The sequence below is a fragment of the Caballeronia sp. LZ043 genome, from assembly GCF_031451075.1.
Classification (GTDB): Bacteria; Pseudomonadota; Gammaproteobacteria; order Burkholderiales; family Burkholderiaceae; genus Caballeronia.
On the sequence record NZ_JARUXT010000001.1, the window covers coordinates 1,864,273 to 1,905,806 of the forward strand.

Annotated in this window: 41 protein-coding genes and 1 tRNA gene; 12 read left to right on the forward strand and 30 right to left on the reverse strand. The window is 63.9% G+C overall.

Annotated features, from left to right (window positions below):
* Nucleotides 1–248 precede the first annotated feature (248 nt).
* The 4 genes from QCE64_RS08390 to QCE64_RS08405 all read left to right on the forward strand — a co-directional run bounded on the left by QCE64_RS08390 (nt 249) and on the right by QCE64_RS08405 (nt 3,928).
* Complete coding sequence (locus QCE64_RS08390) at nt 249–1,463, forward strand: DUF2863 family protein (protein ID WP_310003411.1); 1,215 nt, start codon at nt 249–251, stop codon at nt 1,461–1,463.
* Nucleotides 1,464–1,652: 189 nt separating this feature from the next.
* Nucleotides 1,653–2,462, forward strand: a complete 810-nt coding sequence (locus QCE64_RS08395; RefSeq protein ID WP_309916835.1) for a response regulator transcription factor — start codon at nt 1,653–1,655, stop codon at nt 2,460–2,462.
* A gap of 68 nt (nt 2,463–2,530) precedes the next feature.
* Nucleotides 2,531–3,205, forward strand: coding sequence for an energy-coupling factor ABC transporter permease (locus QCE64_RS08400; protein ID WP_309808665.1), 675 nt, complete (start codon nt 2,531–2,533; stop codon nt 3,203–3,205).
* Between the two features lie 156 nt (nt 3,206–3,361).
* Nucleotides 3,362–3,928, forward strand: coding sequence for a BspC domain-containing protein (locus QCE64_RS08405; RefSeq protein WP_309808667.1), 567 nt, complete (start codon nt 3,362–3,364; stop codon nt 3,926–3,928).
* A gap of 94 nt (nt 3,929–4,022) precedes the next feature.
* On the opposite strand, the gene QCE64_RS08410 is transcribed toward QCE64_RS08405, so the two are convergent.
* Together QCE64_RS08410 and yaaA are read right to left on the reverse strand one after the other, a co-directional pair.
* Complete coding sequence (locus tag QCE64_RS08410; protein WP_310003413.1) at nt 4,023–5,183, reverse strand: M14-type cytosolic carboxypeptidase; 1,161 nt, start codon at nt 5,181–5,183, stop codon at nt 4,023–4,025.
* A gap of 69 nt (nt 5,184–5,252) precedes the next feature.
* Entirely contained in the window at nt 5,253–6,032 is a 780-nt protein-coding gene (yaaA, locus tag QCE64_RS08415) for a peroxide stress protein YaaA (RefSeq protein ID WP_310003415.1), read from the reverse strand.
* A gap of 56 nt (nt 6,033–6,088) precedes the next feature.
* Here yaaA and QCE64_RS08420 point away from each other — a divergent pair, with 56 nt between their 5' ends.
* From QCE64_RS08420 to QCE64_RS08450, 7 genes are all read left to right on the forward strand, one after another.
* A complete protein-coding gene (locus tag QCE64_RS08420) occupies nt 6,089–6,610 on the forward strand; it encodes a putative toxin-antitoxin system toxin component, PIN family (protein ID WP_309916842.1) in 522 nt (173 codons plus the stop codon).
* A gap of 95 nt (nt 6,611–6,705) precedes the next feature.
* Complete coding sequence (locus QCE64_RS08425) at nt 6,706–7,884, forward strand: pyridoxal phosphate-dependent aminotransferase (protein ID WP_309916845.1); 1,179 nt, start codon at nt 6,706–6,708, stop codon at nt 7,882–7,884.
* 97 nt (nt 7,885–7,981) lie between these two features.
* Complete coding sequence (locus QCE64_RS08430; protein WP_310003418.1) at nt 7,982–9,523, forward strand: 3-hydroxyacyl-CoA dehydrogenase; 1,542 nt, start codon at nt 7,982–7,984, stop codon at nt 9,521–9,523.
* Entirely contained in the window at nt 9,520–10,308 is a 789-nt protein-coding gene (locus QCE64_RS08435) for an oxepin-CoA hydrolase, alternative type (protein WP_309916850.1), read from the forward strand. Before QCE64_RS08430 ends, QCE64_RS08435 begins: the two co-directional genes overlap by 4 nt.
* Nucleotides 10,309–10,311: 3 nt before the next feature.
* Nucleotides 10,312–11,037 carry a histidine phosphatase family protein gene (locus QCE64_RS08440; protein ID WP_309916853.1) on the forward strand — a complete coding sequence of 242 codons (726 nt, stop codon included), beginning with the start codon at nt 10,312–10,314 and terminating at the stop codon, nt 11,035–11,037.
* Nucleotides 11,038–11,063: 26 nt separating this feature from the next.
* Nucleotides 11,064–12,161 carry a phosphotransferase gene (locus tag QCE64_RS08445; RefSeq protein ID WP_310003420.1) on the forward strand — a complete coding sequence of 366 codons (1,098 nt, stop codon included), beginning with the start codon at nt 11,064–11,066 and terminating at the stop codon, nt 12,159–12,161.
* 20 nt (nt 12,162–12,181) lie between these two features.
* Nucleotides 12,182–13,396, forward strand: coding sequence for an acyl-CoA dehydrogenase family protein (locus tag QCE64_RS08450; protein ID WP_310003422.1), 1,215 nt, complete (start codon nt 12,182–12,184; stop codon nt 13,394–13,396).
* Here QCE64_RS08450 and QCE64_RS08455 read toward each other — a convergent pair whose 3' ends face one another.
* From QCE64_RS08455 to QCE64_RS08590, 28 genes are all read right to left on the reverse strand, one after another.
* Nucleotides 13,397–13,855 (reverse strand): MaoC family dehydratase, encoded by a 459-nt coding sequence (locus QCE64_RS08455; protein WP_310003423.1) that lies wholly within the window; start codon nt 13,853–13,855, stop codon nt 13,397–13,399.
* The gene (locus QCE64_RS08460; RefSeq protein WP_309916865.1) at nt 13,852–14,310 is read right to left on the reverse strand and encodes a MaoC family dehydratase; all 459 of its coding nucleotides are present in this window, start codon (nt 14,308–14,310) and stop codon (nt 13,852–13,854) included. The genes QCE64_RS08455 and QCE64_RS08460 overlap by 4 nt, the downstream gene beginning before the upstream one ends.
* Before the next feature lie 20 nt (nt 14,311–14,330).
* Nucleotides 14,331–15,461 (reverse strand): acyl-CoA dehydrogenase, encoded by a 1,131-nt coding sequence (locus tag QCE64_RS08465; RefSeq protein ID WP_310003425.1) that lies wholly within the window; start codon nt 15,459–15,461, stop codon nt 14,331–14,333.
* A 10-nt stretch (nt 15,462–15,471) separates the two neighbouring features.
* Nucleotides 15,472–16,668: an acyl-CoA dehydrogenase family protein gene (locus QCE64_RS08470; RefSeq protein WP_310003428.1), complete on the reverse strand. Its 1,197-nt coding sequence runs from the start codon at nt 16,666–16,668 to the stop codon at nt 15,472–15,474.
* A gap of 121 nt (nt 16,669–16,789) precedes the next feature.
* Nucleotides 16,790–17,230, reverse strand: coding sequence for a DUF1178 family protein (locus QCE64_RS08475; RefSeq protein ID WP_309930324.1), 441 nt, complete (start codon nt 17,228–17,230; stop codon nt 16,790–16,792).
* Between the two features lie 194 nt (nt 17,231–17,424).
* Nucleotides 17,425–18,024: an NUDIX hydrolase gene (locus QCE64_RS08480; RefSeq protein ID WP_310003431.1), complete on the reverse strand. Its 600-nt coding sequence runs from the start codon at nt 18,022–18,024 to the stop codon at nt 17,425–17,427.
* Nucleotides 18,025–18,074: 50 nt separating this feature from the next.
* On the reverse strand, nt 18,075–18,395 hold the full coding sequence (locus tag QCE64_RS08485) for a DUF2818 family protein (protein WP_309916879.1): 321 nt from the start codon (nt 18,393–18,395) through the stop codon (nt 18,075–18,077).
* Nucleotides 18,395–19,867, reverse strand: coding sequence for an NADH-quinone oxidoreductase subunit NuoN (nuoN, locus tag QCE64_RS08490; protein WP_309808701.1), 1,473 nt, complete (start codon nt 19,865–19,867; stop codon nt 18,395–18,397). Before nuoN ends, QCE64_RS08485 begins: the two co-directional genes overlap by 1 nt.
* 25 nt (nt 19,868–19,892) lie before the next feature.
* Nucleotides 19,893–21,392, reverse strand: a complete 1,500-nt coding sequence (locus QCE64_RS08495) for an NADH-quinone oxidoreductase subunit M (protein ID WP_309808703.1) — start codon at nt 21,390–21,392, stop codon at nt 19,893–19,895.
* 13 nt (nt 21,393–21,405) lie between these two features.
* A complete protein-coding gene (gene nuoL / locus QCE64_RS08500; RefSeq protein WP_309916882.1) occupies nt 21,406–23,475 on the reverse strand; it encodes an NADH-quinone oxidoreductase subunit L in 2,070 nt (689 codons plus the stop codon).
* A gap of 17 nt (nt 23,476–23,492) precedes the next feature.
* Nucleotides 23,493–23,798, reverse strand: coding sequence for an NADH-quinone oxidoreductase subunit NuoK (gene nuoK, locus QCE64_RS08505; protein ID WP_007588140.1), 306 nt, complete (start codon nt 23,796–23,798; stop codon nt 23,493–23,495).
* 21 nt (nt 23,799–23,819) lie between these two features.
* Nucleotides 23,820–24,509 carry an NADH-quinone oxidoreductase subunit J gene (locus QCE64_RS08510; RefSeq protein ID WP_309916885.1) on the reverse strand — a complete coding sequence of 230 codons (690 nt, stop codon included), beginning with the start codon at nt 24,507–24,509 and terminating at the stop codon, nt 23,820–23,822.
* Between the two features lie 123 nt (nt 24,510–24,632).
* Nucleotides 24,633–25,121, reverse strand: coding sequence for an NADH-quinone oxidoreductase subunit NuoI (gene nuoI, locus QCE64_RS08515; protein WP_016345650.1), 489 nt, complete (start codon nt 25,119–25,121; stop codon nt 24,633–24,635).
* A 49-nt stretch (nt 25,122–25,170) separates the two neighbouring features.
* Nucleotides 25,171–26,235, reverse strand: coding sequence for an NADH-quinone oxidoreductase subunit NuoH (nuoH, locus tag QCE64_RS08520; RefSeq protein ID WP_309808709.1), 1,065 nt, complete (start codon nt 26,233–26,235; stop codon nt 25,171–25,173).
* Nucleotides 26,236–28,575 carry an NADH-quinone oxidoreductase subunit NuoG gene (gene nuoG / locus QCE64_RS08525; RefSeq protein ID WP_310003433.1) on the reverse strand — a complete coding sequence of 780 codons (2,340 nt, stop codon included), beginning with the start codon at nt 28,573–28,575 and terminating at the stop codon, nt 26,236–26,238.
* Nucleotides 28,576–28,627: 52 nt separating this feature from the next.
* Nucleotides 28,628–29,947 carry an NADH-quinone oxidoreductase subunit NuoF gene (gene nuoF, locus QCE64_RS08530; protein WP_310003435.1) on the reverse strand — a complete coding sequence of 440 codons (1,320 nt, stop codon included), beginning with the start codon at nt 29,945–29,947 and terminating at the stop codon, nt 28,628–28,630.
* The gene (gene nuoE, locus QCE64_RS08535) at nt 29,944–30,429 is read right to left on the reverse strand and encodes an NADH-quinone oxidoreductase subunit NuoE (protein WP_309916891.1); all 486 of its coding nucleotides are present in this window, start codon (nt 30,427–30,429) and stop codon (nt 29,944–29,946) included. Before nuoE ends, nuoF begins: the two co-directional genes overlap by 4 nt.
* Before the next feature lie 153 nt (nt 30,430–30,582).
* Nucleotides 30,583–31,836: an NADH-quinone oxidoreductase subunit D gene (locus QCE64_RS08540; protein WP_309808716.1), complete on the reverse strand. Its 1,254-nt coding sequence runs from the start codon at nt 31,834–31,836 to the stop codon at nt 30,583–30,585.
* A gap of 9 nt (nt 31,837–31,845) precedes the next feature.
* A complete protein-coding gene (locus tag QCE64_RS08545; protein ID WP_309916897.1) occupies nt 31,846–32,448 on the reverse strand; it encodes an NADH-quinone oxidoreductase subunit C in 603 nt (200 codons plus the stop codon).
* A gap of 20 nt (nt 32,449–32,468) precedes the next feature.
* Nucleotides 32,469–32,948 carry an NADH-quinone oxidoreductase subunit B family protein gene (locus QCE64_RS08550; protein ID WP_076786425.1) on the reverse strand — a complete coding sequence of 160 codons (480 nt, stop codon included), beginning with the start codon at nt 32,946–32,948 and terminating at the stop codon, nt 32,469–32,471.
* A 61-nt stretch (nt 32,949–33,009) separates the two neighbouring features.
* Entirely contained in the window at nt 33,010–33,369 is a 360-nt protein-coding gene (locus QCE64_RS08555) for an NADH-quinone oxidoreductase subunit A (protein ID WP_309808724.1), read from the reverse strand.
* Between the two features lie 213 nt (nt 33,370–33,582).
* A tRNA-Leu gene (locus QCE64_RS08560) sits at nt 33,583–33,667 on the reverse strand.
* Between the two features lie 137 nt (nt 33,668–33,804).
* A complete protein-coding gene (gene secG / locus QCE64_RS08565; protein WP_309930329.1) occupies nt 33,805–34,191 on the reverse strand; it encodes a preprotein translocase subunit SecG in 387 nt (128 codons plus the stop codon).
* A 93-nt stretch (nt 34,192–34,284) separates the two neighbouring features.
* Nucleotides 34,285–35,058, reverse strand: coding sequence for a triose-phosphate isomerase (tpiA, locus tag QCE64_RS08570; protein ID WP_309916905.1), 774 nt, complete (start codon nt 35,056–35,058; stop codon nt 34,285–34,287).
* Nucleotides 35,059–35,236: 178 nt separating this feature from the next.
* Nucleotides 35,237–36,253, reverse strand: coding sequence for an NAD(P)H-quinone oxidoreductase (locus tag QCE64_RS08575; RefSeq protein ID WP_310003437.1), 1,017 nt, complete (start codon nt 36,251–36,253; stop codon nt 35,237–35,239).
* A 203-nt stretch (nt 36,254–36,456) separates the two neighbouring features.
* Complete coding sequence (pnp, locus tag QCE64_RS08580; RefSeq protein ID WP_310003440.1) at nt 36,457–38,610, reverse strand: polyribonucleotide nucleotidyltransferase; 2,154 nt, start codon at nt 38,608–38,610, stop codon at nt 36,457–36,459.
* A 344-nt stretch (nt 38,611–38,954) separates the two neighbouring features.
* Nucleotides 38,955–39,224: a 30S ribosomal protein S15 gene (gene rpsO / locus QCE64_RS08585; protein ID WP_309808735.1), complete on the reverse strand. Its 270-nt coding sequence runs from the start codon at nt 39,222–39,224 to the stop codon at nt 38,955–38,957.
* 162 nt (nt 39,225–39,386) lie between these two features.
* Nucleotides 39,387–40,670: a branched-chain amino acid ABC transporter substrate-binding protein gene (locus QCE64_RS08590; protein WP_310003442.1), complete on the reverse strand. Its 1,284-nt coding sequence runs from the start codon at nt 40,668–40,670 to the stop codon at nt 39,387–39,389.
* A 209-nt stretch (nt 40,671–40,879) separates the two neighbouring features.
* Between QCE64_RS08590 and QCE64_RS08595 the strand changes: the two genes are divergently transcribed.
* Entirely contained in the window at nt 40,880–41,395 is a 516-nt protein-coding gene (locus tag QCE64_RS08595) for a hypothetical protein (protein ID WP_309916913.1), read from the forward strand.
* Nucleotides 41,396–41,534: the final 139 nt, after the last annotated feature.

A 41,534-nucleotide genomic window follows, 5' to 3' on the forward strand; every position in this document is an offset into this window, starting at 1 on the left:
TTCAACCACCTGCCCCATAGCGCGACGTCCAACCCGTCTTTCCCGCTCCCTTCGCGTTCATCGAATCGCGAAGGAACGGAATTCTAGTGACCCGGATCGGGAAGCGCAAGGGCAGCATTGAAAAAAATCGTGCATCTCCCGCCAGGCACTTCGCCCCTGCCCCCGCGTTGCCCAAACGGCCAGCGGTAAAAGCCACGGCTGAGCGACTACAATCAAAGGTTCACCGCACTAACTCTTTCCAGACCGATATGCGCTCGCGAATCGCCAAACGTATTCCCCCAGACGCCGACAAGCTCGTCAGCCTCTCCCTCGCGCTCTTCGCGTCCGGCAGCCGCGTCGAGGATCGCTTCTGGGAAGCCCGCCTCGACACGCTCATCGCCAAGCTCGTGCGCAACGGCAATCAGACCACGCTCGATGCTGCGCTTGATCACCTTCAGCAGAACCATCCCGACGCATACGGCGCACTCGCCGACATGGCGGAGACGCACAGCGAGTCGTTCTCCATCGACATCGACGGCACGCCTCACGAAGCGCTCCTTATCGCCGCCCCGGTGCTCGCCTGGACGCGTTATGCCATCCCGTCGGGCGCGCTCAAGAGCGATGCCGTCGACGCCCTGCGCACGCAAATGCAGGCGCATGTCCTCGCCGCGGACGTGCGCGTCGCCCTGGCGCCTTATCTGTACAGCATCGACCAGTTGCCGCGTCATCACGTCGACACGGCCCGGCTCGCGCAACAACTGCTGCAAGGCGCCACAGGCGGTGCGACGATCCGGCTGAATCTCGCCGATCTTCCCGAAACTTCTCCGATCCTGGCCGATCCGCGCTTCCTGCTCGCGTTGCTCGTGGTGCCGTCGGGCGCCGCGTTCTTTCGCTGGCAGGAAGATGAAAACGGTAGTCGCGTCGAACGGGGGCAATGCCTCGAACAGTGGACGACGCAAGGCGGTCCGAGCTTCGCCGCCATTCTTCCAGGCTGCGAATTCGAGTGCTTGCTGCCGGATGCCTACTATTCCGCCTGCCGCGATGCCGACGAGCAAGTTCGCCCGCATACCGTACGGACCGCAGTCCGCTATCTGTTCGACACACTCGGGACGGCGCCGCAAGATCTGCGCGCGGTCATCGCCGGGTTCGGCGAGCGACGTATCGACGAGTACCGCATCGGCTTCACCCGCCGCGGCAGCAATGACGTGATCTACGGCGTGGTCTGGCCGCTGTATGGCCGCGAGAACGGCGAACTCGGCATGGAAGACGACACCGCCGAACTCGAAGGCGCGAACGGCCCGGTCGAGGAGATCGTCGAGTTGCTGAAGAAGGCAGGCGTGACGGACGTGCGCCGTCATGCCGGGCGCTTCGAGCCCGAGTTCTGCGACGACTGCGGCGTGCCGCTCTACGCAGACCCGCTCGGCGAAATCGTTCACGCCGAGATGCCCGAGGACGCCGAACCCGCGCAGCCGCACTTCCACTAACGCGCGAAGCCACTGCCAGAACTCAACAAACCCCGCCCTGTGCGGGGTTTTCTGTATTTACGCCTATGCCATTCGGCTAGGGCGCGGAACGGCCCGGAATTTGTCAATATTGCCGGAACGCCTGCCATATGGGCGATAACAATCCCGGCGCGGAGGCGCGTGCGGGGCACTTTTGACACGAGGTCAAGCATGAATATCAATATCATCGGTTCCGACGCAGAACGCCGCGCGGGTCTCAAAACCTTGCTGCGCCGTATCGCTCGTCAAGCGCAGTTCAATGAGGCGAAGGACTGGAGACAAGCTCGTTCGTTACTGCTGCGCACCAGCCCTGACATGATCATGATCGACTGGACATCGGATCTGCGCGCCTACGACTTGCAGTCCATCCTGGACGAAGTCCCGCGCGTACCCGCTGCCGTGATGATCGACCGTTGCAGCGCAGGGCTCGTGTACTCGCTGATGAACGCCGGCGCCATGGGCATCGTGCCGCGGGCGCTCGACCCCGCGCTGATCCTGCGCGCGCTCGAGATGGTGCTGGTGGGCGGTCACTACATCCCGGCCGATATCGTCGATCCCGATCTCACGCGCGAGATCGCGGCGCGGCGCGCGCAAGTGGTCGAGAAGCAGCTGCTCAAGGTCCGGCACCATCCCACCTTGTCGCCGCGGCAACAGCAGATCATGCGCTGCGTCCATATGGGAAGCACCAACAAGATGATCGCCAAGACGCTGGGCATCAGCGAAGGCACTGTGAAGATCCACCTTGCAAGCATCTTCCAGCAACTGGGCGCAAGCAATCGCGCTGCGGCCGTCGCCATCTACAACGGCGTGCTGAATCCGCATCTCGCCATTCTGCGTGACCTCGACGAGCAGCCCCTGCCCGTCGTGACCGGTGAGCCCGGCATCATTCCGTTGCGGCGCTCGCGCAAACGTTATCCTTCGCTGACCGACCTCGACCCGGCTTCACTACCCATGGCCGCGGAGCCGCGATCGCCGTTCTAGGAAAAAAGCGTGCAAACGGGTCCGTCCTTTGCGCACACGTTTCACGCGCAACGAGTAATATGCAAGACATGGGGTTCTTCTACACACCGCTACCGCTGTGGCTGACGGTTGGCAGCTGGGTCGCCGCCGCTGGCCTGCTCGCGCTTGCCGTCCTGCAACGTCCGTTCACGCGTCTGCAGGACGCCACGCTACAGCACGTCTGGCTCGGCACCATCGTCGCCGTCACGGTGCTATGGGCCTGCAACGCGTGGTTCGATGACGGTCCCGTGATCCATCTGCTCGGCGCAACCCTCATGGTCACGTTGTTTGACTGGCGGCTCGCGCTGATCGGCACGGCGGCAACCACCGGACTCGCCGCCGTCGTGCTCGACGCGTCATGGCTCAATGTCGCGACCACGTATCTGCTGTTCGGCGCGTTGCCGGTGGGCGTCTCCACGCTGCTTCATCGGCTGAGCAATGCATGGCTGCCGCGCAATCTCTTCACGTTCATTGCAGGTCACGGCTTCATCACGTCGGGCGCTGCGGTCGCCGCCGCGTGCGGCGCCACCGTGCTGCTCGAGATGGCGCTGGCTACCGGCCCCTTTGTCGTACCGGCCGCGTTCATGCGCGGCTCCTTCCTGCTCGGTGCGGGCGAGGCTCTCTTCACCGGCCTGCTCACCATCCTCATCACGGTCTACAAGCCCGCCTGGATCACCACGTATGACGTGCGCCGTTATCGGCTGGATCGCGGTCCACGCGTCTGAAGCTTGTCGGCGGCATCCTGGCGGTCACTTGCGTACGATCTGGTTCGCTCCATTTCAGATCGCTCACGATGGGAACGCGCGCAAAGTACGATAAGATTGAACTCCTTCCCCACACGGCGCATCTTACTTGGCCGTGTCTTCTTAGCGCCTGACCTGATGGATAGTAACTACGCACCGCGCCGGCTGCTGCGGCTCGTCGGCCGGTTGACGGTATGCGTGTCGTTGGCATGCGGGGTGTCCGCCTTTGCCGATACGCTCGACGAACGCAACGAGTTGATTCACCACTTCGTCATCGACTTCAACGCCAATCCGCTGGTGGCGGATTGCGCCGCGCACGGCAACTTCATCGCCAGCACGTCCACTGCGTTCGACCACGTCGAGTTTCCTCCCGAGTCGTTCGATTCATCACACTCCGGCATCGAGCCGTGGAACGATTCGTTCGACGAGAAGAAGCAGCGCATCAAGGTGGACAACGTCGTGACGGTCGAAGGTCAGGGCATGCCGAAGAGCGACGAGCGCAACCCTACGCCATTGAAGTTCCGCTGTGGGTACGTCGGCAGCCAGTTGCTGGCGTTCGGCTGGAACGATCCCGTGCCGCCGCTGCGTCCACAATCGCACGCCACGCGCAGCACCAAGTCCAAGCACGGCGCCAAGACCAAGTCATCGGGCAAGAAGAGCACGTCGAAGACGAAGTCGACCAAAAAGAGCAGCAAGAAGCACTAGGCTGCACGGCCAGCAGGCGAAGCCAGGTCAAACGAACAGGGCGTGGTCACTCGATGTGACCACGCCCTGTTGCGCATGAACCCAAAGACACACCTTATCCCGCAAACGCCTGCACATGCCACAGGATGGCCTGCAACATCGAGGCGCCCAGCGCCGCGCTGCGCGCGCCACTCCAGCCCACACTCTCGTCCGGCAGATTGGCGTTGTCCTTGAACGGCATCTCGAGCGTCAGTGAAAGACACCCGTACTCGTTGCCGATGTACTTCGACGCCAGCTTGAGCGCATCCGTCTGATACTTGCTGGCCTCATAGCCATGGACGTCCTGGAAATCCGGGCTCGCCTGCTTGAAGAACTGCACGAAGGCCTTCTGCTCCGCTGCCTGCCGTTCGGTGAAGCCCGGCAGCATCTCGGACCCGGCGACGAACACATACGGAATGGCCTCGTCGCCATGGATGTCGAAGAACATGTCGCAACCCATCTCCGCGATCGCCTCGCGCACGGCCAGCACTTCGGGACTGCGTTCGGCGCTCGGCTCCATCCATTCGCGATTCAGATTCGTGCCCGCCGCGTTGGTACGCAGGTTGCCGAGCACGCTGCCGTCGGGATTCATGTTCGGCACGATATGGAAGATGGCCCGCTCGAACAGCGCGCGCGCCACCGGATCGCCCGACCAGTCGCCGAAACCCGCCAGCCGCTTGACGAGTCCTTCGACGAACCATTCGGCCATGGTCTCGCCCGGATGCTGGCGCGCGATGATCCAGATGTTCTTCTTCGGCGGCGCATCGCCGAAATCGGGGATGCCGAGCGAGAGTATCGACATCGGCCGGCCCTGCACCGAGCTGCCGATCTCCGTCAGCGTCGCAAGCGGCATCTGCTGGACCGCGCCCAAGAATTCGGAATGGCGCTCCTCGCTGTACGGCTCGAAATACGCGTAGTAGATGCGGTCGAAGTCGGGCGTGTGATCGATCGTCATCACCTTTCCGTCGTACTCCGTCGACACGCGGAACCAGTTCACGCGGTCATAGCTCGCGACCGCTTCGTAGTCGCGCCAGCCTTCCGGAAACGCGCACTGCGCCGCGTTCTCGAAGGTCATCACGAGACGCTCGCCGCGCGCGCCCGACACCCGGAAGTAGAACCACTGCGCGAAGTCCGCCTGCGTATCCGGACGGATGCGCAGACGAATGTCGGCGGGGTCGTCGGCGTTCAGGACGTCGATTGCGCCTGCGTCGAAGTTGCTCGAAATGGAGATGCTCATGGTGGTGTCCTTTTGGTGTCCTTTTGGTGTCCTTTGGCTGTCGTGTTCGCGTCATCGCGGGCGTCGGGCTCAGTCCGCGATGCGCCGGCGAAACACATAAGTCGAATCGTTCGATGCCTTCGCGTCGAACGCGTAGCCTTCGCTGTCAAAATCCTTGAGCGCTTCCGGCTCGTCAATACGGTTCTCCACCGCATAACGCGCCATCAGGCCGCGCGCGCGCTTCGCATGAAAGCTGATGATCTTGTAGCGGCCGCCCTTCCAGTCCTCGAACACGGGCGAGACCACGGGCGCCACGAGTTGCTTCGGCTTGACCGACCTGAAATACTCGCCCGATGCGCAATTCACCAGCACGCGCGCGCCGCGCTGCTTGTGCAGCTGCTCGTTGAGCGCTGCCGTGATGCGTTCGCCCCAGAACGCGTAGAGATCCTTGCCACGTGCGTTGGGAAACTTCGTACCCATTTCGAGCCGGTACGGCTGCAGCAGGTCGAGCGGCCGCAAGAGCCCGTAGAGACCCGACAGCACGCGCACGTGATTCTGTGCGAAGTCGAGGTCGCTCGACGACAGGCTTTTGGCCGCAAAACCTTCGTACACGTCGCCATTGAAGGCGAGCACGGCCTGCTTCGAATTGTGCGTGTCGAAGGTGGTCGACCACTCCGCGAAACGCTGGAAATTCAGGGCGGCGAGCGGGTCCGAGATGCCCATCATGCCGCCGATTTCCTGCGGCGACAGCTTGCGCAGGCCGTGAATCAGTTCGGCGGCGTCATCGACGAATTGCGGCAGCGTGTGTTTGCGGACGTGAGGCGGCGTCTCGTAGTCGAGCGATTTGGCAGGCGAGAGAACGATTATCATGGAGGCTCGCCGGCACGCCGCCGGCGATCATAGGCATAAACCCCAGATTGTATCGAATGGACCATTCCGCCGCGCCGCTGCCGCAGCCGTCGCAGTCAACGCCGCCGTCACCGTCATTGCAGCCGTCGCCGCTGCGCGTCGTGCTCGATTCAAACGTATGGATCGACCTCCTCGTTTTCGACGACCCCGCCACGCGCCCGATCCACGCGGCTCTCGAAGCCCGCACGCTCGAAGCGCTGATCGACCGGCGCTGTCTCAGGGAACTCACGCACGTGCTGGATTATCCGCAGTTCGTGCGCATGAACGTGGACGCAACGGCAGCGCTCGCGACGGTCGCGCGCCTGACGACCCTCGTCGAAACGAACCTGGCCGAAGACGCGCCCCCGCTGCCCAAGTGCAAGGATCGCGACGACCAGAAGTTCCTCGAGCTCGCGCATGCGTCCGGTGCGCACTGGCTCGTCTCGAAGGATCGGGCGGTGCTGAAGCTCGCGCGCCGCGTCGCCCGCGATTTCGGTTTTCGCATCGCGGAGCCGAAGCCGTTCGTCCACGAACTCGAAGCAGCCGCGGCCATCGGCTGACACAGACTGATGCTGCACTAAAATAGCGTGCACACGCGCTTCACCGTGCTTCTCGCATCTGCATTCCATATCGCGACCTACCCGCCGACATGACCATGAACGCCACGCACGAACTGCCGCCCGCTTCACCCGATGCCTTCCCGTCGCGCCTGCCCAACGTGGGCACGACCATCTTCACCGTGATGAGCGCGCTTGCGACGCAGAAAGGCGCGGTGAACCTCGGTCAGGGTTTCCCCGATTTCGATTGCGACGCACGCATCGTCGATGCCGTGGCCGACGCAATGCGCCAGGGTCACAATCAATATCCGCCGATGGCAGGCGCCGCGCCGCTGCGCCAGGCGATCGCCCGCAAGATCGAAGCGCTCTATGGCCGCGCCTACGACGCAGACCGCGAGATCACGGTGACCGCGGGCGCGACGCAGGCGCTGCTCACAGCGGTGCTGTGCTGCGTGCATCCCGGCGATGAAGTGGTCGTGATCGAGCCGATGTACGACAGCTACGTGCCGTCGATCGAACTCGCGGGCGGCAAGCCGGTATTCGTGTCGCTGGAGGCGCCGGACTACGCGCTGCCGTTCGACAAGATCGCCGCCGCGATCACGCCGAAGACGCGCCTGCTCATGATCAACACGCCGCACAATCCGACCGGCCGCGTCTGGCGCGCCGAGGACATGCGCAAGCTGGAAGACATCGTGCGCGGCACCGGCGTGCTGATCGTGTCCGACGAGGTCTACGAGCACATGGTCTACGACGGCGCGCCGCACGAAAGCGTCTCGCGCTATCCGGAGCTGGCAAAGCGCAGCTTCGTCGTGTCGAGTTTCGGCAAGACCTTTCACGTGACGGGCTGGAAGATCGGCTACGTGGCGGCGCCCGCCGCACTGACCGCCGAATTCCGCAAGGTGCATCAGTTCAACGTGTTCACGGTCAACACGCCGATGCAGATCGGTCTCGCGTCTTATCTCGAAGATCCGAAGCCGTACCTCGAACTGCCCGCGTTCTATCAGAAGAAGCGCGACTTCTTCCGCGCGGGTCTGGCGAACTCGCGCTTCTCGCTGCTGCCTTGCGACGGCACCTATTTCCAGTGCGTCGATTATTCGAAGATCAGCGACCTGCCCGAAGCCGAGTTCGCGCAATGGCTCACGAGCGAGATCGGCGTGGCCGCGATTCCGGTGTCGGCGTTCTATCACGAGAGCCATGAGTCGGGCGTCGTGCGCTTCTGCTTCGCCAAGAAGGAAGAAACGCTCGCCCTCGCGCTCGAACGGCTCGCCAGGCTCTAAAAAAAGCGCGCGCTCCGCCGCGCGCCGCTGAACGGCTCGCCCGGCGCCGCGCCGTGCGAGCCTGTGTGGTCCACTTCCGAAGGAGCCGAACCGCATCATGAGTCAACCCGAATACCGCATCGAGACGCTCGGCATCGTCGGCAGCGGCGCGATGGGACGCGGCATCGCGCAGATCGCCGCGCTCGGCGGCCTGAACGTGCTGCTGCACGATACGAATCCGCAGGCGCTCGCCGCCGCGCGCGCCTATCTGTCCGATACCTTCACGCGCCTCAGCGCCAAGGGCAAGCTCAAGGAAGCCGATGCGCACGCCGCGCTCGCCCGCATCCGCGAGGCCCACGACACGAGTGAACTGTCGGGCTGCGACGCCGTCATCGAGGCGATCGTCGAGAATCTCGACATCAAGCGCGGGCTGTTCCGCGACCTCGAAGCCGTCGTCGGCGAGCGCTGCATTCTGGCGTCCAACACGTCGTCGCTGTCCATTACCGCGATCGCCGCGGGCTGCGCGCATCCACAACGCGTCGCGGGCTTCCATTTCTTCAATCCGGTCCCGCTGATGCGCGTCGTCGAAGTGATCGACGGCTTGCGCGGCGACGCCCAGGCCGGCGATGCACTGATGGCGCTCGCGCGCCGCATGGGCCACACGCCGGTGCGCGCGAAGGACATGCCGGGCTTCATCGTCAATCACGCCGGGCGCGGCATGAACACCGAAGGCCTGCGCGTGGCGAGCGAAGGCGTCGCGAGCTTCGCGACCATCGACCGCATCATGCGCGAGCAGGCCGGCTTCCGGCTCGGGCCGTTCGAGCTGCTCGACCTCACCGCGCTCGACGTATCGCATCCGGTGATGGAGTCGATCTATCACCAGTTCTACGAGGAGCCGCGTTTCCGGCCGTCGCCGATCACGGCCACGCGGCTCGCCGGCGGCCTGGTCGGACGCAAGACGGGCGAAGGCTTCTACCGTTATGTCGACGGCAAGCCCGACGTGCCGCCCGAAGCCGCCGCGCCCACGCGCCTGCCCACCCGCGTGTGGATCAGCCGCGCGTGGCCCGCCGGACGCGAGCAGGTGCTGAAGCTGATCGCCCGCTGCGATTGCTCGGTGCATCTCGATACCGGCCACACGCCCGCGCCGGATTCGCTGATCGTCGTCACGCCGCTCGGCGTCGATGCCACCACCACCGCCATCAATGAACATCTCGACGCCACGCGCGTCGTCGCCGTCGATACGCTGTTCCCGCTCGACACCGTCGCGCGCCGCACCGTCATGACGACGCCCGCCACCACGCCCGCGATGCGCGACGCCGCCCACGCGCTGTTCGCCGTCGACGGCGTGCCGGTCAGCGTGATCCGCGACTCGACCGGTTTCGTCGCGCAACGCGTCGTCGCGACCATCGTGAACATCGGTTGCGATATCGCGCAACAGGGCATCGCGACGCCCGAGGACATCGACCTCGCCGTGACGCTGGGCCTCGGCTATCCGCACGGCCCGCTCGCACTCGGCGACACGCTCGGCGCGCATACCGTGCTCACGATCCTGCGCAACATTCACAGCGTGCTGGGCGATCCGCGTTACCGCCCTTCTCCGTGGCTCACGCGGCGCGCCCAGCTTGGACTTCCGCTTACCCATATCGAGGAGCTCGGATGAGCGCCGAACTACTGACATCCCGGCCGGCCGGCAGCGACACCACGCTGGTGCTGAAGCTCTCCAATCCGGGCGCGCGCAATGCGCTGCATCCGGACATGTACGCTGCGGGCATCGAAGCGTTGAATGCAGCCGAGCGCGATGCAAGCGTGCGCGCCATCGTGCTGACCGGCGCGGACAACTTCTTCTGTGCGGGCGGCAATCTGAACCGCCTGCTCGAAAACCGCGCGCAGGATCCGTCGGTGCAGGCAGAAAGCATCGACTTGCTGGCCGAATGGATCAGCGCGCTGCGCGCCTCGACCAAGCCGGTGATCGCGGCCGTCGAAGGCGCGGCGGCCGGCGCGGGCTTTTCGCTGGCGCTCGCGTGCGACTTGATCGTCGCCGCCGACGACGCGCGCTTCGTCATGTCCTATGCACGCGTCGGCCTGACGCCGGACGGCGGCGCATCGTGGTTCCTGGCGCGCGCGTTGCCGCGCACGCTCGCGAGCGAAGTGCTGCTCGAAGCGAAGCCGATCGGCGCGGTGCGGCTGCATGAAGTCGGCGTGGTCAACCGGCTGACGAAGAAAGGCATTGCGCTCGATGCCGCCATCGCCTGGGCCGACGATCTCGGCAGCGTGTCGCCGAAAGCGCTGGCGCGCATCAAGGCGCTGATCGGCGCTGCCGAGACGCAGGGGCTGCCCGCGCATCTCGACATGGAGCGCGACAGTTTCGTCGACGCGCTCCATCACGGCGACGCGCTCGAAGGCATCACCGCGTTCCTCGACAAGCGCCAGCCGAACTATCGCTGAACCATGGCCCACTATGAGCTGCCTCGACGGCGCCGCATCTTCCTGATGCGCCACGGCGACGTCACCTATTTCGACGACAGCGGCCGCGCGATCGATCCGGAGAGCGTGCCGCTCAACGAACGCGGACGCGAGGAAGCGCGTGCGGCGGGCCGCGCCTTCGCCGCGCAGCAGGTGCGTTTCGACCGGGTGATCGTGAGCGGGCTGCCGCGCACGGTCGAGACGGCGCAACGCGTGCTCGCGGAAACGGGCCAGCAGATCGATATCGAAACCTGGCCCGACTGGCAGGAGATTCGCGGCGGCAAACTGAAGGACCTGACCACCGCCGATATCGAGCGTGCGTTTCTCTCGGTGTTCGATGGCATCGTGGCTGAAGACACGCAGTTTCTCGGCGGCGAGACCATCGGCCAGTTGCTGGATCGGGCGCTGCCCGCCGTCGCCCGGCTGCGCGCGGACACGACGTGGGACACGGTGCTGCTCGTCTTGCACGGCGGCGTCAATCGCGCGCTGTTGTCGCACGCGATCACGGCGGGCGGGCGCGCGTTCTTCGGGCATCTGTCGCAGGCGACCGGCTGCATCAACGCGCTCGACGTCGGTGAAAAAGCCGGCGACTGGGTCGTGCACGCGATCAATCACGCGCCGCCATCGCCGCTGCACGCCGACGTGCGCAACACGACGATGGAACTGCTCTACGCCCAATTCATCCGCTACAAGGCCGGCGACATGAACTGACGGCGCCGCGCAACACGGAGGAGACGATGCAGGACGAAGCACCTCACCAGCAATCCGATTACTCCGCGTTCGAGGGAACGCGTCCCGTGCAGGAACAGCAGCGCTTCGACACCGGCGCGCTTGCCGCGTGGCTAGCAGCGCACGTCGAGGGCTTCGACGGCCCGCTGACGGTCGAGCAGTTCGCCGGTGGACAGTCCAACCCCACCTTCAAGCTCGTCACGCCCGCACGCAGCTACGTGATGCGCGCGAAACCCGGGCCGGCGGCGAAGCTGCTGCCGTCGGCGCATGCGATTGAGCGCGAATACCGCGTGATGGACGCCCTCGCCGCGACCGACGTGCCCGTCGCGCGCATGCTCGCGCTGTGCGAGGACGAAAGCGTGATGGGCCGCGCGTTCTATGTGATGGCCCATGTCGAAGGCCGCGTGTTGTGGGACCCGTCGCTGCCCGGTATGTCGCGCGAGGCGCGCGCCGCGATCTACAACGAGATGAATCGCGTGATCGCCGCGCTGCATACGGTGAATATCGACGCCGCCGGACTGTCCGGTTATGGCAAGCCGGGCAACTACTTCGAACGGCAGATCGGCCGCTGGAGCAAGCAGTATCTCGCTTCGCAGACCGGCGAGATCGACGCGATGAACCGTTTGATCGACTGGCTGCCGCAGCACGTGCGGCACGGTGGAGAACAACGTGTGAGTGTCGTGCACGGCGACTTCCGGCTCGACAATCTGATCTTTCACCCGACCGAACCGCGCGTGCTCGCGGTGCTCGACTGGGAACTCTCGACGCTCGGCGATCCGCTCGCCGATCTCTCCTATCACTGCATGGCGTGGCACGTGGACCCGTCGAAGTTTCGCGGCATCGCGGGACTCGACTGGGCCGCGCTCGGCATTCCCGACGAAGACGCTTATGTGCAACGCTACTGCCAGCGGACGGGTTTCGCGATCGAAGGCGACTGGAACTTCTACCTCGCGTACAACATGTTCCGCATTGCCGCGATCCTGCAGGGCATCATGAAGCGCGTCGTCGACGGTACCGCCGCGAGCGCGCAGGCCATCGACGCAGGTCAGCGCGCCCGGCCGATGGCGGAGCTCGCCTGGCAGTACGCGCAAAAAGTCGGCCGCTGACGAACCGGGGAGACACTGACATGAACTTCGACTACACGCCCAAAGTGCAAGCGTTGCGCGAAAAGTTGCTGGCCTTCTTCGACGCGCACATCCATCCGAACGAACGCGCCTATGCCGACGAAGTCGCGGCGAATCGCGCGGCGGGCAATGCATGGGTGCCGACGCGTCTCATCGAATCCATCAAGGAACACGCGCGCGCCGAGGGTCTGTGGAATCTGTTCCTGCCGTTGTCCGGACGCGGCGCCGGTCTCACGAATCTCGAATACGCGCCGCTGTGCGAGATCATGGGCCGCGTGCCGTGGGCGCCCGAAGTGTTCAATTGCAGCGCGCCCGATACCGGCAACATGGAAACCATCGAGCGCTACGGTTCCGACGCGCAGAAGGCCCAATGGCTGGAACCGCTGTTGCGCGGCGAGATCCGCTCGGCGTTCCTGATGACCGAGCCGGAAGTGGCTTCGTCGGATGCGACGAACATCCGGTGCAGCATCGTGCGCGACGGCGACAGCTATGTGATCGACGGTCACAAGTGGTGGTCGTCGGGCGCGGGCGATCCGCGCTGCAAGATCTACATCGTGATGGGCAAGACCGATCCCGATGCGCCGAAACACGCGCAGCAGTCGATGATCCTCGTGCCCGCCGATTCGCAAGGCGTGACCGTGCATCGGCCGCTGCACGTGTTCGGCTACGACGACGCGCCCCACGGCCACATGGACATCACGCTGCAAAGCGTGCGCGTGCCCGCCGCCAATCTGCTGCTGGGCGAAGGCCGCGGCTTCGAGATCGCGCAGGGACGGCTCGGACCCGGACGCATTCATCACTGCATGCGCCTGATCGGCCTGGCGGAACGCGCGCTCGAACTGATGACGAAGCGCACGCTCGAACGCGTGGCCTTCGGCAAGCCGATCGCGCAGCATGGCGTGACGCAGGAGCGCATCGCCGAGGCGCGCATCATGATCGAGCAGGCGCGACTGCTGACGCTCAAGGCCGCCTTCATGATGGACACGGTCGGCAACAAGGGCGCGCGCGGCGAGATTGCGATGATCAAGGTGGTCGCGCCGAACGTGGCGTGTCAGGTCATCGACTGGGCCATCCAGGCGCATGGCGCGGGCGGCGTCAGCGACGACTTTCCGCTCGCCTACGCGTATGCGTCGGCGCGCACCTTGCGGCTCGCCGACGGTCCTGACGAAGTGCATCGCAACGCCATCGCCAAGCTGGAGTTCGGCAAGTACGTGTAGTCAGAACGCGTGGCGCGTGATGAATTCCGCGACGCATGCGGGTTTATCGGCGCCGTCGCACTCCACTGTCACGCGCCACGTCACCTGCACGCTGCCCGGTTCGACTTCGCTCGCCTGCTCTACCTCGAAGCTCGCACGCAGCCGGGAACCCACGCGCACCGGCGACATGAAACGCACGCGGTTCAGCCCATAGTTGACGCTGACGCGCGCGGCGAGCGGCACGCACTGGAGCCACATCGGCACCAGCGACAGCGTCAGGAAGCCGTGCGCGATCGTGCCGCCGAACGGCGACTCACGCGCGGCGCGCTCCACGTCGACGTGGATCCATTGATGATCGTCGGTGGCGTCGGCGAAGCCGTTCACGCGCGCCTGATCGATCATCGTCCATTCGCTCACGTAGCGCGCGTTGCCCGCTGCGGCGAACACGTCCGCCGCGCTCTTCAACGAGGCGACGCTCATGCTTCGGCTGCCGGCTGGCGCAGGCCGAAGAGCGCGGCGGAATCGACCGTCAGTACGAGCTCGCCGTGCTGGTTGTGCGCCTCCCAGCGCGTCTGCACGATGCCGCGGTCCGGCTTGCTCTTCGACACGCGCTTGTCGAGCACGCGCACCGTCAGCCGCACCGTGTCGCCGACGCGCACCGGCTTGAGCCAGCGAATGTTGTCGAGCCCGGGCGAGCCCATCGAGGTCGAATCGCCGACCATGTCGCGCACCAGGATGCCCATCATCGCAGCGCAGGTGTTCCAGCCGCTCGCGACCAGTCCGCCGAAGTGCGAGGCCTCGCCCGCTTCTTCCGACAGATGGAACGGCTGCGGATCGTAGCGCTCCGCGAAGCCAATAATCTCCTCGCGCGTGAAGGTATGCGCGCTCAGGACCACCGCGCTGCCGGTCTCGAAATCTTCATAAGCGTATGTCATGCGTGTCTCCTCGCTGCACGTCAGTCTTCGGTCATGGAGAACGCGCGCAATGAAACGAAGCGCGCGAGATGATGATCGACATCGCCGAGCGTCGTCTCGATGATCGAGAGCCGCTTGAACCAGTGCGCCGCCGGCAGTTCGTGGGTCACGCCCATGCCGCCGTGCAACTGCACCGCCTGCTGGCCGACGAAACGCGCGGCCTGCCCGATGCGCGCCTTCGCGGCGCTGATGGTCCGGGCGCGGCGCTCGGCATCCTCGTCTTGCAGATGCGCCGCCGCGAGGTAGGTGATGGAGCGCGCCTGCTCGATATGGATCAGCATGTCCACCATGCGATGCTGCAACGCCTGGAAGCGCCCGATCGGCATGCCGAACTGCTTGCGCTCGCGGCTGTAGGCGACGGTGGCGAGATGCAGCGCATCGAGCGCGCCGAGCGCTTCGGCGCAGAGCAGGAAGCACGCGTGATCGGCGATCCGCTGCAGCGTTGCCGCGCCGGTGTCGCACTTGCCGAGACGCGTGGCGGGCGTCCGGTCGAAGACGAGAGTCGCGGCGCGCTGGCCGTCGATGGTCCGGTATTCGGTCACACGCACGTTCGCCGCGTCCTTCCCGACGATGAACAGCGCCACTTCGCCCTCCAGCCGCGCCGGCACGATCCAGTGATCGGCCTGCGCGCCGTGCTGCACCATCGACTTGGTGCCGGCGAGCGTGAACGCGTCGCCGTCTGCCGTGGCTTCCGTGCGCAGGTCGAAGAGGTCATAGCGCGCATGCGGCTCGCTGAACGCGACCGCCAGCTTGATCTCGCCGCGACCCGCGCGTTCGAGCAACGCCGCCGCTGTCGCATCGTCTTCACGTGCGGCGAGTCGCAAGGCCTCGATGCCGACCGCCGTGGCCCAGTAAGGCTCGACCACTTGCGCACGTCCCAGCTCCTGCATGACCACGAGCATGTCCACAGGATTGCCATCGAAACCGCCCTGCGCTTCGGGCACCGGCAATGCGAGCACACCCAGTTCGGCGAACGCGCGCCAGTGTCTGTCATCGACACCCGCCGCCGATGCCACGACCTTCTGACGCGCATCGAACGGATATTCGCGCTCGAGATAGCGGCGCAGCGCATCGCGGAATTGCTGCTGTTCGTCGCTGAAAGTGAAGTCCATGCGCCGCTCCTCAGAGTCCCAGGATCATCTGCGCGATGATGTTCTTTTGAATCTCGTTCGAACCGCCGTAGATCGACGTCTTGCGGAAGTTGAAGTAGTACGCGGCGAGCGGCGCGGCATCGTCGTCGCCGGTTTGGCTGTGGGTGCGTTCGCCTTCGAGAAACGCGGGATCGAAGGCCGCTGCCTGCGGGCCGATGGCCTCGACCATCAGTTCCGTCAGCGCCTGCTGCACTTCCGTGCCCTTGATCTTCAGCATCGACGCCTCGGGCCTCGGCCCCTGCCCGCCCGCCTCGCTCGCCACCACGCGCTGCACCGTCACTTCGAGCGCCATCAGCTCGATTTCGAGCGCGGCCACCTTGGCGGCGAACAACGGATCATGCAGCAGCGGCTTCCCGCCTTGGGTGCGATCGAGCGCCAGCCGCTTCAGGAACTGCAATTCACGTTTCGACTGCCCCACTCGCGCGATGCCCGTCCGCTCGTGACCGAGCAGATACTTCGCATAGGTCCAGCCGCGGTTTTCTTCGCCGACGCGGTTCGTCACCGGCACCTGCACGTCCTCGAAAAAGACCTCGTTGACTTCGTGATCTTCGTCGAGGGTGATGATCGGGCGCACCGTCACGCCCGGCGTCTTCATGTCGATCAGCAGGAACGAGATGCCTTCCTGCTTCTTCGCGTCGGGGTCGGTGCGCACGAGGCAGAACATCATGTCGGCGTGCTGGGCGAGCGTGGTCCAGGTCTTCTGGCCGTTGACGATGTAGTGATCGCCGCGCCGTTCCGCGCGTGTGCGCAGCGAAGCGAGGTCCGAGCCCGCGCCGGGTTCCGAATAGCCCTGGCACCACCAGTCGGTGCCGTCGAGAATGCGCGGCAGATAGTAAGACCGCTGCTCAACGCTCCCGAACTTCATCAGCACCGGCGCGACCATCGACACGCCGAACGGCAGCACTGAAGGCGCGCCCGCGCGGGCGCACTCTTCGTCCCAGATATGGCGCTGGGTCACGCTCCAGCCGGGGCCGCCATATTCCGTGGGCCACGCGACAGCCGACCAGCCGCGCGCACCGAGCAGCTTGTGCCAGCTGAGGTAGTCATCGCGCGTCAGGCGCTTGTGATGGAGGACTTTGTCGCGCAGCGTGCGCGGGAGGTTGGCGTCGAGCCAGGTGCGGATGTCGACGCGAAAGGCGTCGTCGGAAGGCGAGTAGCTGAGGTCCATGCGCGCTTGTCTCCGGTCCTGTGCAGAACCCGGCCGGAGTGGGCGCTTCCGCGCATCTCCGGTCCGCTGCAAAGTTCATGACCCGCATCCGGGCCATGATGGAGAACACCGCGCGCGATGCTTACTGCAGCGGCTCCTTCAGTGCGTCCGGAACAGGCAACGGCAATATGTCGATTCCTTCTTCGAGCAACGCGTGCGCATCTTCAGGCGTCGTGACGCCGCGAATGTTGCGCGCCGGCGCCTCGTTGTAATGAATGCGCCGCGCTTCCTCGGCAAACCGCTCGCCCACGTTCTCGGTCTTCGACATCAGCTCGCGCATGAACTGCAGCGCGCGGGCTTGTACGTCAGTTGCAACGGGCGCGTTTGCTGCCTTCTGCGTTGCCTCACTCCGCGCCGACGACAGATTCAGACGCGGCGCAGACGGCATACGGCTGACTTCGGTCGCCGAACACACCGGGCAGGCGACCAGCTTGCGCGCCAGTTGCGACTCGAACTCCTCCGTGGAGGCGAACCAGCCTTCAAACCGGTGATCGTGCGCGCACTTTAAATCGAGGACCTTCATGCTATTCGCGCTTCATGGAGTGTAGCTCAGTTCACGGACTTTATGAACGAACGTACTAAAACGCAGTGGAATCGAAAAATCATATCCGGATCGGGCCGGTCGTTCATTCTATCCGGTCGGCCAGCGCGCTGCCTTGCACGGCCGGAAACGACACAGGCGGCCTGCGGGCCGCCTGTGTCTGTTGAATGCGAGACTTAGTCCTGCGCCGGTTCTCGAGGCTGCCATGCACCCGAGCGGATCTTCTCAAGCCAGAACACGCCGATGATCGTCTTCACGTCGCTGATGCTGCCGTCCTTCACCCAGTTCATCAGTTGCGCTTCATCGGCGATGAAGGTTTCGAGGAACTCGCCTTCGTCGAGCCGGGCATCGCCCTCGACGAGACCGCGCGCCAGATAGATGTCGATGAACTCGGTCGAGTACGAAATCACCGGATGGATGCGCGTCAGGAAGGTCCACTCGCGCGCCGTATAACCCGTCTCTTCCTGAAGTTCGCGCTTGGCGCAGTTCAGCTCGCTTTCGTTCGGATCGAGCTTGCCTGCCGGGAACTCCAGCAGCACGCGTCCCACCGGATAACGAAACTGCCGTTCCAGCAGCACGCGACCGTCGTCGAAGACCGGCAGGATCATCACCGCACCGGGATGCTCGACGAACTCGCGCGTCGCATGCTTGCCGTCGGGCAATTCGACGGTATCGCGCTTGAGCGTGAGGAACTTGCCTTCGTGGAGCGTGACGCTGTCGACCTTCTTCTCGACAAGGCCTTCATCGCCGGCGGGAAAGGAACGTTGATCTGCCATCTGGAAACCTGTGCGTTGGAAGCGAACAGGCCGCTAACGGCATGAAGCCGTCAGCGGCGTTTGACGAGGTACTGGTACGTGAAGCCCGGAAAAGCGAACACCACGAACAGACTGAAGGTGATGGCATAGAACTGCCATCCCTGATCGAAACGGTTGCCGGCGCGCGCTTCGAGCATGAAGCCGAGCGCGCCGACGACGAAGTAGAGAATCACAAGCTCGCCGATCCGGATCCACGCGCTCTTCTTCGCCGCCTTGTGCGCCGCCGCTGCGGGGAGCGGCAGCGGCACCACGGCGAAGAGGCGCTGATTCAGGAACGGCAGGTTGGCGCACACGAACGCCAACAACACGATGAACCAGCCTGCAGCCGACATTACAGCGACAGCGTATGCGAGATGGCCGTCAGGCAAGCCGACATCAGCGGACCCGGCACCAGGCCGAGCACCAGCACGGCGAGGCCGTTCAACGTCAGCAGCGAACGGTTGAGGCCGCCCGAGACGATGGGCGCGTGGTCTTGCGGTGCATCGAAGTACATCAGCTTCACGACGCGCAGGTAGTAGAACGCACCCACCAGGGACGTCAGCACGGCCAGCACGGCGAGCCAGGTCAGGCCGGCGTTCATCGTGGCTTCGAGCACGGCGAGCTTCGCATAGAAGCCGACCGTCGGCGGAATGCCTGCCAGCGAGAACATCATGATCATCATGACGAACGCGAAGACCGGGCTACGCTGGTTAAGACCCTTGAAGTCGTCGAGCATCTCGGCTTCGAAGTCGCGACGCGCCAGCAGCATGACCACGCCGAACGAACCGAGCGTCGTGATCAGATAGATGATGCTGTAGAACATCGCCGAGCTGTACGCGCCGGCTGCGCCCGTGAGCTTGCCGTCGACGACCCCCGACAGCAGGCCGAGCAGCACGAAGCCCATGTTCGAGATGGCCGAGTACGCCAGCATCCGCTTGATGTTCTTCTGCACGATACCGGTGATGTTGCCCACGATCAGCGAGAGCGCCGCGAGGATCACCAGCATTTCCTGCCAGTCCACGGCGAGCGGCAGCAGCGCCATTACAAGGAAGCGCAAGCCCCACGCGAACGCCGCGACCTTCGGGCCGCCGCCGGTGAGCATGGTCATGGCCGTCGGCGCGCCCTGGTAGACGTCAGGCACCCACATGTGGAACGGCACCGCGCCCATCTTGAAGGCCACGCCTGCCACGATGAAGATCACGCCGAACAGCAGGACCGCGTCGTTGATATGGCCGGACGCCACTGCCTTCAGCACTTCGTTCAGTTCGAGCGAACCGGTCGCGCCGTACAGCATCGAGATGCCGTAGAGCAGGAAGCCGGATGCGAGCGCGCCGAGCACGTAGTACTTCATGGCCGACTCGTTCGACTGCGGCGCATCCTTGCGCAACGCGATGACCGCATACAGCGACAGCGACATCAGTTCAAGGCCGAGATACAGCGTCAGGAAGTTGTTGCCCGAGATCATCACGCACTGGCCCAGCAGCGAAAACAGGCCGAGCAGGAAGAAGTCGCCGCGGAACAGGTCGCGATCTTCGAGGTACTTCTTCGAATAGATGATCGATACGGCGTAGCCCAGGCACACCACTGCCTTCATCGCGCTCGCGAACGGATCGACGATGTACATGCGCGTGAAGAAGTAATGCGGCGTCGGGTCGAGCGCCGTGAAGGCGAACCACACGCCGATCACGATCGTCGAGACGAGCGCGATCAGATACGTGGTGCCGCGGCTCTTCGGTCCGAAGATCGTATCGTTCAGCCAGGCCACGACGACCGCAGCCATCAGGAGCGCGTCGGGCCAGAGAATGCTCATAGGGGCGTTTTGCATGATCTATTAGTTCCTCCGCACGCCGTTACTGGGCCAGCGGCAGCTTGGACTGCGCGACGTGGGAGAGCAGGTTTGCCACCGACGCGTGCATCACGTCGGTGAAGGGCTTCGGATGCAGGCCCATGTAAAGCGTGAACACCGCGAGCACGGTCAGCATCAGGAATTCGCGCTTGTTGATGTCCTTGAGCTTGGCGACGTGGTCGTTCGCAACCGCGCCGAAATACACGCGCTTGTACATCCACAGCGTGTAGGCCGCGCCCAGGATCAGCGTGAAGGTGGCCAGGAAGGCGATCCAGAAGTTGTACTTCACCGCCGCCAGAATCACCATGAACTCGCCGACGAAACCCGAGGTGCCCGGCAGGCCGCAGTTGGCCATCGCGAACAGCATCACGAACGCCGCGAACTTCGGCATTGTGTTGACGACGCCGCCGTAATCCGCGATCTGGCGCGAGTGCACGCGGTCATACAGCACGCCGATGGACAGGAACATCGCGCCCGACACGAAGCCGTGCGAGATCATCTGGATGATCGCGCCTTCCACGCCGAGCTGGCTCGACGGACCGAACATGAAGAACCCGAGCGTGACGAAGCCCATGTGCGCGATCGACGAATACGCGACCAGCTTCTTCATGTCGGCCTGCACCATCGCGACCAGGCCGATGTAGATCACCGCGATCAGCGACAGCGTGATCACCACCGGCGCGAGGAAGTGGCTGGCATCCGGCGCGATCGGCAGCGAGAAGCGCAGGAAACCGTAGGCGCCCAGCTTCAGCATGATCGCCGCCAGCACGACCGAGCCGCCCGTCGGCGCTTCCACGTGCGCGTCCGGCAGCCAGGTGTGGACCGGGAACATCGGCACCTTCACGGCAAAAGCCAGGAAGAACGCGATGAACAACAGCACCTGTGGCGTCATGTCGAGCTTCACCGCGTGCCACGTGGCGAGGTCGAACGTGCCGGTCTTCGTGTACAGGTACAGCAGCGCGACCAGCATCAGCAGCGAACCGGCCAGCGTGTACAGGAAGAACTTGAACGCCGCATAGACGCGGTTCGGGCCGCCCCACACGCCGATGATGATGTACATCGGAATCAGCGTGGCCTCGAAGAACACGTAGAACAGCAGGCCGTCCGCCGTCGAGAACACGCCGATCATGATGCCCGAGAGAATCAGGAACGCGGCCATGTACTGCGACACGCGCTCGGTGATCACTTCCCAGCCGGCGATCACGACGATCACCGTGATGAGCGCCGTCAAGACGACGAACCACATCGAGATGCCGTCCACGCCCAGGTGATACGTGATGTTGAAACGTTCGATCCAGTTCGCCTGCTCGACGAACTGAAGCGCGGCGGTCGAATTGTCGAAGCCGGTGATGAGCGGGATCGTGACGATCAGCCCGAGCACCGCGCCGATCAGCGCCACCCAGCGCGCGGGCGCCGGGTTCTGGTCGTTGCCTACCGCGAGCACCAGCAGACCGAAGATGATCGGCAGCCAGATCGCGACACTGAGAATCGGAAAAGAGTGCATGGAGTCCCTCGCCTTATTTGCCGCCGAGCGTCACAAACAGGGTCAAGAGCCCCAACATGCCGATAATCATGGCGAACGCGTAGTGGTAGATGTAGCCGGATTGGAGGAAGCGGATCACGCCGGCGAACCAGCCCATGAACCGCGCGCTGCCGTTGACGATGCCGTCGATGACGACCACATCGCCCTCTTTCCACAGGCCGCGGCCCAGTGCCACCGCGCCCTTCGCGAACACGACCTCGTTGATCTTGTCGCAGTAATACTTGTTGTCGAGCAGCACGTAGATCGGACGGAACGTGCGCGCAACGACTGCCGGCAGGTCCGGGCGCTTCATGTAGAAGAACCACGCGACGATCACGCCCAGCGCCGCGAGCCAAACCGGGCCCGGCGTCACGATGCCGTGAATCGCCATCGCGACCCAGCCGTGGAACTCTTCGGCCATTTCCTTCAGGCCTTCATGGTTCTCGCCGATGAAGATCACCTTGTCGAACACCACGCCGTGCGAGAAGAAGTCGCCGTAGATCATCGGGCCGATCATGATCGCGCCGATGATGATCGACGGGATCGCCAGCAGGATGAGCGGCAGCGTCACCACCCACGGGCTTTCGTGCGGGATGTGCGGACCGTGGCCATGGCCGTGATCGTCGTGGCCATGATCGTCATGACCATGCCCATGCGCTTCGGCCTGGCCCATCGGCGAGTCGGGATGCTTCGGACCGCGGAAGCGCTCCGGACCATGGAACACCATGAAATACATGCGGAACGAGTACAGCGACGTGACGAACACGCTGGCCACCACCGCGAAGTACGCGAAGCCCGAGCCCGCCAGATGCGAGTACTTCACGGCTTCGATGATCGAATCCTTCGAGTAGAAGCCCGAGAAGAACGGCGTGCCGATCAGCGCCAGCGACCCGATCAGCGACGTGATCCACGTGACCGGCATGTACTTGGCGAGGCCGCCCATGTTGCGCATGTCCTGGTCGTGGTGCATGCCGATGATGACCGAACCCGCGCCGAGGAACAGCAGCGCCTTGAAGAACGCGTGCGTGCCGAGGTGGAACACCGCGACCGGATACGCCGAGACGCCCAGCGCGACCGTCATGTAGCCCAGCTGCGACAGCGTGGAATACGCGACCACGCGCTTGATGTCGTTCTGCACGACGCCGAGGAAGCCCATGAACAGCGCAGTGATCGCGCCGATGACCGTGACGAACGACAGCGCGGCGTCCGAATGCTCGAACAGCGGCGACATGCGCGTCACCATGAAGATGCCGGCCGTCACCATGGTTGCCGCGTGAATCAGCGCGGAGATCGGCGTCGGGCCTTCCATCGAATCCGGCAGCCACACGTGCAGCGGGAACTGCGCGGACTTGCCCATCGCGCCGATGAACAGGCAGATGCAGGCGACCGTCAGCAGGCCCCAGTGCGTGCCCGGGAAGGCCAGGGTGGCGAGCTTGTCGCTCTGCGCAAAGACCTCGCCGTAGTTGAGCGAACCCGAGAACGCGAGCAGCAGGCCGATGCCCAGCAGGAAGCCGAAGTCGCCCACGCGGTTCACGATGAACGCCTTCATGTTGGCGTAGATCGCGCTCTCACGCGTGAAGTAGAAGCCGATCAGCAGGTACGACACCAGGCCCACCGCTTCCCAGCCGAAGAACAGCTGCAGGAAGTTGTTGCTCATCACGAGCATCAGCATCGAGAACGTGAACAGCGAGATGTACGAGAAGAAGCGCTCGTAGCCCACTTCCTCGTCCGCCATGTAGCCGATCGTGTAGATGTGCACCATCAGCGAGACGAAGGTCACGATGACCATCATCATGGCCGTCAGCGAATCGACCAGGAAGCCGACTTCCATCTTCAGCGGGCCGACGTTCATCCATTCGTAGATGGTGGCGTTGAAGCTCGCGCCGTGCATCACGTCGTTGAAGACGAGCACCGACAGAACGAGGGAAATGAAGACGCCGAGAATGGTCACGCTGTGCGCGCCCTTGCGCCCCACCGCTTTCCCGAACAGCCCTGCGATCAGCGAGCCGGCAAGCGGCGCCAGCGGAACCGCGAGCAGGAGGTTTTCATTGAGTGTCGTGGACATAACAGCCTTGCCTGAAATTAACCTTTGAGCTGATCGAGGTCCTCGACGTTGATCGTGTCGAGGCTACGGAACAGGGTCACGAGAATCGCCAGGCCGATTGCAGCTTCGGCGGCGGCGACGGTCAGCACGAAGAACACGAAGATCTGGCCGTGCACGTCGCCGAGATAGTGCGAGAACGCGACGAAATTGGTGTTCACCGCGAGCAGCATCAGTTCGATCGCCATCAGGATGATGATGACGTTGCGGCGGTTCAGGAAGATGCCGACGATGCTGATCGCAAACAGGATCGCACCGAGCACGAGGTAATGGGCAAGACTCAACATTTTCTGGTTATCTCCTTCCGCTCAGCCCTTGTTGTCGACCGCGCCCGCGCCAATGTTGCCGGTCACCGCGGGTTCCGTGGCGGCATCGGGCGCCTCCGTTTCGGACTTCATCTTCACGATGCGCACGCGATCCTGCGCGCGCACCTTGACCTGCTGGCTGACGGTTTGCGTCTTCTTGTCCTTCTTGTCGCGGATCGTCAGCGAGATGGCCGCGATGATCGCGACCAGCAGCACGAGGCCCGCCACTTCGAAGGCGAAGATGTAGTCGGTGTAGATGACCTTGCCGATCAGCTGCGTGTTCGACATCACCGCGGCGCCCGACACGCCTGCGCCGGCGGATGCGTCGCGCAGCGGCGTGGTGGTCGCGCCGAAGCCGTGCCACAGGATCAGCGCGGTTTCCACCACGATGATCGCGCCGACGATGCTCGCGAGCGGCACGAAGCGCTTGAAGTCGCGGCGCAGGACATCGATGTTGATGTCGAGCATCATCACCACGAACAGGAACAGCACCATCACCGCGCCCACGTACACGAGCACCAGCAGGATCGCGAGGAATTCCGCCTGCAGCAGCATCCAGATCGCGGCCGCGTTGAAGAACGCGAGCACGAGGAACAGCGCGGACGACACCGGGTTGCGCGAGGTGATCACCTTCAGCGCGGAGACGACCAGCAGCAGCGCGAAGATATAGAACAGTACGGTTGTGAATTCCATGATTACCGGTTCATCGTTAGGCCATCATCAGGCATGGTGTGTCGGCGCCGGGACGGTCCGCCCCGCGCGCACGCCGCATGTGCCGAACAGCAACTGCGAGCCACTGCGTTTGCAACAAATTGATCAACGATACGGCGCGTCCGCCGCCTTCGACGCGGCAATCTCGTTCTCGTAACGGTCGCCGACCGCGAGCAGCATGTCCTTCGTGAAGTACAGGTCGCCGCGCTTCTCGCCGTGATACTCGAGGATGTGCGTCTCGACGATTGAATCGACCGGGCAGCTCTCTTCGCAGAAACCGCAGAAGATGCACTTGGTCAGGTCGATGTCATAGCGCGTCGTGCGGCGCGTATTGTCCGCGCGCGTTTCCGATTCGATCGTGATCGCCATGGCCGGGCAGACCGCTTCGCACAGCTTGCAGGCGATGCAGCGCTCTTCGCCGTTCTCATAACGGCGCAGCGCGTGCAGGCCGCGGAAACGCGGCGAGATCGGGGTCTTTTCTTCCGGGAACTGCACCGTGATCTTGCGCTGGAACGTGTAACGGCCCGTCAGCGCCAGACCCTTCAGCAGCTCGGTCAGGAAGAAGGTTTTGAAGAAGTTCTGAATTGCGTTCATGATGATTTGGTCCGCTCTTGTCCTGCGCTCTTTTGCTGGCTTCGTCCGACTACTTCCAGATGTTGAGCGGCGACATGATCCAGAAACCGACCACGACCACCCAGATCACCGACACCGGCAGGAACACCTTCCAACCCAGACGCATGATCTGGTCGTAGCGGTAACGCGGAAACGTCGCGCGCGCCCAGATGAACACCGACAGCAGCAGGAAAACCTTGAAGGCGAACCAGAATACGCCCGGAATGAACGACAGGAAGCCGAACGGCGCATCCCAGCCGCCGAGGAACAGCGTCGTCGCGATGGCCGAGATCACGATCATGTTGATGTACTCGGCCAGGAAGAACAGCGCGAACGCCATGCCGGAGTAATCGATCATGTGGCCCGCGACGATTTCCGATTCGCCTTCCACCACGTCGAAGGGGTGACGGTTCGTTTCAGCAATGCCCGAGATGAAGTACACGACGAACATCGGCAGGAGCGGCAGCCAGTTCCACGACAGGAAGTTGACGCCCCAGCCCGCGAACATGCCGCGCTGCTGCGAGTGCACGATGTCCGACATGTTCAGCGTGCCGGCCACCATCAGCACCACGACGAGCGCGAAGCCCATCGAGATTTCGTAGGACACCATCTGCGCCGCCGCGCGCATCGCGCCGAGGAACGCGTACTTCGAGTTCGACGCCCAGCCCGCCAGGATCACGCCGTACACGCCGATCGACGAGATCGCCATCACGTACAGCAGACCCGCGTTGATGTCGCCCAGCACCGCCTTCGCCTGGAACGGGATCACCGCCCATACCGCGAACGCAGGCACCACGGTCATGATCGGCGCGATCATGTAGATCCACTTGCTGGCGGCGGTCGGCTGAATCACTTCCTTCAGCAGAAGCTTCAGCACGTCCGCGATCGGCTGCAGCAGACCGGCGGGACCGACACGGTTCGGGCCAAGACGCACGTGCATCCAGCCGATGAGCTTGCGTTCCCAGAGAATCAGGTACGCCACGCACAGCAGGATGACCACCGAAACCACCAGGATGCGGACCACCGCCCACACCGTCGGCCATGCGACGCCGAGAAGCTGCGTGCCGCCTGCGTTGATCGTATCGAACAAGCCCATTTACGCCTTCTCCACTACCAGTTCACCGAACAGGCCGCCGAGCGCGGCGCCAGCCGTCGTGCCCGCGGACACGCGGACCACCGATTCCGCCAGGTTCGCATCGCGGACCGCCGGCAGCGTCACCGACAGGTTGCCCTGCTTGATGCGCACCGCTTCGCCGTCCTTGAGGCCGAGCTTGTCGAACAGCGCGGTCGGCAGGCCCGCGACGTTCGCGTCACGCGCAGCCGCCGTCAGATGCAGCGACGGGGCGCGGCGCACGAGTGCGTCGGCGTGATAGATCGGCACATCGGCGAGACGCTGCAGGCCGCTGCCGTTCAGCGCGACGTTCGACGCAGCACGCGTTGCCGCCACCGAGTTCTTGTTCGACAGACGCGCGGTCAGGTCGCCCGTACCGAGCGCCGCGACGCGCACTTCTTCAGCCGTATCGAATTCGAAGCCCGACAGGCCCAGGATCGTGCCCAGCACGCGCAGAACCTTCCAGCCCGGACGCGTGTCGCCCAGCGCGCGCACGACGCCGTTGAACGACTGGGCCGTACCTTCCGCGTTGACGAAGGTGCCCGAGGTTTCCGTGTGCGGCGCGACCGGCAGCAGCACGTCTGCGTAGTCCATGCCGTGCTTGAACGGCGACATCACGACAACCATTTCCGCAGCCTTCAGCGCGGCAATGGCCTGCGCCGGATTGGCCGTGTCGAATTCCGGCTCGGCGTGCAGCAGCACGTAGCCCTTGCGCGGCTGTTCAAACACTTCGCGGGCATTGAGACCGCCCTCGCCCGGCACCGCATCGACGAGATACGCGCCGACCGAGTTCGCGCCTTCCGTGAGGAAGCCGAGCGTGGCGCCGGTGTTGTCGGCGATCCACTGCGCAGCCGCCTGGATCTGTGCGAAGTCCGGATGCTGGACCGCGACGTTGCCCAGCAGCACGACGCGCTGTTCGCCCGCCGACAGCGATGCCGCCACGTCCTTCGCCGCCGCCGATACTTCACGGCCCGCGAACGCGTCCGGCAGTGCGATGCCGCGCGCTTCCGCCACGGCTGCCGCGATGCCCGCAAGTTGATCGAGCCACGCCGACGGCGCCGCGACCAGGCGATGCGCGGTCGGGATCAGCGAGTCGTCGTTGCTGGCGTTGAGGAAGGTGATCTTCGCGCCGCTCTTCGCGGCCTGACGCAGGCGCGCGGCGAACAGCGGATGATCGCGGCGCAGGAACGAGCCGATCACGAAAGCCGTGTCGATCAACGACAGATCGGCGATCTTCGTGCCGAGCCACGGTGCGCCGACGCCGACCGGCGCCGAGAAATCATGCTGACGCAGACGGAAGTCCACGTTCGGCGTACCGACGCCTTCAGCCAGCGCCTTCAGCAGGTGCAGTTCCTCGACCGTGCTGTGCGGCGTGGCCAGTGCGGCGATGGCGTTCGCGCCATGGTCCGCCTGGATGCCCTTCAGGCCCTTCGCCACGTATTCGAGCGCGGTCTGCCAGTCGGTTTCGATCCACTTGCCGCCTTGCTTGAGCATCGGCGTGGTGAGACGTTCTTCGCTGTTCAGGCCTTCGTACGAGAAGCGGTCCTTGTCCGAGATCCAGCATTCGTTGATGGCTTCGTTTTCCATCGGCAGAACGCGCATCACGCGGTTGTTCTTCACCTGCACCACCAGGTTCGCGCCGACGGAATCATGCGGGCTCACCGACTTGCGGCGCGACAGTTCCCACGTCCGCGCGCTGTAGCGGAACGGCTTGCTGGTGAGCGCGCCGACCGGGCACAGGTCGATCATGTTGCCCGACAGTTCCGAGTCAACCGTCTTGCCGACGAAGGACGTGATTTCCGAATGCTCGCCGCGGCCCAGCATGCCGAGCTCCATCACGCCGGCCACTTCCTGGCCGAAGCGCACGCAGCGCGTGCAATGGATGCAGCGCGACATCTCTTCCATCGAGATGAGCGGACCGACGTTCTTGTGGAACACCACGCGCTTTTCTTCGCTGTAGCGCGACTGCGACTTGCCGTAACCGACGGCCAGATCCTGCAGCTGGCATTCGCCGCCCTGATCGCAGATCGGGCAGTCGAGCGGGTGGTTGATCAGCAGGAATTCCATCACCGACTGCTGGGCCTTCACGGCCTTGTCGGAGGTCGTGCGCACGACCATGCCGTTCGACACGGGCGTCGCGCAGGCCGGCACGGCCTTCGGCATCTTTTCGATCTCGACCAGGCACATACGGCAGTTCGCCGCGATCGAAAGCTTCTTGTGATAGCAGAAGTGAGGAATGTACGTGTCGACCTTGTGCGCAGCCTGGATCACCATGCTGCCTTCGGGCACCTCGACCGTCTTGCCGTCAATTTCTAGTTCAACCATGATGGGGAATGGTCCTCAACCTCTTGTCTCGCGCATCTGACTGCGCGCCTGATTACGCGGTCAGCGCTTCGGACGGCGCGTGCGCATGTCCGCCGACAACACAGTGCTTGTGCTCGACGTGATATTCGAATTCGTCCCAGAAGTGCTTGAGCATGCCGCGCACGGGCATCGCCGCTGCGTCGCCCAGCGCGCAGATGGTGCGGCCCATGATGTTCTCGGCGACCGAGTTCAGCAGATCCAGATCTTCCTTGCGGCCCAGCCCGTGCTCGATGCGATGCACCACGCGATACAGCCAGCCGGTGCCTTCGCGGCACGGCGTGCACTGGCCGCACGACTCTTCATAGTAGAAGTACGACAGACGCAGCAGCGAGCGCACCATGCAGCGCGTTTCGTTCATCACGATCACCGCGCCCGAGCCCAGCATGGAGCCGGCCTTGGCGATGGAATCGTAGTCCATGTCGGTGGCGAGCATCATGTCGCCCGGCACCACCGGCGCCGACGATCCGCCCGGAATCACCGCCTTGATCTTCTCGCCGCGCACGCCGCCAGCCAGTTCCATCAGCTTCGAGAACGGCGTGCCGAGCGGAATCTCGTAGTTGCCCGGACGATTCACGTCGCCCGAGACGGAGAAGATCTTCGTGCCGCCATTGTTCGGCTTGCCGAGCTCGAGGTAATTCTGCGGGCCGATTTCCAGCAGGAACGGCACGGCCGCGAAGGTCTCGGTGTTGTTGATCGTGGTCGGCTTGCCATACACGCCGAAGCTCGCCGGGAACGGCGGCTTGAAGCGCGGCTGGCCCTTCTTGCCTTCCAGCGATTCGAGCAGCGCGGTTTCTTCGCCGCAGATGTACGCGCCATAGCCATGATGCGCATACAGTTCAAACGAGAAGCCCGAGCCCAGGATGTTCGCGCCGAGATAACCGGCCTGGCGCGCTTCTTCCAGCGCGGCCTCGAACACGCGGTAGACCTCGAAGATCTCGCCGTGAATGTAGTTGTAGCCGACCGTGATGCCCATCGCGTACGCGCCGATGGCCATGCCTTCGATCAGCGAATGCGGGTTCCAGCGCAGGATGTCGCGGTCCTTGAACGTGCCCGGTTCGCCTTCGTCCGAATTGCAGACGAGATACTTCTGGCCCGGGAACTGACGCGGCATGAAGCTCCACTTCAGGCCGGTCGGGAAGCCCGCGCCGCCGCGGCCGCGCAGACCCGACGCCTTGACGTCGGCGATCACCTGCTCCGGCGGGATCTTCTCTTCCAGGATGCGGCGCAGCTGCTTGTAGCCGCCGCGCGTGACGTAGTCTTCGAGATGCCAGTTCTCGCCATTGAGGCCGGCGAGGATCAGCGGCTTGATGTGCCGATCGTGGAGTGACGTCATTTCGAAAGTTCCTCGAGCAACTGGTCGATCTTCTCGCGGCTCATGAAGCTGCACATGCGATGGTTGTTCACGAGCATCACCGGTGCGTCGCCGCACGCGCCGAAGCACTCGCCTTCCTTCAGCGTGAACTTGCCGTCGGCTGTGGTTTCGCCGAAATCGATTCCCAGCTTCTGCTTCAGATACTCGGCCGCGCTGTCGGAACCGCCGTCCGGCCCGAGCTGGCAAGGCAGGTTCGTGCAGAGCGTGACCTTGTGCTTGCCGACCGGCCTGAGCTCGTACATCGTGTAGAACGTCGCGACTTCCTGCACGGCGACAGGCGGCATGCTCAGGTAGTCCGCCACGAACTGCATGAGTTCGGGCGAGAGCCAACCATGCTCTTCCTGGGCGACCGCGAGCGCCGCCATCACCGCCGACTGCTTTTGCTCGGCGGGATATTTCGCGACTGCGCGATCGATTTCTTTCAGGCCTTCAGCTGAGATCATTTTCAGACACGACTCTTTCAATTCCTACCGAACGAAAACCCGCCGCGCCCTTCACGTTGCGGCAGACCTGGCGTTCCCGCGGATTCCTGTTATTGCACTCGCGTTTTCATGCGCGGCGGCTCGATGAGCGCGCCGCTCACGCGGCAAGGGAGATCAGCGATCGATCTCGCCGAACACGATGTCCTGCGTACCGATGATCGTCACGGCGTCGGCGATCATGTGGCCGCGCGCCATTTCGTCGAGCGATGCGAGATGCGCATAGCCCGGCGCGCGAATCTTGAGACGATACGGCTTGTTGGCGCCGTCCGAGATCAGATAGATGCCGAACTCGCCCTTCGGGTGCTCCACGGCCGCGTACGTCTCGCCTTCCGGCACGTGGAAACCTTCGGTGAAGAGCTTGAAGTGGTGAATCAGCTCTTCCATGTTGCTCTTCATGCCGACGCGCGACGGCGGCGCAACCTTGTGATTATCGACCATCACAGGGCCGGGATTCTTGCGCAGCCACGCAATGCACTGTTTGGCGATGCGGACCGACTGGCGCATTTCTTCCACGCGCACCAGATAGCGGTCGTAGCAATCGCCGTTCACGCCGACGGGAATGTCGAAGTCCAGCTGGTCATACACTTCGTACGGCTGCTTCTTGCGCAGATCCCACTCGATGCCCGAGCCGCGCAGCATCGCGCCGGACAGGCCCATCTGCAGCGCGCGCTCCGGGCTCACCACGCCGATGCCCACGAGACGCTGCTTCCAGATGCGGTTGTCGGTGAGGAGCGTTTCGTACTCGTCGACGCAACCCGGGAAACGGTTGAAGAAGTCTTCGATGAAGTCAAGCAACGAGCCCTGGCGGTTCTCGTTCATCCTGTCGAGGGCCTTCGCGTTGCGGATCTTCGATGCCTTGTATTGCGGCATCGCGTCCGGCAGGTCGCGATAGACACCGCCCGGGCGATAGTACGCCGCGTGCATGCGCGCGCCGGACACCGCCTCGTAGACGTCCATCAGGTCTTCGCGCTCGCGGAACGCGTACAGGAACACCGCCATCGCACCGACGTCGAGCGCGTGCGAGCCGATCCACATCAGGTGGTTCAGCACGCGCGTGATTTCGTCGAACAGCACGCGGATGTACTTGGCGCGCACCGGGACGTCGATGCCCAGCAGCTTCTCGATCGCCATCACATAGCCATGCTCGTTGACCATCATCGACACGTAGTCGAGACGGTCCATGTACGGCACGGACTGGATGAAGGTCTTGGTTTCGGCGAGCTTCTCGGTCGCGCGATGCAGCAGACCGATGTGCGGGTCCGCGCGCTGGATCACTTCGCCGTCGAGTTCGAGCACGAGGCGCAGCACGCCGTGCGCTGCCGGGTGCTGCGGGCCGAAATTCAGCGTGTAGTTCTTGATCTCTGCCATGGCGTTCTCTTAATGTTTCAGACCGCCATAGCGATCTTCGCGAATCACGCGCGGCGTGATTTCGCGCGGTTCGATCGTCACAGGCTGATACACCACGCGCTTCTCTTCCGGGTCGTAGCGCATTTCCACGTAGCCGGACACCGGGAAGTCCTTGCGGAACGGATGACCGATGAAGCCATAGTCCGTCAGGATGCGGCGCAGGTCGGGGTGGCCTTCGAACACGATGCCGTAGAGGTCGAACGCTTCGCGCTCGTACCAGTTCGCCGAGGTCCAGATGTCGACCACCGAAGGCACGATGGGCACTTCGTCGTCCGGGGCGAACACGCGCACACGCACGCGCCAGTTGTTCGAAACGGAAAGCAGATGGCTGACGGCGGCGAAGCGCGGGCCGTCGTAGGCGCCGTCGCCGTAGGTGGAATAGTCCACGCCGGAGAGGTCCATGAGCTGCTCGAAGCGCAGCGACGGATCATCGCGCAGCTGCTTGCAGACTTCCAGATAGTTCGGCGCCTTGACGACGATCGTCACTTGCCCGAGCGACTCCGTAATGCTCTGGAGACGGCCGCCAAACGCCGTCTCGAGGTTCGCTTTGAGGGTCTCGAGTTTGCTTGCCATAGTTGGGGAGACTCAGGCCCTTAACTACGGGCGATGGTGTTGGTGCGGCGAATCTTCGCCTGCAACTGGATCACGCCGTAGACCAGCGCTTCGGCGGTCGGAGGACAGCCGGGGACGTAGACATCCACCGGCACGATCCGGTCGCAACCGCGCACGACGGAATACGAATAGTGGTAGTAGCCGCCGCCGTTCGCGCACGAGCCCATGGAGATGACCCAGCGCGGCTCGGCCATCTGGTCGTACACCTTGCGCAGCGCGGGCGCCATCTTGTTGCACAGCGTCCCGGCGACGATCATGACGTCGGACTGACGCGGACTCGGGCGGAACACGACGCCGAAGCGGTCCAGGTCATAGCGGGCCGCACCCGCGTGCATCATCTCGACCGCGCAGCAGGCGAGGCCGAACGTCATCGGCCACAGCGAGCCGGTGCGCGTCCAGTTGATCAGCTTGTCAGCCGTGGTGGTGACAAAGCCTTCCTTCAAGACCCCTTCGATACTCATTTCTTGTCCACTCCAGATGAGCTGCCAGCCAAAGCCGCCCATGAATCCGGTGATCTAACCGTCATTCCCAGTCGAGCCCGCCCTTTCTCCAGATGTAGGCGAAGCCGAGCAAAAATTCGAGCAGGAAAATCATCATCGCGATGAAGCCCGGCCAGCCGATCTCGCGCAGGGACACACCCCACGGAAACAGGAACGCAGTCTCAAGGTCGAAAATGATGAAAAGAATTGCGACGAGATAGTAACGCACATCGAACTTCATCCGCGCGTCTTCGAACGCTTCGAAGCCGCACTCGTAAGGCGCGTTTTTTTCGGTGTCGGGCTTGTTGGGACCGAGGATCTTGCCAATGCTGACCAACGCTATACCTAAACCAAGGCCCACCAGAAGAAACAAGAAGACGGGGTAATAGGGTGCGAGGTTCAAGGCTATCCTCTGTTCGGTAGAGATGGTCTGTTATTGATTGAGCGCCTCAGCCGGGACAAACCACCCGGCAGGGGATTCACTTGGGACCGCTCACGATATCAGCACACTGTGACAGTCGCCTCACGGCGAGCAGCACCGCTTCAGAACCGTAAGGGTACTCCAGAAGTGACAATGCCAGCCGAAGCGATGCATGCGGCTGGCATTGGATAACTTTGGTGCCGACGGCGAGACTCGAACTCGCACAGCTTTCGCCACTACCCCCTCAAGATAGCGTGTCTACCAATTTCACCACGTCGGCACTGTACTGCAATCCGGGAAAACTACTTCTTAATTGCCGCGAATCGCTTCAAGACTTGAATTATAACTGGCCCTTCGGAATTGTTCAACGCACAAAATGCAGATTTCGCGAGAAATTTGTTTTGGCGTTCGAGCCGATTATTTCGGTACGTCGTTGCCTGGCGCGGACGAAGCGGCAGCAGGTGCAGCACCCGAAGCAGCCGGCGTGGAAGCCGCGCCCGAGGCCGGAACCGCAGCCGAAGCGGCCACCGGTGCGTCACCCAGCAGACCCGCGGACGCCTGCGGCTTGTAGCTGCCGAGATAGGTCAGCGCCAGCGTCGTCACGAAGAACACGGCGGCGAGGACGGCCGTCGTACGCGAAAGGAAATTCGCTGATCCGGTTGCGCCGAACAGGCTGCCCGACGAACCGCTGCCGAATGCCGCGCCCATGTCGGCGCCCTTGCCGTGCTGCAGCAGCACCAGTCCGATAACGCCCAGCGCCGACAATAACTGGACGACGATAATCAATGTCTTCAAATACAGCATTTCAACTCACCCGATTCCTGATGTTTCAGTGACACTTGCGTGTCTCAATGTGCTTCCCTGATCTGCCCTGCGTGCTGACCGCTTGCGAACACCTTATTGCAAGGCGGTTTGCGCGGCCTGGCAGATCGCCAGAAAATCCTTCGACTTCAACGATGCGCCGCCGATCAGGCCGCCGTCGATGTCGCCTTGTGCAAACAATTCCCGCGCATTGTCCGGCTTGACGCTGCCGCCGTACAGCAGCAACGCGTTGGCCACTGCTGCGCCCTTCTCCTGCAGCTTGCGACGCAGGAACGCATGAACCGCCTGCGCCTGTTCCGGCTGCGCGGTCTTGCCGGTGCCGATGGCCCAGACCGGCTCATAAGCGACCACGATGCCCGCCGCCTGCTCTTCGCTCAGCAGCGCCAGAACGGCGTCCAGCTGCGTACCGATGACCTGCTCGGTCGCGCCCGACTCGCGCTCTTCCAGCGTTTCGCCGACACAGACGATGGGCGTGAGACCCGCTTCGAGCGCGCGCAGCGTTTTCGCGCCGACGAGTTCCGGGCTTTCGCGATGATACGCGCGACGCTCCGAATGACCCACGATTGCATACGTGACGCCGAAATCCACGGCCATTTCCGCAGCGACTTCGCCGGTGTAGGCGCCGCCGGCATGCGCCGACACATCCTGCACGCCCCACTTCACCACGGATCCGCCCAGCAGCGCCTGCGATTGCGCGAGATAAGGGCACGGTACGCACACGCCCACGCGCACGTCCTTCTGCAAAGCCGATGCTCCGGCGGCGACTTCGGTCAGCAGGGCCGCGTTCTCGCTGATGCGACCGTGCATCTTCCAGTTGCCAACCACCAGTTTCGCTCGTTGTGTGGACATAAGTCTCGTCGATCGGCGGCTTGCTGCCTGATGCGGAGCAGCCGCGCTGTCTGTAATTGGAAGAAAGCTTTTATAAATGGAAAACCATTTATAAAACAGGCGATTTTACTGTGATCCGACGAAACCGGTCAAACCGGCAAAAGTGCCTTGCATCCTCGGCACGTTGCGGAACCTCACGTCAGGAAGCGTCGCGCCAGTCGAGCATGATCTTGCCGACATGCGTGCTGCTTTCCATCAGCGCGTGCGCGGCCGCGGCTTCAGCGGCCGGAAACACCTGATGGATGACCGGCTTGATGCGTCCCGCCTCGATCTCCGGCCACACGCGTTCCTTCAACTTCGCCGCGAGCTTCGCCTTGAACGCGACCGGACGCGGCCGCAGCGTCGAACCGGTGACGACCAGCCGGCGCCGCAAGATGTCATTCAGATTGATTTCCGCCTTCGAGCCGCCGAGCAGCGCGATTACGCAGACACGGCCGCCGTCGGCGAGCGCCTTGAGTTCGCGCGGCAGATAGTCGCCGGCCACCATGTCGAGAATCACGTCGACGCCACGGTCGTTGGTCAGCGACTTCACCACTTCGACGAAATCTTCCGTCTTGTAGTTGATCGCCCGCTCCGCGCCGAGCGCTTCGCACGCGCGGCATTTTTCATCGGTGCCGGCCGTCGCGAATACGCGAAACCCGAGCGCCTTCGCAATCTGGATAGCCGTTACGCCGATCCCGCTTGACCCGCCCTGCACCAGCAGCGTCTCTTCCTCGCCGTTCTCGCCCGCGCCGAGATGCGCACGCTCGAACACGTTGCTCCACACGGTGAAGAAGGTTTCCGGCAGCGACGCAGCCTCGATGTCGGACAAGCCCGCCGGCACCGGCAGACATTGTTCGAGCGGCGCGACCGCGTATTCGGCATAACCGCCGCCCGCGAGCAGCGCACACACGCGATCACCCTTCTTCAGACCGAACGGATTGTGCTTCGGATCGAAGTCGCCATCGACGATCTCCCCCGCCACTTCCAGTCCCGGCAGGTCCGACGCGCCCGGCGGCGGTGCATACGCGCCCTTGCGCTGCAGGACATCCGGGCGGTTCACGCCCGACGCCGACACCTTGATGAGCACTTCCTTCTTGCCGGGCGCGGGCTGCGGCCGCTCGCCCAGTTTCAAGACTTCGGGCGCGCCAAACTCGGTGATTTCGATGGCTTTCATGACCTCTCCCCTGGAACCGGTGATCGCGCTCGGAATGATTCGAACCGGATGACACTGTGCGCGCGGAAGCAATCGATACTCCCGCACTCGCACGTCACACTGTGATCCAGTCCGGCGGCGCATCCGCTCTCATGCCACGGACACGCGTCAGACAAGAAAACGGCCGGCTCGCGCATGCGGCCGGCCGTCAACACATTACCGCATTACTGCTGCGGCTGCGTCGGTTCCGCGGGTTGGGCGGGTTGCGCGGCTTCGTTCAGCAAAGCCTTCGCCGACAGGCGCACGCGGCCCTTCTCGTCCGTCTGGATGACCTTGACCTTCACGACCTGGCCTTCCTTCAGATAGTCGTTGATGTCCTTCACGCGCTCGTTGACGATCTCCGAGATGTGCAGCAGACCGTCCTTGCCCGGCAGGATGTTCACGATCGCGCCGAAGTCAAGCAGCTTGAGCACCGGACCTTCGTAGATCTGGCCGACTTCCACTTCGGCCGTGATGTTCTCGATGCGCTTCTTCGCCTCGGCCATGCCTTCGCTCGACGTGCTCGCGATGGTCACGACGCCGTCGTCGGAGATGTCGATGGTCGTGCCGGTTTCTTCCGTCAGCGCGCGGATCACCGAGCCGCCCTTGCCGATCACGTCGCGGATCTTCTCCGGATTGATCTTGATGGTGATCATGCGCGGCGCGTAGTCCGACAGTTCCGTGTTCGTGCTCGGCACCGCCGCGGTCATCTTGCCGAGGATGTGCATGCGGCCTTCCTTCGCCTGCGCAAGCGCGACCTGCATGATTTCCTTCGTGATGCCCTGGATCTTGATGTCCATCTGCAGCGCGGTCACGCCTTGCGCCGTGCCGGCCACCTTGAAGTCCATGTCGCCGAGGTGATCTTCGTCGCCGAGGATGTCGGTCAGCACGGCGAACTTGTTGTCCTCGAGGATCAGGCCCATCGCGATGCCCGCGACGTGTGCCTTCATCGGCACGCCGGCGTCCATCAGCGCGAGGCAGCCGCCGCACACCGAAGCCATCGACGACGAACCGTTCGATTCCGTGATTTCCGACACCACGCGAATGGAATAGCCGAACTCGTCCGGCCCCGGCAGGCACGCGACCAGCGCGCGCTTGGCCAGACGGCCGTGGCCGATTTCACGACGCTTCGGCGAGCCGACGCGGCCCGTTTCGCCCGTCGCGAACGGCGGCATGTTGTAGTGGAGCATGAAGCGCTCGCGGTATTCGCCTTCGAGCGCGTCGATGTTCTGCTCGTCGCCCTTCGTGCCGAGCGTCGCCACGACCAGCGCCTGCGTCTCGCCGCGCGTGAACAGCGCCGAGCCGTGCGTGCGCGGCAGGACGCCCGTGCGGATTTCGATCGGACGGACGGTGCGCGTGTCGCGGCCGTCGATGCGCGGCTCGCCATTCAGGATCTGCGTGCGGACGATCTTCGCTTCGATGTCGAACAGCACGTTGCCGACGGTGGCCTTGTCGGCCGCCACCGTGCCGCTTGCAGCGGCATCCTGTTCCAGTTTCGCCGAGGCCGCTGCGTACACTTCCTTCAGCTTGGCCGAGCGCGCCGACTTGTCGCGCAGCTGGTAAGCGGCTTCGAGTTCCGGCTTCGCGATTTCGGTGACGCGCGCGATCAGCGCTTCGTTCTTCGGCGCCGGCGCCCAGTCCCACTCCGGCTTGCCGCCTTCGCGCACGAGTTCGTGAATGGCGTCGATGGCCGTCTGCATCTGCTCGTGGCCGAACACCACCGCGCCGAGCATGACTTCTTCGGACAGCTGCTGGGCTTCGGATTCGACCATCAGCACCGCGCGTTCCGTGCCCGCGACCACCAGGTCCAGCGCCGATTCCTTCATCTGCGGGCGCGTCGGGTTCAGCACATACTCGTCGTTGATGTAGGCGACGCGCGCGGCGCCGACCGGACCGTTGAACGGCAGGCCCGACACGGCGAGCGCGGCGGAGGCGCCGATCAGCGCGGGGATGTCGGCGGGGATTTCCGGGTTCAGCGACAGGACGTGGATCACGACCTGCACTTCGTTATAGAAACCTTCCGGGAAGAGCGGGCGCAGCGGACGGTCGATCAGGCGCGAAATCAGCGTTTCGCCTTCCGACGGACGGCCTTCGCGGCGGAAGAAGCCGCCCGGGATCTTGCCGGCAGCGTAGGTCTTCTCGAGGTAATCGACGGTCAGCGGAAAGAAGTCCTGACCCGGCTTGGCGCTCTTCGCGCCGACGACGGTGGCCAGCACCACGGTGTCTTCCACGTCGACGATCACGGCGCCGCTCGCCTGACGGGCGATCTCGCCCGTTTCGAGACGGACGTTATGCTGGCCCCACTTGAATTCCTTGACGATCTTATTGAACATTTCCACTCCTTATACGTTGCGCCAGCGTCCCTTGACGCTGGCGGGACGATCCCAAGCCGCGCGTAAGAGGTGTGTTATGCCATTCCAGCGCGGTACGTCGCGCCTCGATCGCGCGGCGTGCCGCGCTGGAATGACACAAAGCTCTGCCGCGAGGCCGGACCGGGTGTCGAACCGGATGGAGCATCCGGGTAAAGCATGTGTACTGCCGAAATCATCCTGGATGTGTCGCGCGCGGTTAAGCGATCGAACACCACTTCATCGCCAGACCGTACAAAAACAAAGTGCCTGTATCAGCGGACTGACACAGGCACTCTGTTTCAAAGGCGGCTATGAAGCCACATATGCGCCAATTACTTGCGCAGACCCAGCTTCTCGATCAGCGAGCGGTAGCGGTCCGCATCCTTGCCCTTCAGGTAGTCGAGCAGCTTGCGGCGACGGCTCACCATGCGCAGCAGACCGCGGCGGCTGTGGTGATCCTTCGAGTGCGATTTGAAGTGGGAAGTGAGTTCGTTGATGCGGCTCGTGAGCAGTGCGACTTGCACTTCGGGGGAGCCGGTGTCGTTGGCGCCGCGCGCGTATTCGGCGACGATGTCGGATTTCTTGATTTCTGCTACGGACATTTGCTTTTCCTTTGATACAGACAGGCGGTCACGGAAGAAAGGCCGTGCCGTGGGGTTACGGGTTTCATGTTTCGCTTCGTCTTCGTGCTGGCCTGCTGGTAAGGGAAGGCCGACTGAAGGCGAAGCGCGGAGTATAGCACAGGCGCGCGCCGCCCACGACCCTCACCGGTCAGGGCGTGTCATACGGCAGGTGGTCGGCTGGGCGGTCTTGTCAGCCGGGATGGCGAGCAGCGTCCGGAAACCGTAGCCCGAGCCCTCGTTGTCCAGCTTCACACCCGCCGTGCCGGCGCGGTCCATCTCCATGACATACAGGGGCTGGATCAGCTGGTGATCGGCGGCGCGCATCGTCGACGGATGGAAGCCCTCGCCGTCGAACTGCATGCCTTCCAGCGCACGCGCCACCGCCAGCGGATCGGCGCTGCCCGCGCGTCTCATCGCGACGGCCAGCATTTCCACCATCAGCGGCATGCGGGCGACCAGATAGTCGTCGGCGGCCGCGGGATAGCGCGTGCGGAACGCGCGGTAGTACGCATCCGATGCCGCGCCGCCCACGTTCGGATGCCAGTCCGCCACCGCAATCACCCGCTTCACGCCGGCGTCGCCGAGCGCGCCCGGCGCGCCCAGGCTGTTGCCGTAGAAAGTGTAGAACTTGGTGTCGAGGCCTTGTTCGCGCGCGGCCTTGACGAGCAGCGTGAGATCGTTGCCCCAGTTGCCGGTGATGACCGCGTCCGCCCCGCTCGCGCGGATTTTCGCGATGTAGGGCGCGAAATCCTTGACGCGGCCGATCGGATGAAACTCGTCGCCCGCGATTGCGATATCCGGCCGGCGCTCCCTCAAGGCGCGCTGCGCCTCGCGGCTCACGTCATGACCGAAGCTGTAGTCCTGGTTCAGCACATACACCTTCCTGAGCGCGCGATCGTCCTTCAGCGCGTCCGCGAGCGCGTCCATGCGCATGCCCGCATGGGCGTCGAAGCGGAAGTGCCAGAAACTGCAGGCGTCGTTGGTGAGCGCGGGGTCGTCGGCGGAGTAGTTGAGGAACAGCACGCGATGTTGCGGATCGCGCGCGTTTTGCCGGTCGATCGCCGCCACCAGCGCCGCCGCCACCGCCGAACTGTTGCCCTGCATCACGAAACCGATGCCGTCGTCGATCGCCGCGCGCAGTTGCACCAGGCTCGCCTCGCTGCCGCCCTTGCCGTCGAGCACGACCAGTTGCAGCGGATGCCGGCCGTCGGCGAGCTGGACGCCGCCCTGCGCGTTCACCCGCTCGACGCCGAACTGCAGGTTGCGCTCGACCATCGCCCCGGCGTTGGCGAACGGCCCGGACATGCCCTCGATCATCGCGAGCTTGATCGGCGCGGGGCCGGCGGCGCTTGCCGCCTGAGCCCCGATCACCCACGCCGCCACGCACAGCCATCGCGCCCCGCGCGCGCCGATTCGATTCTTCATGCCTGCCGCCCATTCGCTGAAAGCGCGGATCATAGGCCCCCGCGCCCGCGCCGCGCAAGTGCGCCGCGGGTGCGCCATTGCCGACAGATCGGCCCGGATGCCGCAGCGTCGCGGAGCGTGATTCGGCGTCCGCGCATGTCAGAATCACGGAAAAGATCGAATGAACGATCCTCGCCATCGAGAGGATCTCCACATGCCGGAGGCTTGCCATGTCGTATCCCCTCTTTCGCCTGCGCGCCCTGTTGGCGGGCGCGGGCGCCGCGCTCCTGCTGTCCGCCTGCGCCCAGCCGTGGCAGAACTATCAGGCGGGCGCGGATGCATCCACGATCACCGCGCGCCTCGGCCCGCCGCGCGAAGTCTACGACCTGCCCAGCGGCGGCAAGCGCCTGATGTGGCCGACGCAGCCGCTCGGCGAGTTCACGACGGCTGCCGACATCGACAGTTCGGGGAAAATCGTCAGCGTGCGCCAGGTGCTCGACGAGAACGAGTTCTACAAGGCGCAGATCGGCACCTGGACGAAGGCGGATGTGCTGCTGAATTTCGGCCGGCCGGTCGAAACCTCGTACTTCCCGTTGATGAAACGCCAGGTCTGGACTTATCGCTACATGGAGGCGAACATCTGGTACCTGATGTACAACTTCTATTTCGACGATCAGGGCATCCTGCGCATGACACAGAAAACGCCTGATCCGCTGCATGATCCGGACCGGCGCAACATGTTCTGAGCGCCTGCCGTTTGCGCACGAGCAACGAAAAAAGCCCTCTCGTGAACTGCACCCCAAAAGTTGGACACCAGTCCAACGATTTGGGGTGTTTTTTCATGAGCAAGCACAGCGCACGATTCAAGCAAGCAGTCGTCAAAGA

Coding starts and splice junctions, on each gene's coding strand:
- QCE64_RS08390 (WP_310003411.1), top strand. CDS start 249: ATGCGCTCGCGAATCGCCAAACGTATTCCCCCAGACGCCGACAAGCTC.
- QCE64_RS08395 (WP_309916835.1), top strand. CDS start 1,653: ATGAATATCAATATCATCGGTTCCGACGCAGAACGCCGCGCGGGTCTC.
- QCE64_RS08400 (WP_309808665.1), top strand. CDS start 2,531: ATGGGGTTCTTCTACACACCGCTACCGCTGTGGCTGACGGTTGGCAGC.
- QCE64_RS08405 (WP_309808667.1), top strand. CDS start 3,362: ATGGATAGTAACTACGCACCGCGCCGGCTGCTGCGGCTCGTCGGCCGG.
- QCE64_RS08410 (WP_310003413.1), bottom strand. CDS start 5,183: ATGAGCATCTCCATTTCGAGCAACTTCGACGCAGGCGCAATCGACGTC.
- yaaA (WP_310003415.1), bottom strand. CDS start 6,032: ATGATAATCGTTCTCTCGCCTGCCAAATCGCTCGACTACGAGACGCCG.
- QCE64_RS08420 (WP_309916842.1), top strand. CDS start 6,089: ATGGACCATTCCGCCGCGCCGCTGCCGCAGCCGTCGCAGTCAACGCCG.
- QCE64_RS08425 (WP_309916845.1), top strand. CDS start 6,706: ATGAACGCCACGCACGAACTGCCGCCCGCTTCACCCGATGCCTTCCCG.
- QCE64_RS08430 (WP_310003418.1), top strand. CDS start 7,982: ATGAGTCAACCCGAATACCGCATCGAGACGCTCGGCATCGTCGGCAGC.
- QCE64_RS08435 (WP_309916850.1), top strand. CDS start 9,520: ATGAGCGCCGAACTACTGACATCCCGGCCGGCCGGCAGCGACACCACG.
- QCE64_RS08440 (WP_309916853.1), top strand. CDS start 10,312: ATGGCCCACTATGAGCTGCCTCGACGGCGCCGCATCTTCCTGATGCGC.
- QCE64_RS08445 (WP_310003420.1), top strand. CDS start 11,064: ATGCAGGACGAAGCACCTCACCAGCAATCCGATTACTCCGCGTTCGAG.
- QCE64_RS08450 (WP_310003422.1), top strand. CDS start 12,182: ATGAACTTCGACTACACGCCCAAAGTGCAAGCGTTGCGCGAAAAGTTG.
- QCE64_RS08455 (WP_310003423.1), bottom strand. CDS start 13,855: ATGAGCGTCGCCTCGTTGAAGAGCGCGGCGGACGTGTTCGCCGCAGCG.
- QCE64_RS08460 (WP_309916865.1), bottom strand. CDS start 14,310: ATGACATACGCTTATGAAGATTTCGAGACCGGCAGCGCGGTGGTCCTG.
- QCE64_RS08465 (WP_310003425.1), bottom strand. CDS start 15,461: ATGGACTTCACTTTCAGCGACGAACAGCAGCAATTCCGCGATGCGCTG.
- QCE64_RS08470 (WP_310003428.1), bottom strand. CDS start 16,668: ATGGACCTCAGCTACTCGCCTTCCGACGACGCCTTTCGCGTCGACATC.
- QCE64_RS08475 (WP_309930324.1), bottom strand. CDS start 17,230: ATGAAGGTCCTCGATTTAAAGTGCGCGCACGATCACCGGTTTGAAGGC.
- QCE64_RS08480 (WP_310003431.1), bottom strand. CDS start 18,024: ATGGCAGATCAACGTTCCTTTCCCGCCGGCGATGAAGGCCTTGTCGAG.
- QCE64_RS08485 (WP_309916879.1), bottom strand. CDS start 18,395: ATGTCGGCTGCAGGCTGGTTCATCGTGTTGTTGGCGTTCGTGTGCGCC.
- nuoN (WP_309808701.1), bottom strand. CDS start 19,867: ATGCAAAACGCCCCTATGAGCATTCTCTGGCCCGACGCGCTCCTGATG.
- QCE64_RS08495 (WP_309808703.1), bottom strand. CDS start 21,392: ATGCACTCTTTTCCGATTCTCAGTGTCGCGATCTGGCTGCCGATCATC.
- nuoL (WP_309916882.1), bottom strand. CDS start 23,475: ATGTCCACGACACTCAATGAAAACCTCCTGCTCGCGGTTCCGCTGGCG.
- nuoK (WP_007588140.1), bottom strand. CDS start 23,798: ATGTTGAGTCTTGCCCATTACCTCGTGCTCGGTGCGATCCTGTTTGCG.
- QCE64_RS08510 (WP_309916885.1), bottom strand. CDS start 24,509: ATGGAATTCACAACCGTACTGTTCTATATCTTCGCGCTGCTGCTGGTC.
- nuoI (WP_016345650.1), bottom strand. CDS start 25,121: ATGAACGCAATTCAGAACTTCTTCAAAACCTTCTTCCTGACCGAGCTG.
- nuoH (WP_309808709.1), bottom strand. CDS start 26,235: ATGGGCTTGTTCGATACGATCAACGCAGGCGGCACGCAGCTTCTCGGC.
- nuoG (WP_310003433.1), bottom strand. CDS start 28,575: ATGGTTGAACTAGAAATTGACGGCAAGACGGTCGAGGTGCCCGAAGGC.
- nuoF (WP_310003435.1), bottom strand. CDS start 29,947: ATGACGTCACTCCACGATCGGCACATCAAGCCGCTGATCCTCGCCGGC.
- nuoE (WP_309916891.1), bottom strand. CDS start 30,429: ATGATCTCAGCTGAAGGCCTGAAAGAAATCGATCGCGCAGTCGCGAAA.
- QCE64_RS08540 (WP_309808716.1), bottom strand. CDS start 31,836: ATGGCAGAGATCAAGAACTACACGCTGAATTTCGGCCCGCAGCACCCG.
- QCE64_RS08545 (WP_309916897.1), bottom strand. CDS start 32,448: ATGGCAAGCAAACTCGAGACCCTCAAAGCGAACCTCGAGACGGCGTTT.
- QCE64_RS08550 (WP_076786425.1), bottom strand. CDS start 32,948: ATGAGTATCGAAGGGGTCTTGAAGGAAGGCTTTGTCACCACCACGGCT.
- secG (WP_309930329.1), bottom strand. CDS start 34,191: ATGCTGTATTTGAAGACATTGATTATCGTCGTCCAGTTATTGTCGGCG.
- tpiA (WP_309916905.1), bottom strand. CDS start 35,058: ATGTCCACACAACGAGCGAAACTGGTGGTTGGCAACTGGAAGATGCAC.
- QCE64_RS08575 (WP_310003437.1), bottom strand. CDS start 36,253: ATGAAAGCCATCGAAATCACCGAGTTTGGCGCGCCCGAAGTCTTGAAA.
- rpsO (WP_309808735.1), bottom strand. CDS start 39,224: ATGTCCGTAGCAGAAATCAAGAAATCCGACATCGTCGCCGAATACGCG.
- QCE64_RS08590 (WP_310003442.1), bottom strand. CDS start 40,670: ATGAAGAATCGAATCGGCGCGCGCGGGGCGCGATGGCTGTGCGTGGCG.
- QCE64_RS08595 (WP_309916913.1), top strand. CDS start 40,880: ATGTCGTATCCCCTCTTTCGCCTGCGCGCCCTGTTGGCGGGCGCGGGC.